This window comes from Desulfovibrio porci, from assembly GCF_009696265.1.
GTDB lineage: Bacteria > Desulfobacterota > Desulfovibrionia > Desulfovibrionales > Desulfovibrionaceae > Desulfovibrio > Desulfovibrio porci.
The window spans coordinates 401,130-442,486 of sequence record NZ_VUMH01000001.1 but is presented as its reverse complement, the minus strand read 5'-3'; the positions used below and the strand labels follow the sequence as shown (position 1 = coordinate 442,486).

The window sequence follows — 41,357 nt, the reverse complement described above, 5'->3', positions numbered from 1 at the left end:
ACAGGATAAACGCCATGTAAAAAGCCTCCTCTGAAACGCTCAAGGCGTAACGGGGAGGCTTTTGCCAGGGTCGCACAAGCGCCATTTTTTCTTTTGGTGCGAGAGGGGGGACTTGAACCCCCATACCGTAGGTGCTGGATTCTAGATAGTGTCTACATGAGATTTGTGTTATGAGAAGCGCATCAATTCAGCAAGAATGTGCTTATGACGAATCCTCAACGCCGCCATGACATCTCAGATGCAGCATGGGCCTTATTGGAACCGCATCTGCCTGGGCAAAGTGGGCAATGGGGAGGCATCGCAAAGGATAATCGCCTCTTCATCAATGCCGTATTCTGGATATTGCGTACTGGCGCGCCGTGGCGAGATTTGCCGCCGGAATATGGTAAATGGGGAACTGTTCACCAACGCTTTATTCGGTGGCGAGACAAGCGAATATGGGAAAAACTCCTTGAAGTGTTGATTGATGATCCGGATTTTGAATGGTTGATGATTGATGCCAGTCATTGCAAAGTCCACCCCCACGCGGCGGGAGCCAAGGGGGGCAACCAAGGCATGGGCCGCACAAAAGGGGGTTCAACAGCAAAATACACCTGGCCGTGGATGCGCATGGTATGCCGGTCAGAGTTGCTGTTACAGCGGGTACCACAGCGGATTGCACACAAGCCATAGCCTTGATTGACGGCATTGCCGCTCAATTCTTGTTAGCGGATCGTGGATATGACAGTAATGGGATTATAGATAAAGCCATTGAGACTAGTTGCGAAATTGTCATTCCGCCCAAAAAGAATCGCAAGGCACAGCGTTACTACGACAAGGCGCTCTATCGTGTGCGGCACTTGGTTGAAAATGCTATTCTCCACCTTAAATGCTGGCGCTGCATCGCCACCAGATACGCAAAGATGCTCACTTCGTTTAAGGCTGCCGTACAAATCCGCTGTATAGCGATATGGTTAAAGGTTTTAACTTAAACTCGTGTAGACACTATCTAGAGAAAATATTCACGATTTATCATCCGGCTGATAGAACGCCGCGCATTGTCAGGACATACTCTGCGTGAAGGTGCTCACCATAACCTGTTCCCGAAAATGAAAAGGAGTATCACCGTGAAAAAGATACTGTTGCTGACGGTTCTCTGCGTCTGCGTCGCGTTTCCGGCCTTGGCCGGAAACTGGCCCGAGCGCCCGGTGAAGATGCTGACCATGGTCAATCCCGGCGCGCAGATCGACCTGCTTACCCGTTCCCTGGCCGAGGCCCTCAAGGAGGGGCTGGGGCAGCCGGTGCTGGTCACCAACATGCCCGGCGGTTCCCACGGCAGCGTCATGGCTACTGAACTGGCTACGGCCAAAGCCGACGGCTATACCCTCGGCGTGGCGGCCACGGCGGCGTTCACCTATTCGCCGTATTTCGCGCACACCAGATACACGGTGGACGACTTCACCTATCTGAGTCTTCTGGGTCTGAACCAGAGCGGCATTGTCTGTAAGCCGGACCGTCCGTGGACAACGCTGAAAGAGGCTTTCGCCTGGGCCGGAAAGGAGGGCAAGGGCCTGACCTACATGTTCCAGGGCTCGGACGACCGCGACGCCATGAGCCGCATCGCGGCCAGGGAAGGCGTCAAGCTTTCCCTCATGCCCAGCACGGGCGGGCCTTCGGTCATTTCAGCCGTCATGGGCGGTCATGCGGACCTGGGGCATGTGGGGGCCATCCTGTTTGACTACGTGCAGGGGGGCAAGCTCAAGCTGCTGGCGGCTTCCACGCCGGTGCGCCTGACGCCCCTGCCCGAGGTGCCTACCCTGCGTGAACAGGGCTGGGATGAGGCCGTGGAAATGTACATCGTGCTTGTGGGGCCCAAAAATCTGCCCGCGGATGTGCGGGAACGCCTGAATGCGGCGGTGGCCGCCCTGAAGAACAACCAGGGATTTCAGACCTTCATCCACGAAAAACTGCGCATGGGCCCGGTGGAGTTCGGTCCGGAACACGCTGTGGACTACATGAAGCGCACCGCCGCGCGCAATGCGGCCCAGGCCAAAGAAACGGCCGGAGCCGGAAAGTAGGGCGCCTTCACCGTTAAGGAGAGTTCCATGACCAACGCGCAAAGGGAAAATTACGGCTACGGCGGCATGGCTGTGGCGAGCCTGGTTCTGCTGCTCTGGCTTATTCCCTCCTATTCCCCCGAATACCCCGGCTACGGCGTGCCCGCCACACTGGTGCCCAATCTGGCGGCCGGCTTCATCCTGCTGCTGGCCCTGCTGGGGCTGGCGCGCAACATGCTGAAAGCCCGGCGTCTCCGCCGGTCCGGCGAAGCCGCCGGGGCGGGCGCGGCCCCGGCGGCGGGGGGCGTGGCCTGGGGGCATCTGCTGCGCTTCATGCTGCCCTGCGCTCTGCTCATGCCCGCCATGTCCCGTTTGGGTTTTATTCCTTCGGGGGTGGCCTTCATGCTGTTGATCCAGTGGTTCTGCGGCCAGCGCAAGCCCGTGGTTATGGCGCTGACGGCCCTTGTGCCGGTGCTGACGGTCTGGGCGCTGATGCGTTTCGGCTTGGGCGTGCCCATGCCGTAGGGCTTGTTTCATCTTACAACGCCATATTCTCGATTGACGGCAAAAATCCGGCTGCACAGCGCCAGTCTCAACAAGCGGAGAACATATGTTCGACATGATCCTCGCGGGCCTCACGGACGCCCTGCAACTGGCCAATCTGCTCTTTGTGCTCCTGGGCGTGGTCACGGGCATGATCGCCGGGGCCATACCCGGCGTCAACGGTCCCATGGCCATAGCCCTGTGCATCCCCCTGTCCTATTACATGTCGCCCGTGGCGGCCATCGGCTTTCTGGTGGGGTTGAACAAGGGCGCATTCTTCGGCGGAGCCATCTCCGGCGTGCTGCTGAACACGCCGGGCACGCCCGAATCCGCCGCCACCACGTGGGACGGCTATCCCCTGGCCGTCAAGGGCAAGGGCGAAAAGGCCCTGCGCATGGCCTTGTACGCTTCGGTGACCGGCGACGCCTTTTCCACCGTGGTGCTCATCCTGGTGGCCGCGCCCCTGGCCACGGTGGCCCTGTACATGGGGCCGCCGGAAATCTTCGCCCTGATCTGCATGGCCATGACCATCATCGCCGGACTGGGGACCAGATCCCTGTTGCGCGGCCTTATGGCGGCGGCCCTGGGCGTGCTCATCGGTTGTATCGGCATTGAGCCGGTTTCGGCCCTGCCGCGTCTGACCCTGGACATCACCCAACTGGAGCGGGGCATCTCCCTGATTCCCATCGGCATCGGCATGCTGGCTTTTTCGGAAATCATCATCCAACTGGAGGAAAAGCTCCGGAGCAGCCGGGGACAGAGCGCCATGAGCTTTTCCTCCCGCCCCGAAGACCGCTTTGTGAGCCTGAAGGAATATCTGGCCTGCGCGCGCACTCTGATCCGTTCCTCGGTGGCGGGCACGGTGGTGGGAGCCCTGCCGGGCCTGGGTGCGCCGGTGGCTTCCTTTTTCGCCTATGATCAGGCGGTGAAGCATTCCGACAGGCCGGAAAGCTTCGGCAAAGGCAATCTGGAAGGCATCGCCGCCTCGGAGTCGGCCAACAGCGCCGTGGTGGCCGCCAGCCTCATTCCCCTGTTCACTCTGGGCATTCCCGGCAATGTGGCGGCGGCCCTGCTCATCGGGGCCTTCGTCATCCACGGCATGATTCCCGGCCCGCTCATGTTCGAGCAGAACGCCCAGTTCATCTATTCCATCTACGGCAGTCTGATCGTGGCCAATCTCTTTCTGCTGGCTGTGGGCCGTCTGGGTCTGCGGGCTTTCTGCAAGGTTGTGCAGGTGCCGTCGGCGGTGCTTTATCCCATCATTATCTTCACCTGCATCATGGGCGCGTATCTGGCGCAGTATGCGACCTTCGACGTGACCCTCATGCTGGTTTTCGCCGTGCTGGCCTACTTCATGCGCAAGTTCGACTATTCCTTCATCTGCCTGATCATCGGTTTTATTCTGGCGCCCATCTGGGAAACCTCCCTGCAACAGGTGATCATCGCCTCGGAGCAGGACCCGTACATGATCCTCGGCCGTCCGGTGGCCCTGGCCCTGCTGGCCCTTTCCGCCTGGGTGGTGGTCCGTGCGGCGCGCAAGGGACGCGGCGGCCGCAACGCGGCATGAGAAAACGGACGCGCAATCGTTCAACGCTTACGGAGAAGCATCATGGCTAATATCAGCGCGCCGCGCACGCGGCGCTTCGAGCCCCGGTCCGTGGAAGACGTGGAAGTCAAGGTGGTGGAATGCGACCTGCTCGTGGTGGGCGGGGGCAATGCGGGCTGCTTTGTGGCCGTGGAAGCCGCCCGGCTGGACCCTTCCCTCAAGGTGGTCGTCATGGAAAAGGCCGAAATCATGCGTTCCGGCGCGTGTTCGGCGGGAATGGACGCCATCAACACCTATATTCCCCAGGGTAAAACGCCCGAGGATCTGGTGCGCTGGAGCCGGGCCCAGGTGGGCGGCGGCCCCCTGCGTGAGGATCTGGCCCTGTCCAACGCCAGGGAGCTCAATGCGTGCGTGGAGGAACTGGAGCGCTGGGGTCTGCCCATTCTGCGGGACGAGCAGGGCAACGTGCGCTATCGCGGCCAGTGGGACATCTCCATCCACGGCGAGCAGCTCAAGCCGATCATGGCTGAAAAGGCCATTGAAAGCGGGGCCGACGTTTACAACCGCGTGGCCGGCACAAGCCTTATCATGCATGAGGGCCGTTGCGTGGGGGCTACGGGCCTGGGCGTGCGCGACGGCTGCTTTTATGTGTTCCGGGCCAGGGCCACGGTCATGGCCACGGGCGGCGCGGGCACGCTGTACAAATCCTACACGGCCGATTCCACGGACAGCGGCGCGCAGATCTGGATGTGCCCCTATTGCGTGGGCACGGGCTACGCCATGGGTTTCAGGCAGGGTGCGGAACTGACCAGCCTGGAACAGCGCTGGGTGGCCACCCGCACCAAGGATTTCTGCGGCCCGGTGGACACCATCTCGGTGGGCTACGGCGCGCCCATCATCAATGCCAGGGGCGAAAAGGTCATGAGCCGCTATGAGGCGCTGGGCGGCGACGCCGCGCCGCGTTACATCCGCGCCAACGCGCCCATGGAGGAATGGCTGGCCGGACGCGGCCCCTGTTATTGCGACACCACCCATCTGAGCCCGGAAAAAACCAAAGCCATGCTGGAGGACTATCTCAACGAGCGGCCTTCCTTCGTGCTTTTTCTGGCCAGCCGGGGGCAGAATCCCGACCGGGAACCCATTGAGATCTACGGCTCCGATCCCTATATCCTGGGAGGGCACACCGGCGGCGGCTTCTGGGTGGACATGGAGCGCATGACCACCATCCCCGGCCTGTTCGCCGCCGGGGAAACCGCCGGAGGCAATCCAAACAAGTTTGTGGGCGGCTGCTGCGCCGAGGGCAAGCTGGCGGCGCGCGGGGCCGTGGCCTATCTGCGCGGCGCGGCTCTGCCGCCCCTGGACAGGGAGGATTTGCGCGCGGAGATGGAACGCGTTTACGCCCCTCTGCTGCGGCGCGGGGAAGAGGGCGTGCGCCCGGTGGAAATGAAGGAGCGCCTGCAGCGTCTTATGGACGAATATGCGGGCGGGGTCAGTCAGTTCTACCGCACCAATGAGGAGCGCCTGGATTACGCCCTGCGCCACATCGCCATGTTACGCTCGCAGTTTCAGTACCTGCGCGCCGGGGACCCGCACGAACTCATGCAGGCGCTGGAGAGCATGGACCGGGTGGATGTGGCCGAGGCCGTGGTGCATCACCTCAAGGCCCGCAAGGAAACGCGCTGGGCGGGATGGCAGACGCGTTCCGACTACCCCGAGCGCGATGACGAGCATTTCGACTGCTTCATCGAGTCGCGGCGCGATCCGCGCAACGGCGAGATAACGGTCTTCACCCGGCCCTATGAACAACTTATTCCCGGCGACCGGCACACGGCCTGAACGGACGCCGCAAGCGAGGTTTACCATGCCGCCGAAAGTTGATACCCATAAATGCACCGGCTGCGCGGGGCGCGAGGAATCCTTCTGCGAGAGGGCCTGCCCCGGCGATCTCATGGCTGTTTCGTCCGAAAACGGCAAGGCTTACTGCCGCGCCGCCTCCGAATGCTGGGACTGCATGTCCTGCGTCAAGGCCTGTCCCGCAGGCGCGCTGGAAACGAAAATTCCCTATCAGCTCGGCTACTTCAAGGCGACGTTGCGTCCCATCATGGGCAAAAACGTCATCACCTGGAAGTGCCGCGACATTTACGGCAATGAGGCCGTCTACAGATATGTGAATCGCATCGTCCGCTGACGAGGCGCGGCCCGAAGCGCTCCGTCCGTCAGTCAGTCGCCGGGTGGAGCGCTTCGGGAGCCTGTATGGACAATCTCTGGTATCTGCACGGCGAGGATTTTTTCGCCGGGCTGGAAGAAGAAAAGCGCCTCTTTCTGCAAAAGGCGGTGCACCGGCGCTTTCAGAAAAACGACATCGTCTTTTTTGAGGGCGATCCCGGCGACGCCTGTTTTTACATCGCCTCGGGTCTGGTGCGCATTTTCAGCATCCATGATTCGGGCAAGGAGCCCGTGTTCTTTCTGCGGCGCGCGGGCGAACTCTTCGGCATTTCCGAAGTGCTGGGCGGCTATCCGCGCAAGGCCAACGCCCAGGCCATCGCCCCGTCGGAAATCCACGCCGTGCGCGGGCAGGATTTCGACGCCCTGCTGGCCGCGCACTATCCTCTGGCCCGCCGGGTCATCTCCCTTCTGGGCAGCCGCATCCGTCATCTGGGCGACAGCATCCGCAATCTGGTCGTTTGCAGCGTGGAAGGGCGGCTGATCAAGCTGCTTATCGCCCTGGTCTATGATCTGCTTCCCGATGCCGAAGCCTGGCGGCGGCCCGTCACCGTGCCCTTGCGCATTTCGCAGGAACAGCTGGCCTCCATGGCCGGAACCACCCAGCCCACGGTGAGCGACTTGCTGCAAAAGCTGCAAAAAGAGGGGCAGATCCGCGTGGAACGGCGGCGGATAACCCTGCTGCATCCCCTGCGGCTGCTGTCCGGCGTGGACGGCATGACCGAAGCGCTCTCCACGGGGAAGGCGCTTCGGCGGGGCTGAATGGCCCCGGGGCTTTTGGCGCTCAGCCCAGATGCAACAGCAGCATGCCAGCGATAAGCAGGCCCATGCCCGCGAAGGCGCAGGGCCTGAGGCGCTGGCTGAAGAAAAGCCAGCCGCCCAGCGAGGTGCCCAGAATGCCGAAACTGCCCCACATGGCATAGGCCACAGCCAGATCCATGTTTTGCACGGCCAGGGAAAGGCAGTAAAAGGCCAGACCTACCAGGGCCAGAGCCGTAATGCCGATCCAGCGGCGGCGGAAGCCCTGGGAACGGGCCAACAGCAGATTGGCCAGAATATCCAGTAGAGCGGCCAGCACGACCAGCAGCACGGAGACATTGAAAAAGGCGGTCAGAGCGTGCATCACGGCCTCCTCGCGGCGCGCGCGCCGTCAGCCGCGTCCTGGGGCGAAATGTGGCTTTGCCCGGCGTCGCGCGGGCGCGGCTTCGGGCTTTCGCCGTGGCCCGTGCCGTGGTGCACCAGCAGTGCTCCGGCCAGCACGCAGATCAGGCCCAAAACACGTTTGAGGGTCAGGCTTTCGTCCAGGATCAGCACGCTGGACAGGGTGATCAGAGTCAGGCCCAGCCCTTCCCAGAAGGCGAAGGCCACGCCCACGGGCAGGCCGGTGGTGGACAGGGCCAGAAGATAATAGGAAAGGCCGATGGCCAGCCACATCAGCATCAGGCCCAGCAGGGCGGCATGGGCGAAGGTCCAGCCCTGGGCCAGCTTCATGACCGTGGTGCCGCCCACTTCCAGAATGATGGCTCCCAACAGACAATACCAGTGAAACGGTTTTGTGGTCAGCATGGATACTCCCCGCAAAAAAAAGAATGTGATACGGCCGCCGTGATGCGGCGGCTTCTCCGGACAATGGACGGCGGGGAGAGGCTTAGAGCAGGGAGCGCCAGTAACGCTCTTCGGGAAAGCCGCAGTACAGGCGGCGGATGGGAAGACGGGCGGTGTACATGTCCAAAGTATAAGCGCGGGGCAGCTTGTTGGCAAGACGGCTGTCCCGCGCTGTTTGTGCATGCGGAAAAGAAGCCCCGCCACAATGCGCGGCGGGGCGGGAAACTCTCTGCGGAGTGGACACGAGATGCGGGCGGCTGTCAGGCTTTTTCCGTCTTCTCCTGCGCGTCGATCCAGGCGTTGGCTTCTTCCAGATTCAAGGTGCCCTCGTACAGGGCGCGCCCGCTGATGGCCCCGGCCAGATTGCCGGAGCGGCTGAGCGGATAGAGTTTCTGCACGTCCTCCAGCGTGGCCACGCCGCCGGCGGCGATGACCGGCACGCGGGCGCTGTGGGCCAGATGCCCCAGGGCGGCCAGGTTGACGCCGCTCTGCATGCCGTCGCGTTCAATGTCCGTATAAATGATGAAGGCCGCGCCGTCGTCCTGAAGCCGGGGCAGCACGTCGTCCACGCTCAGGCCGGTGTCCGCCACCCAGCCCCGGCTTTTGAGACGCCCGGCCTCGGCGTCCAGAGAGACGCCGATTTGGCCGGGGAAAGCGCGGCAGAGGCGGGCGAACAGTTCCGGCTGCTCCAGGGCCAGGGTGCCGATGATCAGGCGGCTCACCCCGGCCTCCAGATAGGCGCGGGCTGTGGCTTCGTCGCGGATGCCGCCGCCCAGCTGTACGGGAATGCTGATCTCCCGGCAGATGCGCCGCACAATGGCCCGGCTCTGGGCCGCGCCGTCAAATGCGCCGTCCAGATCCACCACATGCAGCCAGCGCGCGCCCCGCGCCTGCCAACTGCGGGCCGCTTCGGCCGGGTCCTCGGCGAAAACCGTGGATTCCTGGGCGCGGCCCTGCTTGAGGCGCACGGCCTTGCCGTTCTGAATGTCGACTGCCGGGAAGATGATCATAAGCCCAGATCCTTGACCGCCTTGCGCATGCCGTCCACGGTGAGGTCCTCGGCTGTGACCCAGGTGCCCCTGCGCTTGAAGAACGAACCCACTGTGAGCAGGTTTTCCGTCAGACCCACCTGTTTTTCCTCAAAGATGGAACGGTTCATCAGCGTGCCGTCGTCCACCTTGAGCAGAAAGAATTCCACGCGCACATGGGCCGACTGGGTGACGCCCGCCTTGGAACCCTCGCGCTGATGCCAGTCCAGCACCTGGGGGATCAGCAGAAGCTGGGCGCCCTGTTTCTTGCCGTAGGCCTCCCAGAGGGGCAGGGCCTGCGGCTGCTCGGAACTGTGAAACTCCGTCAGGTCCGGCGGCAGATTCTGACGGACGATAAAATTATACTGGCGTTTGGTGTCCGTCAGCAGCACTTCGCGCAGTTTCATGTCCAGAGTGGGCAGCATATCGCCGGGAATGCGCCCCTGATCCTCGGGAATACGGCCCACAATGAGCTGGCTGGCATTGGTGGGCTGCGTGAAGGGAGCCACGGAAATCTTGAAGCTGGAGGAAATGGGCCGGGGCACCTCGGCTGTGCTGCGGGGGCGGCGGGCGCAGGAAACGGCCAGAGCCAGACAAAGGACGATCAATAAGAGTATATGCAGGCGAGTACGCATTTAATCAAGGCATCCCTTGGTGCTTCTGATGGTTGTGCCCTGAATCCGCACGGCCTGGCGCAAGGCCAGACCCAGCCCCTTGGCTGCCGATTCCAGCAGGTGGTGGCCGTTTTTGCCGTACAGAAAGGCAATGTGCAGATTGCAGCGGGCGCTGCTGGCCAGGGCTTTGTAAAATTCGCGCCAGAGGTCTTTTTCCTCTCCGGCCATGACCGGCGGCAGCAATTCGTCGCCGCGCCATTCCAGCCAGGGACGGCCCGAAAGATCCACGGTTACTTCACTGAGGGCTTCGTCCATGGGCACGCGGCCATAGCCCACGCGGGCAATGCCCGTTCTGTCGCCCAGAGCTTCCAGCAGGGCGCTGCCCAGAGTCAGGCCCACGTCCTCCACGCTGTGGTGGGCGTCCACCTCCAGATCCCCCTCACAGGAGAGTTGCAGATCCATACCCGCCCAGAACATGGTCAGGGTCAGCATGTGGTCCAGCAGGCCGAAGCCGGTCCGGATCCGGGTATCGCCTTCGCCGTCCAGGTTCAGGCGCAGGCTGATGCGGGTTTCAGCGCTGTGTCGTTCCTGCGCTGCTTCACGCGGGGCGTTCGCGTTCATGCTTCCTCCGCGGGTTTGTCTTTGGCGTCGTCTTCGGTTTTTTCCGTGTTGTCGCCCTCAGCGTTTTCAGGCGTTTCGGATTCGGGCGCCGCCTTTTTGCGGCCGAAAGCGGCCGCCACCAGAATGCTGATCTCATAGAGCAGGAGCATGGGGCAGGCCATCAGCAGCTGCGACACCACGTCCGGCGGCGTCAGAATGGCCGCGACGATGAAGATGCCCAGAATGGCGTAGCGCCGCGTCTTGCGCATCAGGGTGGCGGTGATCAGCCCCATGCGCGCCAGGAAAAGGGCGAAGAGCGGCATTTCGAAAATCAGGCCGAAGGCCAGGATCAGCTTGAGCACAAAATTCAGGTAGTCGCTGATCTTGGGCATGACCACGATTTCGCTTGTGGAGAAGCTCACGAAGAAGCTGAAAGCGTAGGGAAAAACCACAAAATAACAGAATGCGCCGCCGGTCACGAAAAATATGGCCGACAATATGGCCACCGGAATGATGTAGCGTTTTTCCTCATCGTAGAGGCCGGGCGCGATAAAGGACCAGACCTGGTAGAAGACGACCGGGCTGGCCACAAAGACGCCCGCCACGAAGGCGATATACATGCGGGTGAAGAAACCTTCGGGCAAAGTGGTGTATTGGGCGTGCGAACCGGGAGGCAGAACTGCGAGCAGCGGGTTCACCAGAGCGTTGAAAATGGGGTCCACCACGGACCAGCAGAGCAGAAAACCCAGGCCCACGGCAATGCAGCAGCGCACCAGACGCACACGCAGTTCGCTCAGGTGGTCCATAAGACCCATGGGCTTGCCGGCGCTCTCGTCGTCTTCCGCGCCTTCCGCAGGAACCGGGCTGTCCTCCGGCCTGGGGGCGGGAGGTTCGGCGGCTGCGCCTGCGGGAGGGGACGGGGGCAGCGGCGGCGCGCCTGCCCCGTTTTCATCCGTATGGGCCAGTTCGGCGGCCAGGCGGGCAGCCACGTCCGGCTCCACGGGCGGAACGCCGCTTGCGGAAGCCTCCGGCGCGGCGTCGGGCCGCCATTCCGGTCCGGAAAACATGGAACTTTCAAAAGCGGCGAAGTCGGCGGCGTTTGCGTTATCCGCGACATTCGCATCGTCGGACCCTTCCGGCTCACCAGACTCGGCGGGCTTCCCGGATTCGGCTATTTCCGTCGTTTCGGGCGCGCGTATGCCTGCCGGATCGCTGCCGGGCAGGGCATCGGCTCCAGCCTTGTCAGACGTGGCGTCGGCGGGCGCGGCATCCTCTACTGGCGTAGCCGGGGAAAGCAGCTTGTCTTCCGGCCCGCTCATGCCTTGCCACCGTTCTCTGCGGCCGGGGCGGCTTCCCCGTTTTGTTGCGCAACGGCTTCGGCTTCAGCCCTAGTTTTGGCCAGGGCCGCGGCCAGAGGGCTGTCCGCCGGAGAAGACGCGGACGGCCCGGAAGACGCCGGGGAAGCAGCGGCTTCGGCCGCCGCTTCAGGCCGGGGTGCGGCAGTGGAGGGCGCGGCGTCAGCCACGGGCGTTTCCGGGGTCGGAGCGGGCTCTGTGGCGGCCGTTTCGCCGGACGCGGAACGTTCAAGTCTGTCGGCCTTAGCGGCCTCGGCTTCAGCCGCGACTTTGGCGGCTTTTTCCGCAGCTTTCTTGCGGCGCGCCTCTTCCTCTTCCTGCGCGGCCTCGGCATTAAGAGTGCGCTGGAAATCCGTGGAAACGCGCCGGAATTCGCCCATGGCCTTGCCCAGGGAGCGCGAGATCGTGGCGAGGCTTTTGGGCCCCAGCACAACCAGCGCCACCACCAGGATGACCAGGAGTTCCGTACTGCCTATGCCAAACATAGAGCCTCCTTATTCCCATTCAATAGTGCTGGGCGGCTTGGAGGACACATCGTAGACCACGCGGTTGACGCCCTTGACTTCATTGATGATCCGGCCGGACATACGCGCGATGAGATCCGGGGGCAGGCGCGCCCAGTCGGCGGTCATGGCGTCCACGCTGTCCACCACGCGCAGGGCGATGACATGCTCGTAGGTGCGGCCGTCGCCCATGACGCCCACGGTCTTGAGCGGCAGCAGCACGGCGAAGCCCTGCCAGACCTTGCGGTACCAGCCGGATTCGCGCAGTTCCTCCTGCACGATCTTGTCGGCCAGGCGCAGGATGCTCAGGCGCTCTTCGGTGATTTCGCCCAGCACACGGATGGCCAGGCCCGGACCGGGGAAGGGATGCCGCCAGACGATGGAGTCGGGCATGCCCAACTCCGCCGCCACCTTGCGCACCTCGTCCTTGAAAAGCTCGCGCAGCGGCTCGATAAGCTTGAGCTTCATGGTGTCGGGCAGGCCGCCCACATTGTGGTGGCTTTTGATCACCGCGCTGGGGCCCTTGTGCGAGACGGATTCGATAACGTCCGGATACAGGGTGCCCTGGGCCAGAAAATCCACCTGGGGCAGCTTCTTGGCTTCTTCGTCGAAGATTTCAATAAAGGTGTGCCCGATGATCTTGCGTTTTTTCTCCGGGTCTTCCACGCCTTTGAGGCGGGAGAGGAAGCGCTCCTGCGCCTGCACAAACTCGAGATTGAGGTCGAAATGCTCGCGCAGGTAATTGACCACCTCGTCGCCTTCATTGAGGCGCAGCAGGCCGTTGTCCACAAAGATACAGTGCAGGCGCTTGCCGATGGCCCGATTCAGCAGCACGGCCACCACCGTGGAATCAATGCCGCCGGACAGGGCGCAGACCACATGTTTGTCGCCCACCTGCTCGGCCATTTCCTTGACCACGCGTTCCACAAAGGAGGACATGGTCCAGTCCGGCGTGATCCCGGCCACCTTGAACAGGAAGTTTTGCAGAATATGTTCGCCGTCCACGCTGTGGTACACTTCGGGATGGAACTGCACAGCGTAGATCCGGCGCTGCTCGTCGGCCATGGCGGCCACGTCCAGGGTGGGCGTGCGGCCTGTGACCGCGAAACCCGGCGGCGGGGCCAGAACCTTGTCGCCGTGGCTCATCCAGACTCTGGAGGGGCTTTTCGCGTCCAGACCGTCCCAGAGCGGACAGGGGGCGCTGAGGGTCAGTTCCGCCGGGCCGTATTCCCGCGTCAGGGACTGGGCCAGTCGGCCGCCCATGTTCTGGGCCAGAAGCTGCATGCCGTAACAGATGCCCAGCACCGGCACGCCCAGCTCCAGAAAACCGGGGTCCAGGGCCGGGGCGTCGGCCTCGCCCACGCTGGCCGGGCCGCCGGAGAGAATCAGGGCCGAGGGATGCATGTCCGCCACCTGCGCGGCCGTGGTCACGCAGGAATGGATTTCGGAATACACCCCGGCCTCGCGCACGCGGCGGGCGATGAGCTGAGTGACCTGGGAGCCGTAGTCGATGATAATGACTTTGCTGTGCGGCATGTTTCATCCTCTCCCGTGCGGGCTAGTTCTCAATACGGTAGTTGGGCGCTTCTTTGGTGATGACCACGTCGTGCACATGGCTTTCGCGCAGGCCGGCGGCGGAAATCTCGCAGAAGGTGGTGTTCTCGAAGAGGTCGCCCAGGGTTTTCGCCCCCACGTAGCCCATGCCCGAGCGCAGGCCCCCCATGAGCTGGTATACGGCTTCCATAACCGGCCCCCGGTAGGGCACGCGGCCCACAATGCCTTCGGGCACCAGTTTTTTGCTGCGTTCCTGGAAGTAGCGGTCCGAGCTGCCTTCCTTCATGGCGTCGATGGAACCCATGCCGCGGTAAATCTTGTAGGTGCGGCCCTGGTAGAGAATGGTTTCGCCCGGGCTTTCCTCGGTGCCGGCGAAGAGGGAGCCGATCATCACCGAATGCGCGCCCACCACCAGGGCCTTGACGATGTCGCCGGAGAATTTAATGCCGCCGTCGGCCACGCAGCAGCGGTCCATCTCGCGCGCGGCGCGGCTGCCGTCCATGACCGCCGTGACCTGGGGCACGCCCACGCCGGCCACGATGCGGGTGGTGCAGATGGAACCGGGCCCGATGCCCACTTTCACGCTGTCGGCTCCGGCCTCCAGAATGGCGCGCGCGCCTTCATAGGTAGCCACATTGCCCGCGATGAGCTGACAGTTGGGAAAGCTCGTCTTGACGGCGCGGATGGCGTTGAGCACGTTGACGGAATGGCCGTGGGCCGAATCCAGCACCAGCACGTCCGCCCCGGCCTCCAGCAACTGTTCGGCCCTGGCTTCGGAATCCTTGCCGATGCCGATGGCCGCGCCCACGCGCAGGCGGCCGTTGGCGTCCTTGCAGGCGTTGGGGTATTTCTGGACCTTGTCGATGTCCTTCATGGTGATCAGACCGCGCAGGCGCTTGTTTTCGTCCACTACCAGAAGTTTTTCGATGCGGTGCTCGTGCAGGTGCCGCTTGGCCTCGGCCAGGGAGGTGCCCATGGGCACGGTGATCAATTTGTCGCTGGTCATCACGTCGGCCACGCGCACGGCCTGGGCGTCTTCCACGAAGCGCACGTCACGGTTGGTCAGAATGCCCACCAGACATTCGCCGTCCACCACCGGCAGACCCGAAACGCGGAAATCGGACATCAGGTCCAGGGCTTCCTGCACGGAGTTACGCGGAGAAATGGTCACCGGGTCCAGAATCATGCCGCTTTCGCTCTTCTTGACCCGCTCCACTTCCAGACGCTGGCGTTCCACGGGCATGTTTTTGTGGATAATGCCGATGCCGCCCATCCGGGCCATGGAAATGGCCATGGCCGATTCCGTCACGGTGTCCATGGCGGCGGAGAGCAGGGGAATGCGCAGGGGAATGGAGGGCGTGAGCCAAGTGGTGATGTCGACGGCGTCAGGGGTTACTTCGGAATAACCGGGAATCAGCAGAATGTCGTCAAAGGTCAGCGCCTTGCCGCGATTGGTGAACATGACTTCCTCGTAATGGGCTAAAATAATTGTATAAACTTTAGCAAATTATCTTATCCCCTTGTGGGGAGGCTGTCAATGCGGGCCGCGCTGTGAAGCTGGCGCGTTCTGTTCGCGATTTGCCCTTGCGCAAATATGTTCAAGCGCCTTTTGACTCTGGAAGAAAAAAGGTCGTTATCAACTGCCGCAAAGGCCTCAACAGAGAATATGCGGTATGCGGCTTCGTTATATCAAAGGAACGGCGGGCGGCGATACGCCATAGCCATGATGCGGGCGACCGGCCCGCCGTCAGGCAGTCTGGGCGGCCTTGCCGGGTTGCCGGGGAACATGGCGAAGGAAATATGGCGGGCAAAAAAACAGGATGCCGCCTCGTTTCCCGCCCGGTAAGGGGCAAAGAATCCGGGGAGGGACGTGCGCGCCTCCCTGGATTTTTCGAATTGACGGCATCGTGCCCGCCAGCTTTCTTTCTCATGAACGCGCGAAATTTTTGGTCTTTCAGCGCACCGGCGTGTAATCAATGCAGGCAACCTCATCCGTAGCTTCCAGTTTGAAGATCACAGGACGCAGGCCGTCGTTGCAGCTGCAAATGGCCACGCCGGGGGTTCTGATCCAGTCGCCGTAATAAAACACGCCCTTGCCCGCGCCGTGCGCCAGGGCGAAGGCATATTGGTAGACGGCTTTCCAGGCCTCGTCGCAGAAGCCTTCCGGCTTGGCGTAGTCGGCGTAAAAAACCTGGCCTTCCTTCAGCATGGGGCAGGCGTCAAGGCCTTCCGCGCCGTACAGGGCAGCCAGTTCCGCGTCAAAAGTAGTCTTCAGGACGGTGATTTTCACTTTATTCATGGCACCTCCCGCGCGGCTGTCGTAAAGGCAATTTTTCCAAAACTAGACGCGGGGTTTCCGCCTGTCAATGTCGCGCCCGGCGACTTGACGACACGGCGCAAACAGCCTATGAATCTCCACTTCGCCCGCCTGTTGCGGCGCGATAACAGACGCTTTGTGGCCGCCGCTCCGTGCAGGGGCAGGGCGGCGGATGCGGGGTCTTCATGTTCGAGAGCCTTTCCGACAGACTTTCCGGCGTATTCCGCTCTTTCGGCGGGCGCGGCCAGCTCACCGAGGAAAACGTGCAGGCCGGTCTGCGCGAAGTGCGGCTGGCGCTCCTGGAAGCGGACGTTAACTTCAAGGTCGTCAAAGACTTTGTGGAAAGCGTGCGCGAAAAGTGCCTGGGGCAGGAAACGCTCAAAGGCGTGAGCCCGGCTCAGCAGGTGGTCAAAATCGTCCACGACGAACTGGTTTCCCTGCTGGGCGGCGAAACCACCGGTTTGAATCTCCAGGGGCGTGAACCGGCGGTGATCATGCTGGTGGGCCTTCAGGGTTCGGGCAAGACCACCTCGGCGGGCAAGATCGCCAATCTGCTGCGCAGGCAGAAGATGCGCCCCTACCTGGTCCCGGCGGACGTCTACCGTCCGGCGGCCATTGACCAGCTCACGGTGCTGGCCAGGCAGCTCGACATGCCCTGCTTCCCCTCCACCACGGAGATGAAGCCTGTGGATATCGCCACGGCGGCGCTGGACAAAGCCCGTGAGGAGCAGGCCACCGTGCTGCTGCTGGACACGGCGGGCCGCCTGCACGTGGACGAGCCGCTGATGGAGGAGCTTTCGGCCCTTAAAGCGGCGGTGCAGCCGCAGGAAATTTTATTCGTGGCCGACGCCATGACCGGCCAGGACGCCGTGACCGTGGCCGAAGCCTTCAACGAGCGCCTGGGTCTGACCGGCGTGGTGCTGACAAAAATGGACGGCGACGCGCGCGGCGGTGCGGCTCTCTCCATCCGTTCGGTCACCGGCGCGCCCGTCAAATTCGTGGGCGTGGGCGAAAAACTGTCGGAGATGGAGGTCTTCCATCCCGACCGTATCGCCGGGCGCATTCTCGGCATGGGCGACGTGCTCACCCTGGTGGAAAAGGCCCAATCCACCATCAACGCCGAGGAAGCCGAAGAGCTGGCCCGCAAGATGCAGAAGGCCAGCTTTGATCTGGAAGATTTCCGCACCCAGATGCGGCGCATCAAAAAGCTGGGCTCGCTGGACAGCATTCTGAAGATGATTCCGGGCCTGGGCGGCCTGCGCGAAAAGCTGGCCGAGGCCAGCGGCGCCATGCCGGAAAAGGAACTGGCGCGCACCGAGGCTATTATCAATTCCATGACCATGCGGGAGCGGCGCAATCCGGACATTCTCAACGGCAGCCGCCGCGCGCGCATCGCCAAAGGCGCGGGCGTGACCGTGGCCCAGGTCAATCAGACGGTGCGCCAGTTCGAGCAGATGCGTCAGATGATGAAAGGCATGATGGGCGGCAAGGGCGGCCGTCCCGCCATGCCCAGAATACCGCGCGGCATGCCGCCGGGCATGATGCCTCCGGGTATGGGCATGCCCGGCATGGGCGGATTCCCGGGAATGCCCGGTATGGACAGCATGGAATTGCCGGGCGGACGGCCCTCGGGCGGCAAGTCCGCCGCCGCCAAAAAGCGGAAAAAGAAAGAACGCCAGAAACGTAAAAAGAAGTAAACGCCTCGCGTATGCGTTTCCGAAAATGCTGTTTCCCTCTTGCCCTTTTACGGGCGCGAAGCTAACATAAAACCAAAGGGAGTTGGACTCATGGCTGTGAAGTTGAAATTGACCCGTCTCGGCAGCAAAAAGCACCCCTTCTACCGGGTGGTGGCCGCCAATGACGAAACCCGCCGCGACGGACGTCCGCTGGAATTGCTGGGTTACTACAACCCCATGACTGATCCGGCGGAAGTGAAGCTCAATGCGGATAAAATTAAGGAATGGCTCGCGCGCGGCGCCGAACCCACGGAAACCGTGCGCGCGCTGATCAAGGCGCATCTGTCGTAAAACACGTCTGGTGCGGAAAGGCGGGGAGCCGCCTGCCGCGAAGACGCTGCCGTCGCGGGATCAGCCCGGCGAACGGCGCGGCCCGGCCGCTGGAGGAACTGGCGCGTGCTTGTGATGTACGCGCTCTTCCCATTGACGGGTCTTTCCGACGCATGCGCGGGAACGGATGAAGCAAGCACGCGCCCCCGCACCGGGAAAGCGCCGCCGCCCGGTGAAAGACGGGCAGGGCGGCGGGACGCCGGTTGTTCCGAAGGTTGCGCGTTATTCAACCTTTGCCCGCGTTGTCCGCGGGTACAAGGCGCCTTTGGGAGGTACGCGATGAAGACCCTGATCGAGTATATAGCCAAGTCCCTGGTGGATCATCCCGAAGAGGTGCAAGTCAGCGAAGTGGAAGGCGAGCAGACGACGGTGCTTGAGCTCAAGGTCTCTAAGGAGGATCTGGGCAAGGTCATCGGCAAGCAGGGACGCACGGCCCGCGCCATGCGCACCATTCTGAGCGCCGCATCCACCAAGTCCAAGAAGCGTACTGTTCTGGAAATTCTGGAGTAGCGCCGGCTGATTCCATGGCGGGCACGATGATTCATATGGGCACGCTGGCGCGGCCCCACGGCATCAAAGGGGAGATCTGCATCGACTGGCATGCGGACTCCCCCTTGCTTTTGGACGTGCCGCTCTGGCTGCAGGCCGGGAACGGAGCGCCCCGCCGCGTTCGCGCGATGGCCTGCCGCTGGCACAAGGGCCGTCCCCTGCTTCTGCTGGAAGGTGTGGCGGATCGCACGGCGGCCGAGGCCCTGCGGGGCTGCAAGCTCCTGGTGCCGCGCGAAAGCCTGCCCGAGCCGGAAGAGGACGAAGCCTATGTGGAAGACCTGCTGGGCTGCGACGTGCTGCTGCCCGACGGCCGCCGCCTGGGTCGCCTCGACCATGTGGAATATCCCGCGGATCAGGAAATCTGGGTCATTGCCGCGCAGGATGAGCGGGAAATCCTTTTTCCGGCCCAGCCTTGCTTCATTGTGGGCTTTGACCTGGACGCCCCGTCGGTGACTATTGATCCGCCCGAAGGCCTGTTGGAAATTTACCTTAGCTGATCTCACCATCCCGTTGCCGCCTTTTTTCCGGCATTCAAGATTTTTGTTCGCCGGCAAGAAAGGCAAACGGCCCGGCGCGGCGCATAGCCGCCTATGTAACCAAGCCGGGCCGTGCGGCCTGACGCCGCCAGCGGCAAAAAGGCTTGGATGCCGTTATGCCGGAATTGCCGGAAGTTGAAACCGTAGCCCGTACCCTCCGTCCCCAGGTGCAAGAGTGCGTGCTGAGCGGCGCGGAAGTCCTGCGGGCGAGCAGCCTACACCCCTTGAGCCTGCCCCTGGCCGCCCTGACGGGCCGCCGCATCGCGGACGTGGGCCGCAGGGGCAAATTGCTGCTGCTGCATCTGGCCCCGCCGGACGGCGCGCCGGAGAGCGGACCCGCCCCGGACATGCTGGCCGTGCATCTGCGCATGACCGGCCGCCTGATGACCTGGCCGCGGAGCACGCCGCCCGGCCCCCACACCCGTTGCATTTTTGATCTGCGCGCCCCGGACGGCGACGCCCGCCGTCTCTTTTTTGACGATACGCGGGCCTTCGGCCTGGTGCTGGCGGCCACGCCGGAGATCCGGCAGGCCTGGGATTTCTGGCGGGAGCTGGGGCCGGAACCGCTGGAAATCGGCGCGCGGGCGTTTGCGGCGCTGCTCAAGGGGCGGGGCGCGGCGCTCAAGGCCGTGCTGTTGGATCAGAAGGTCATTGCCGGCATCGGCAATATCTACGCTGACGAGTCGCTCTTTCAGGCGGGTCTGGACCCGCGCCGCAAGGCCGCCGGGCTCAGCCCGGCCCAGAGCCGTTGCCTGCTGGCGGCCCTTCAGGACGTGCTGCGGCGTTCCATCGCCCAGTGCGGCAGCTCCATCCGCGATTACCGCGACGCCAACGGCGATGTGGGCGCGTTCCAGAACAGTTTCGCGGTCTATGGCCGGGGCGGCGCGGCCTGTGTCCGTTGCGGCCGCCCCCTGGAAAAAATCCGCGTGGCGGGCCGGGCTACGGTGTTCTGCCCGCACTGCCAGAAGTAGCCGCGCCCGGCAACCGCCCGTCATCCTTCGTCCGCAGGCCCGAGAGCTCAGTTCCGGGCCTGCTCCTGCTCTGCCTGCCGGGCGAGGGCTGCGCCCAGTTCACGGGCTTTTTGACAGTCCAGCGGAAACTGCTCTTTTCTGCGCCGGGCCTTTTCCTCTTCGGAAAAGCATTCGACCTTGTATTTGCTGTAGTCGCTGAACTGGTACGTATCGTAGACATAGAGCACGCCGGGCCTGGAAAAGAGTCGTTCCATAAATGATTCCGTGGTGCGCAGCTTTTCCGGATAGCTCTGCTCCAGCATGAATTCACGCGTCACGTTCATGGTATAGATAAAGGCCGTGGCTATCTTTTGGGGCGCCAGCGAGGAATACTGCTTGTCATAGGCAAGGCAGGGAAACATGAAGCGTTCCAGAAAAGAGCGCATCATGCCGGTGACGCTGTGGAAATAGACGGGCGAGCCGAAAATGATGCCGTCCGCTTCGGCAAGCTTTTCCAGAACGGGGGCCAGTTCGTCGCGCACGGCGCATTTGCCGTAGGACGCGCCGCCCGTCCGCTTGCATTCAAAACAGCTCATGCAGCCCTTGTAGCGGTAGTCATAGAGGTGCAGCATCTCGGTACGGCAGTGCGCCCCACCGGCCTCGGCCGCGCCGTCCAGCGCGTGCTGAAGCACGGTGGCGGTATTCCATTTTTTCCTGGGGCTGCCGTTGACGGCGTAGATATGCATGATTTTCTCCTTGCTGTATCTGTTGAAGATGTATGAAATATTCCGGAACAGGCGAAAAAAGACAAGTACGCAGTTTTTTCTTACCTGAACCGAGAGCGACAGGCCGCCATGCGAAATGGCGCGGAAGGAGGCGCGGTGGAGCGAAGGCATGAATCCGGCTATGATACGACATTGCCGACGGACAATATTTATGAAGTGCCCTGTCCCATCCTGCGCGCCCTGGAGATCATCGGCGGCAAGTGGAAACTGCCGCTGCTCTGGCATCTGGCTGACGGCGCGGCGCGCTTCAACGCCCTGCAGCGCACGGTGACGGGCATTACCCATATGATGCTGAGCAAATGCCTCAAGGAGCTGGAACGGGACGGCCTTGTCAGCCGGACCGATCGCGGCGGCAAAATCCGGCATGTGGAATACGCCCTGACGGAGCGGGGCAGGCTTTTGCTCCCGGCTCTGCGGGAATTGTACCGCTGGGGAGAGGCGCATGCGGCGCGGGACGGCGGGCGGGGGATGCCGGTCAGTGTTGAGGCCGGACCGTCTGCACGCGCAACGGCCCGTTTTGCGGCCAGGTCACGCTGATCTGGCCGGATTCGCCGGTGTGCAGCAGGGGGATGTCGTTTTTGTCCAGCCAGGCCCGCAGGTGGGGTCCGGGATAGTTGTAGCGGTTTTGAAAACCACAGGAAACCAGCACCAACTCCGGTTGCACGGCCCTGTAAAAGGCGGCCAGAAAGCTGCGGTCCGAACCGTGGTGCGGGGCTACCAGCACCTGGGCGCGCAGGTCGCGGCCCGAGGCCAGCAGACGGCGCAGGCTGCGGCGTTCGGCGTCGCCGCTGAACAGCGCCAGACCCTGCCCGTGGCGGGTCAGCCGCAGGATCAGGGAGGCTTCGTTGCCGTTCCGGACGGTCTCCGCCGCGACGGCGCGCGGCGGATGCAGCACTTCCAGACGCAGGCCCAAAGCCGGATCACCCACAATCAGCACATCGCCTTCGGCCAGAACTGTGCTCATTGCCGCGCGCCGCGCTTCCCGCCACTGCTTCCCGCGCCATCCGGCGGCCTCGCGTCCGTTGTGGAACAGGGCGCGCACCTGAAAGCCGTCCAGCAGATGGAACAGGCCGCCCAGATGGTCCAGATCCGGATGGCTGTTGATCACGGCGGCCAACCGGGGCGCATCGTTGTAGGCCAGCGTCGGCCCCACCAGAGCCTTGCCGGGATCAAAACGCGGCGAGGCGCTTCCCCCGCCGTCCAGTACCATGCGCAGATGGCCGGGAGCGCGCAGAGCCAGAGCCTGACCCTGGCCCACATCCAGCACGTCCAGCCGCGTTTCGTCTGAAAATCGTTGCTCCAGGCGCAGCAGCGGGCCCACGCAGAGCAGGCCCAGCCCGGCCAGAAGAAGGCGGCGACCTGTTTGCGCTGCGGCGGCGCTGATTTCCCCCCCGTCCCGCCGATCCTGTCCGTTCCGGCGGGTCAGACAGGCCAAGCCCGCCGCCAGAGCGGCGAACGCGGGCAGGGCTGTCCAGTGCGGTCGCAGCATCACGGGATTGTGCAACAGGCCCAGAGCATGAAGGCGCTCCAGCCCGTCCAGCAGCCATTGGCAGGGCAGGGCCGCCAGATCCAGCGTCAGCCGCGCGGCCCCGTCCAGTCCGGCGCCCGCCAGCAGCAGGCCCAGAACCGCGCCGGGCAGTACCACCAGGTCGGCCACGGGCAGCCAGAGCACGTTGAGCGGAAACCAAAAACCCGCATTGCCGAAGAGCAGAAGATTCAGCGGCAGCAGGGCTGCCTGGATCAGCAGTGAAATCAGCAGGATGCGCAGCGGCCAGCGGACAAGCCGGAGCAGGGATTGCCGTCGGGAGTTCCGGGCCGCGTGCGGCGGGGCTATCCGGCGCAGCCAGGGCAGGGCGAGGCCGATGACCGCCACGCAGAGGGCGGAGAGTTGCAGGCCCGTATCTAGCACGCTCAGGGGCGCGGCCAGACAGATGCAGAGCAGGGCCGCGCAGAGGACGTCCAGGGTGGTGCGCGCCCGGCCCCGCGCCAGCCAGAAGGCCAGTACGAAAAGCATGCACACGGCCCGCAGCAGGGAGGCCGGGGCGTTGCCCAGCCAGAGGTAGGCCAGGGCGGGCGGGCAGGCCGCCGCCAGGGCCAGGATCACGCGCGGCCGGGCGAGATAGAGGGACGGACGCAGGCGGGCCGCGGCCAGTACGCAGAGCAGACCCAGCAGACCGGCCACGGCCAGATGCTGGCCCGAGAGCGCGAGGCTGTGCGCCAGCGTGGCGGCGGCAAAATTGTCCAGGGTTTGCTGATTTAGGTACTGCCGGTCCCCGAACAGCAGAGCCAGGAGAATGGTCTTGCTCTGGGACAGGCCCGGAAGGGCGGGGTCAGAAGTCGTGACCTGGCCTTGGGGAAGCAGTGCAGCCAGAAAAGCCGCGCGCAGTTCTTCGCGCCAGCGGGCTGATACTGTGCCCTGGCCGGAAATTTCCGGGTCGCCGCGTCCGCCCTGGCTCCAGAGCCGCCAGCGCACGTCCCGCGCGGCCCACCAGATTTCCCAGTCAGCCAGCCCCGCGTTGGCGAAGCCGTGTACCGGGCGCGGGCGGCGGCTCAGGCAGACCGTCTGTCCGGCCAGAGGGCGAAAGAGCGGCTCTTCCCAGGTCCAGGTCACCAGGCCCGGCAGGGCTTGCGCCGCATCCGCGCCCTGCGGCCGCACGTCGGCCAGCAGCAGGCGCAGGCGCTGGTCCGGCAGACCCTGCACGTCCCGCACCCGGCCGCAGAGCCGTGGCGGGGCCGTGCCCGTATTTGTGCCCTCATCCATTTCTGTCCAGGCGGGCGGCGTGCCGCTTGCAAGACCGGGCGGCGCGAGCTGCCACAGGGCCACGCCCAGACCGGCCAGAACCAGCGCCCCGGCCAGGGCAAGACGGGCGACGCGCCAGAGGCGCTTGTCCGCCAGGGCCAGCAGCAGGGCGCAGCAAAGGGCGGGCCAAAGCCAGACCGCCGCCGCCACGCCCGCGATCCAGAAGCCGAGATAGACTTGCCAGAGCAGGGGCGCTTGCAGGGGCGGGTGGCGCATGGCGGATTTCAGTATTCAGGAAAGGAGAGTGAAAAACCAACGCCATAGGATTTTTGTCCGCTGACAAGGCAGGCACGCGGTGCGGCGCGTGGAGCGTAGCCGCCTACGTGACCAAGCCGCGCCGCGCGGCCTAACGCCGTCAGTGGGCAAAAGGGCATGGCGTTCAAGCGAGTTCGCGGGCCAGATCCCGCTCCTCCGCCCGCCTCTTGAGCGTATCGCGGTGGTCGTGCAGCTTCTTGCCCCGGCCCAGGGCGATTTCCAGCTTGACCTTGCCCCGCTTGAGGTAGACGCGCACCGGCACCACGGTCAGACCCTTCTGGGCCACCAGCCCGGCCAGTTTGGCGATCTCGCGGGTGTGCAGCAGCAGGCGGCGCGCCCGGTCCGGCTCTTGCGGGGCGTAGCCCGCGTTGGCGTAAGGGGCCACGTGCAGTGAGAGCAGCCAGGCTTCGCCGTGTTTGAACTCAACGTAGCTGTCGATGAAGTTCACCTTACCGGCGCGGATGCTTTTGACTTCCGGGCCGGTCAGAGAGATGCCGGCTTCCAGAAATTCGGAGAGCTCGTAGAGATGGCGGGCCTTTTTGTTGACGGCAATGGTGGAGGGCGGTGTTTTCTGGCTCATGGCTGACTGTGGCTCGAAAGGCTTGTGGTGTGGAAGGCCAGCTCCGTACCCAGGGACTGGTGGAGCTTTTCACGCACCATACGCTGGGAGGCCATGACGTCGGTGCTCATCAGAACGCTGTGGGCCAGATCCATGCAGGTTTCGGCATCGAGCTGGCGGATCATATGTTTCATTCCCGGCACGAAACGCGGCGCGGCGGACACGGCGTCCACACCCATGCCCAGCAGCAGGGCCAGGCCGCAGGGGTCCGAGGCCAGTTCGCCGCAGACCGAAACGCCGATGCCCTCGCGGTGGGCCGCGTCAATGACCCGCTTGAGCGAGCGCACCACCGCCGGATGCAGCGGTTCGTGCAGATAGCCCACATGGCGATTGTTGCGGTCAATGGCCATCAGGTAATGGATCAGGTCGTTGGTGCCGATGCTGAAAAAGTCGCACTCGCGGGCCAGGGCGTCGCACACCATCACGGCGGCCGGGGTTTCCACCATGATGCCCAGCGGCAGGTCCGGCGCGTGGGGAAGGTTCTGGGCCTGCAATTCCTGGCGCAGTTCCTGCAAAATGCGGCGCACGCCCTGCACTTCGGCCAGACCGGAAATCATGGGCAGCAGCAGCGCCAGATTGCCCGCCACCCCGGCCCGCAGCAGCGCCCGCAACTGAGTGCGGAAAATGCCCTGATGGCGTAGGCTGAAGCGGATGCCCCGCAGGCCCAGAGCCGGATTGGGTTCCTTGAGCGCGGCCTGGGCGCGCAGCATCTTGTCCGCGCCCGCGTCCAGCGTGCGGAAGACCACCCGGCCCGGTCCGGCCTTGGCCGCCACGGCGGCGTATTCCCTGAACAGTTCTTCTTCGGTGGGCAGATCGCCTTTGAGATAGGCGAACTCCGTGCGGTACAGGCCCACGCCGTCGGCTCCGCATTCGGGCAGGGCGTCCAGCTCTTCCAGACTTTCCAGGTTGGCCTGCACGGCCACACGCACGCCGTCGCACATCTCGGCGGGCCAGTGCGCCGTGCGTCGGGTATGATTTTCCCAGGCGTTGAATTCATCGCGGCGGGCCGTATAGCGGGCCAGATCGCTTTCGTCCGGGCCGAAAAGCACGCAGCCGCCCAGACCGTCCAGAATGATGCGTTCGTCCTCGCGGGCCGTGTTCAGCAGGCCGGTCACGCCCACCAGAGCCGGAATGTGCAGGCCGCGCGACAGAATGGCCGTGTGCGAGGTGGGACCGCCCTCGGCGGTCAGAATCCCCAGCACGCCTTCCAGGTTGAGTTCCATGACGTCGGCGGGCGAGAGGTCTTCGGCCACCAGCACGCTGGGACCGGAAACGGCGTTGTCGTGCTGCGCGCCGGCCAGGCATTCGCGCAGGCGCAGGCCCACGGCCCGGATGTCCTGGGCGCGGTCGCGCAGATAGGGGTCGTCCATGCCCCGGAACAGGGCGCAGAGTTCTTCCACGGTATGGTTCAGGGCCCAGGAAGCGCAGATTTTTTTGTGCTCGATGCGCGCCAGGGCGGCGTCCAGCAGCTTGGGGTCGCGGGCCAGTTCCATCTGGGCCGCGATGACATCGCGGTATTCGGCCAGATCCTCGGGCACGTTGCGCATGGTTTTTTCCAGGGCCGCGCGCACGCTGGCCGCCGCGGCGCGCAGGGCGTTCCGCTCCGTCTCGACCTCGTCCGGGCCGATGCGGCGTTCTTCGCTCATGCGCATGTCGTGCATGAAGCGGATGGAGCCGATGCCTATGCCGGGGGAAACCGGCGTGCCGAATAAAACCGCGCGGGCCATATCATTCCTGTAACGTGGTTAAAAAACGGGCCAGACCGTGGAGGGCCTCGCGGGCGTCGTCGCCCTTGGCCAGCAGGGTCAGTTCCGCATTGGACGGCGGGGCCAGGGAAAGAATGTCCAGCATGCTTTTGGCGTCGACCTCGCCCGTTTCGCCGATGAGCTGGATGTCGGCCGCATAGCGCTGCGCCTCCTGAGCCAGGCGGGCCGCGGGCCGGGCATGCAGGCCGCCGCGCAGATTGAGCGTAAGCCGCAGGGCAAGCCCGCGCGGGGTTTCTTCAATGACGTCTTCCATGCGTATCCTTGTCTCCCGTCGCTCCGGCGGAGGGGGCGCAAGCGCCGCTTCCCGGCCGGGCGGCATTATCTTACATGCCGATGAGCCCCGCGTCCATGAGAATGAGCGCGCCCAGCACGAGCGCCCAGAGCAGAATGCGCGGCAAATGCATCCGCCCCACGAGCCAGGACGCGCCCAGCACGGCGGCGACGGCCAGTCCGTAAAGCAGCCAGGGGAAGGGGGTCAGATGCCTGAGAGGCAGTTGCCAGACCACCAGAGCCACCATGACCGCGTTGAGGATCTTGATGCGGTCCACCCAGTTGATGAGGTCCAGGCGCTTGAGGCGCAGCAGCACGGGCATGCCGTGGCGCAGACCCGCGAAAAAGGTCAGAATGCGAAAGAGCAGGAGCAGCGCCAGAAACAAAACGGCCAGAGCCGCCGTAAGGCCGATTTGTCCGGCCAGCAGCAGGCAGACGCTGACCAGCGCCCAGAGCGGCAGAAGCGTGCCGCTGAAAAAGGAGTCCCCCAGGGCGGAAAGAGTGGTGGCCAGCGTTTCGCGCACCACGCCCACCGAGGCTTCCGGCAGAGTGCCTCTGGCGATCTGTGTTTCCAGGGAAAGGACGATGCCCACATAGAGCGGGACCATGAAGACATGGGTATTGCTGTGCCCGCTGTAGCGGGCGAAGGCGCGCGCCCTGTCCGCGCTTTCCGGATAGAGATAACGGAAGGCCGGGGCCAGCACGAAGGCGAGTCCGATCTGCTGCATGCCTCTGGCGGTGACGGCCGCGTTGATGCAGCAGGTGCGCGCAAGGCAGTTGAGAGCGACGCAACAGGGAAGCATGGCAGCCCTTTGCTGTTGTTAGAGCGTTTCAATATGAAACGCTCCAGAGCGAATTAACTTTAAGAATGTACATTCTTAAAGTTTAAGACTCCCACTTCGGCGCTTAACAGCGCAAATGAATTGCGCTTACGCCCTCGTGCCGGACGGCTGCTCTCGCAGCCGTCAGAGCAATTTCAAAATTAAATTACTCTAGGTTGCTTTCACCGCCGGGATCAGGGCGTACAGTTCCTTGCCGCTCCAGCCGCGCACGGCGCTCTGGACCCGGCGGGCCACCTCGCGCGGCTTGCCGCCTTGGGCCAGCTCCGCGCGCAACAGATTTTCCACCTCGTCGCGGGGTGTGCGTTCGGTCACCTCAGGCGGGCCGATCAGCACCGTGATCTCTCCGAGCAGCTCATCGGGCAGACTTGCACTGTCTTCGAGCCGGATAAGTATAAATTCCTCATGGGTTTTGGTCAATTCACGGCAGACGGCCAGATCGCGCGGCCCCAGAATGCGGGCCGCCAGAGCCAGACTTTCCTTGAGGCGGTCCTTGCGCTCGAAAAAAATCAGGGAGCCGGGCACATGGGCGAAAGACTCCAGCAGGGCTTCGCGTCCGGCCGTGTCGCGCGGCAGAAAGCCCAGAAAGGTGTGCGGCAGGGGCGCGATGCCGGCGGCGGACAGGGCGGCCGCCGGGGCGGACGGGCCGGGCGCCGGAGAAACCGGCAGGCCCTCCTTGCGGCAGGCCCGCACCAGGCGGTAGCCGGGGTCGGCCAGCAGGGGGGTGCCCGCGTCGGAAATCAGGGCCAGGTCGCGGCCCTCACGCAGCAGGCGCAGCACTTCTTCCTGGCGTTCGGCTTCATTGTGGTCGTAAAAACTGAGAAAACGGCGGCCCTGGAGGTTGCGGATGCCGCAGAGACGGCAGAGCTGGAGCGCGCGGCGGGTGTCCTCGGCCAGGATCAGGTCCGCGTTTTCCAGAATTTCGCGCGCCCGGGGCGAAAGGTCACCAGGGTTGCCAAGAGGCGTGGCCACTATCCAGAGCCGGGGAGAAGTCAAAGGCATGGGGGTAATGCTCCGCGCTGAAGGTGTCGCCGTGGCGCAAGAGGCAGACCACGTCAAAACGGCAGGGGCTTTGCCAGGCGTCGTGCGCCGCCAGCCAGGCCTGCGCCGCGCGCGTGAGAACGCGTTGCTTGCCCGGGGTTACGGCCGCCGCCGGGCCGCCGTACCCGTCCGACCGCCGGGTTTTGACCTCAACGAAAACCAGCTCCTCGCCGTCGCGGCAGACCATGTCCAGTTCCAGGCGGCCCTGCCGCCAGTTGCGGTCCAGCAGCGTAAAGCCCGCGCGCTGCAGCAGCGCGGCGGCGGCCTCCTCACCGGCCCGTCCCAGCAGGATGTGGGCCGCCTTTTCGCTTTGGCCGCTGTGCGGCGCGGCACGTTGCGCGGAGCGCCGGAAAAACGGCAGCTTCAGCACAGACTGCCCTGGCGCGGCGCGGCGGATGCGGGCAGCACGCCCCGGAATGTCAGGCGGTGCTGCGGGCAGGGGCCCAGACGGCGCAGGGCCTCGTAATGGGTTCTGGTGCCGTAGCCCTTGTGCACTTCCAGGCCATAGCCGGGCCAACGTCGGGCCAGATGCAGCATAAGCCGGTCCCGGAAGGTTTTGGCCAGGATGGAGGCGGCGGAAATGGCGTCTTCACTTTTGTCTCCGCCCACAATGGCCCGCTGGGGCGGCAGGGCCACCGTGTGCCTTGCCCGCCAGAGCGGGGCGAGTACGGCCTCGGGCAGGGTTTTGTTGCCGTCGATGAGCAGGCGGTCCGGCGTGACGCCCAGAACGCCCACGGCGCGGCTCATGGCTTCGAAGGTGGCTTGCAGAATATTGATGCGCTCAATGCGCCGGGGCCAGACCACGCCCAGACCCCAGGCCACGGCGCAGGCCTTGATGCGCGGGGCCAGAAGCTCGCGCGCTTTGACGCTCAGGGCTTTGGAATCCGTGAGGCCGGGCAGATCATAGACAGCGGGAAGAATGACGGCGGCGGCCACCACCGGCCCGGCCAGGCAACCGCGCCCGGCTTCGTCAATACCCGCGCAGTATCTGGATGGCCGTCCCGGCGGGGCGGCATCCGGACCAAACAGACTGGCCTGTGCGGGATGTTTCTTCACACGTGCCTCGGTTTCAACGGCGGCCATCCGGACGCCGACAAAAAACCACGCTTTAGCCGACAGACCGGAAATATATTACGGTCTGTCGGCTAAAGCGAACGATTGTGTAAGCGTCACGCAGCCCGCGCAGTCGCGGGGACGGGTGACGCCGGCGGCGGCAAAAGGCGCGCAGCCCGATCAGAAGCGGCCGCGCGGCTTGATACGGGCCGCTTTGCCCTTGAGGGCGCGCAGATAGTAGAGGCGGCTGCGGCGCACGCGGCCCTGAGTGATCAGTTCCACATGGTCGATGAAGGGCGAGTTGATCGGGAAGATGCGTTCCACGCCCACGCCGTCGGAAACCTTGCGCACCGTGAAGCTGGCATTGGTGGTGCCGCGCTTGATGCGGATCACATTGCCCTGGAAGACCTGGATGCGTTCTTTTTCGCCTTCCACAATGCGCAGATGCACTTTGACCGTGTCGCCGGAGCGAAACGCGGGCATATCCATGCGCATGTTTTCCTGTTCGATTTTCCTGATGATGTCCATCGTAAACTCCTTGCAAACCCGTGGGCGGATTGTTGCGTCGTTGCGAAACGGCCCGCTGTGTGCGGCCCGCGGTTTTCAGCAGTAGTCGCCTAAAATTCTGTCGGCCAGGATGGCGGCCGCGCTGCGCACCGAAAGATGGTTGTACCCCAAAAAACGCAGGGGGCGCAGCTGCCCCTCGCAGTGTTCCAGCACTTCCGGCGCCAGCCCCTGGGCCGTGCCCAGACAAAGCAGCACCGGGCCGTCCCGGCACCAGTCACGCACCTGAGCGGGCGTCAGCGGCGCGGGAGCGCGCTTGTGCGCGGGCCAGACGGCGGAACTGGCCACCAGTCTGGGCTTTGCGCCGGCATGCGCGCCCAACCGCGCCACGGCTTCATCCAGCGAGGCCGCCGGACGGACCAGCTCCAGGGCTCTGGCTCTGTCCGGATTACCCTTGCCGCCGGGGCCGCAGGTCCAGTGCCGCAAAATATCCTCAAGCACCCGCAACTGATCCTCCAGCGGCGTCACCGCATAGAAGGGTCCCATCCCATAGCTGCGGGAAATTCGGGCTATATCGTGAATGTCCAGATTTGTCAAAGAGGAAGCCCCGGAATTTTTTTCTCCAAGCAAAACCGGATAGTGTACAAGGCAGAAAGAAAGGTTGCGGCCCGGCCTCTCGCGCGGCAGGGCGGCCAGGGTCCGGGCGTCCTCGCGGTCCAGGGGGGCTGTGTCCAGCAAGTCGGGCCGCGCGGCCAGGGTGGCCGCCAGGGACGCCGCGCGCCGCCATGCCGCGATGCGGCCGTGATCCCCGCTGAGCAATACCTCGGGCACAGGCAGCCCTTCCAGTTTTTCTGGCCGGGTGTAGTGCGGGTATTCCAGCAGGCCGTGGGAAAAACTTTCTTCCTCGCCGGATTCTTCCTTGCCCATGAAGCCCGGCGTCAGGCGGGCCACGGATTCGATGACGGCCAGAGCCGCCGTTTCTCCGCCGTTGAGCACAGCCTCGCCGACGCTCACCTGCTCCAGGGGGAAGAGTTCGAGCAGGCGGGCGTCCAGGCCTTCATAGCGGCCGCAGACCAGGGTAAGATCTTCTTCGGCGGCCAGTTCGCGCGCCAGAGCCTGGTTGAGCGGACGGCCGCCCGGAGCCATGAGCAGCATCCGGCCGGGGCGCTCAATGGAGCGCAGGGCCAGGGACACGGGTTCGCCCTGCATCACCATGCCCGGACCGCCGCCGTACGGCCGGTCGTCCACATGGCGGTGCTTGTCCGCACTGAAGGCGCGCGGGTCGTGAAAGCTGAATTCCACCACGCCGGTTTCACGGGCGCGGCCCATGAGAGCGGTGCTCAGCGGGGAATCAAAGAATTCGGGGAAGAGCGAAACCAGATGAAAACGCGGCATGGCCGGGAGATTGCCGTAAAAGGGCGCGGCTGGCAAGGCGCGATGTGCCGGGGATAATTTTGCACCGGCCTCAAAAAATCAATTTTTCTGATAGATATATTAAGAAATAAATATGGTTGGCGATATTTTTACTTTATCTGATAAAATAAGCAATAGCCAATACGATATTGACAAACATCGCCCCTTATACCATACCTACAAAAAGTGCTGTTTTGAAAGATCGTAATCGGGATCATAACCACGGGAAAGGGTGAACAATGGTAAGCGATAAGAACGAGTGGATTAATGAGCTGATCTATATTTCTTATAGAGACTTGCCTCTACAGACATTGCTGAAGAATTTGTACAGCTTCTTTTCCATACATATGCCCCTTTCATACCTGACGCTTTATCGGTATCAGGATGGCACGATCACAAAGATTGCAATGCATACAAATTATAAGGGTCTGTTTTCATCTCCTGATGTCGTGCGCATTCCTGATGATATTATGCAGGCATTGCATCTGGATACCACCAACTCCGGAGCATTGTACCAGACGCGCATCTGCAGTGAGTCGGCCGGATATCCGTATTCAAAAGTCAGTAAAATGCTCCATCCCAATCCCGGCACAAGCATTTTTGTCCCGCTCGATTATTTCATAAATTATGGAGAACTGAGATATCTCAGTGTGTTCAGCCTCGGTGAGTGCTCCTATACGCAAGATCATGTGGAGCTCTGCGAAACAATCAGAAAGCCGCTGGGGGCCGCGGTGCGGGACATCCTGCTTATGGGGGAACAGAAGAAAGGGGAACACCGGGAGCATGACCGCAATTCCTATCTCTCCGATGAAAGCCAGGGTGAGCCGCAGACCTTTCGCAGCCTGGATGAGCATACTGCGGACTATATCCGCCAGGTCATCAAGCACACTAACGGGCGCATCAGCGGCAAAAACGGCGCGGCCGCCATTCTGGGCCTGCCGCCCACCACGCTCTGGTCAAAAATGCGCAAACTCAAGATCAGCAGCCGTTAGCAAACCTGGAGCAGAATGAACGTTAAGAATGTACATTCTTAACGTTTGATGACGCCCGCTTCGGCGTTTAACAGCGCAAACAAATTGCGCTTACGCCTTCGTGGCGGGCGGCTGCTTTTGCGGCCGCCGGGGCAAGGTAACTTTTAAATTGCTCCAGCGGCGTGCAGCCAGCGCAGGCTGATCGCCGGATGCGTCTCCGCTCTGCCGTACGCCAGGCAGAGCCAGTGCCCGGGGCAGACCAGAACCCGCCAGCGCAGGTTTTGGCCCTGGATGCGCAACAGGCCCGTGCGTCGGCCGTCCAGACCGCTGTGAATCAGAGCCGGATCAAGCGTCAGGCCCGTGCCCAGGGCTTTAAGCGCGGCCTCCTTGATGGTCCAGCGGCGTAGCGCCTCCCGGGCCGTTATGCTTGGTCCGGCCCCTCCGGCGAAGGCCCGCGCCGCCGGGGGCGGATTGCCCAGAGCCTCGGCGTCCAGCCCCAAACCCGTTTCCCGACCTGAGCCCGGATATGACTCGTATGCGGGTTCAGGTTTTCCTTTTTTCCACTCATGAGCACCGTCCCGCCGACGTCGCAGGGCGCAGAAAGCGGCCTGTCCGCTGTGGCTGAAGCCTACGCGCCAGCCGGGGAGCAGCGGACGGCCCAATGCATCTCTGTCCAGACGGATGTCGGGCCGCGATGCGCCGTCCAGAATCTGAAGCCCGCGCAGCAGCAGAAGGCGCGCCAGCAGGCGAGAGGCGCGCGCGGACAGGGCCGCTCCCTCCGGAGCGAAGCGCCGGAGATGGCGCAGTTGCTCCGGCGCAAGCCGGGGGATCAGCGTCGCTTCCCATATCCGACACAGAGCGCGCAGTCCAGCCTCTGAAACATCGGGCAGGACCGCGCCCAGAATCAATATTTTTTTCTCCGGAGCGTTACACATCAGGCATGTGCCGGAATTTTTTTGAATAAACGCGGGAAGCGCTGTTTATCGTCATTTTTTCACCGCGGGCAGCCACTGCTGCAACCAGACAGGCGCGCCTTCCTTCCAGAACCAGAATGCCAGACCCGCCGCCAGCAGCAGAAGGGCGGTCAGGCCCGCCGCCGGCAGCCAGGCCGGATATTTTTTACGCCGCAGTTGCGCGTGCAGACTGTAGGGATCGTCCAGAGAATGATGCGCGCCGGGCGGCAATTGCCCCACGGCCGTGAGGGCCGCGCCCATGGTCATGTTGATGGGAGCGCCGTTGTTCACGGCCCAGCCCGAGGCGTCCAGCAGGGGGCCCAGGCTGCGGCGGCGCAATTTGAACCAGGCCAGCAGCATGGACGGCCCGGAAATGCAGACAAAGAGAATCAGCAAAGCCACGGGCCACCACCAGCCCAGGGAAAAGATGGAATTGGCGATATAGGCGAAGGCCGCGCTGACGACGCTGATGCCCACACTGAAGGCCGCGAAGATGCCCGCGCCTTTGGCGAAATCAAATGTGGCCTTGGGCGGAGCCCCGGCGGCTGTGGACGAGGCGTCAGCCTTGAAATCTTTGTCCAGAACGCTGACGGCCTTGCTGGAAGCCTTGGTGATGGCCTCGTCCTTGGCGGCCACCAGTTTTTGCAGCTGTTCGCCCACCATGGCGCCGAAGCGCAGATACGGGGCCCACATGGCCTCGCGCAGACTGATGGGATTGCGCACCAGGCGGAGCATGCTGGTGTCCCAGTCCCGGCCCGCGTTGTCCACGAAAATGCCGTGGCGGCCTTCGATCAGGGCGTCGGTGCCGCCCGCGGTCAGGGCCGCGGCGATGAGACTGGTTTTTTCCTCGCCGCTGCCGCTGGTGCGGCGGCATTCGCAGTAGACCAGACAGAGATGGCTTTGCGCGGCCAGCCGCACATGGGTGTCCAGATCCGTGACCGGCACGCAGAGATAGCAGGCCCGGCTGTCCAGATAGAGGGTGCCCGCCAGGAATATGGCCTGGCGCTCCGGGTCGTAAAAATCCGCGAATGAAACGAAGTTCATCAGCAGGGTGTAGAGATGAACGTGCAGCAGGGTCAGCTTTTCCAGATCGCGCACGGCGGCCATGCGCGGCGCGGCCAGATCCCGGCGCACATAGTCGGCAAAGGCGTGCTCCGCGCCGCCGTCCAGCAGGGCGTCGAGCTCGGCGGAGGAAAGGCTGTCCAGGGCTTCTTCCGGGGCCACGGGCAGAAAGTCGCGTTGCAGGGGATCGTCCTCCCCGGCCAGGGCCAGAGGCGGCAGACCGGGAAATTCCGCGCGTCTGGCGTCATCCGGCGGACGCTCGTAGCCGGGCTTCCGGGCCAGCAGCTCGGCATACGGCGCAAAGCGCTCCTGAATGGCCCGCCAGTTTTTTTCGTTCAGGCTGTCCGCCGGGACGGCTCCGCCATGTTCGCCGTCTCCATTTTCTCCGTCTTCGTGAATCAGTGGAGCCAGCAGGCGGCGGAAAGCGTCCAGATCGTCGCCCCAGGCCGGATTGACGCCGCGCGCCAGGGGCAGTGGCTGGTCCGGGGCCACCCTGGCCAAGGGCAGGCGGGCCAGGGCCTCCAGGGAAAACAGGGCCTGTCCGCCCTCGTCCGAGGGGGTGAGCTCCGCATCCTCGTTCAGGGCCGCCAAGGCCTGCGGGGCAAAGGCCGCCATGCGGCAGCGGTTGAAATAGTCGTCGATTTTGGGTCTCAGACGTTGCAGCAGGCTCCAGGCGGCGGAGGTTTCGTGCGCCAGCGGCAGATCCGCCTGATGTACGCTCTGCCGCCACGCGCGGGCCGAGCGCAGCCGTTCCAGAAAGAGTCCGGCCAGGGCGGAATCCAGACCGGGCTGCCCTGAATCGTCGCGTTTGCCGCCCACCACGGTCAGACCCAGACGGATGAAGCGGGCGGTCTGCTCGTCGTCCTTGTCCACGGAAGACGCCGGTACCACACCGTCGCCGTTGAAGGCGTAGTCCGTGACGGCGGCCAGAGCCGCGCCGGCCTGCTCCGGAGAAATCTCCCCGGCGTCGGTCTGTCCGCTTTTTTCCCGCACCAGCCGGGCGGCGGCCCGCAGTTCCGCGCCCAGGGGCGTGTCGTCGCGCAGATTGTCCAGCGGCAGGCCCGTATTGGGCTCCGTGAGCCGGGAAGGATGCCTGACCCGCTCGCAGACCCAGGCCACGGCGTTCAGAACGTCCGTCGAGCGGATGCGCCCGTCCTGGTCCGTATCCAGCAGGGTCAGGGTGCGGGCGTCGAATTCCAGCCCGCGCGTGGGGCAGCTCAGCGCCATCCAGACTTTGGGGTCCAGTTGACCCAGTTGCCGCCATTCCTCGTCCGTGCGTAACAGCACCTGATCCAGTCCGCCCATGCGGCGGAAGGAAAAGACGGGAGCGTCGGAAATGTCAGTCGTGTTCATTGTTGCTCCATATGCAAAATATAAAAAAGGGCGCGCACAACGCCCCCCTTGTTGTTTCGAGTACGGCTCCGGCGGTCGGCCGGAAACGCTTTCGCATGCCCGGCCGCATCATTGCTGCCGGGAGCATGGCTGTGGCTGTCTGTAAGCCGGTATGGCGACAGCCTCGGAATTTTCGTTTCCCGGCCCTTCAAAAAAGTACGGTGGCAGGAAAAAGAAAAGGAGTCAATGTAGGCGCCGCAGGGCAGACGCATCTAAAAAATCTTTATTTATTGACTAGATAGCTCAGTAGCGGGCAAAAAGGGGCAAAGCCCCTTTGCTCCGCCGGAGCGAAGCGCAGACGGATGATTGGTGTCGGGAGCATCCTAAAAAATAGGCTCTGTACTATAAAAGGGTTTATTTTATAATATATTGAAATGATTTAATATTATTAATAGAGTTTGGGTATTTGAGGTTATATTTTCCAAGAAAAATAACCTTCCGAACCATCCATAAACCCTTTTATAGTACAGAGCCAAAAAATAAGATTTTTCGGCGCAGACAAGGAAGATGGCGCTTTTTGCGCGGAGCGTACTCCAGTACGCAAGCAGCAAAAAACGCCAGATGACGCCGCCAGCAGCCGGACCACGACCTGCAGTTCGCCTTCCATTTCCGGGCCGCAGTATTGATTTCGTCCAGGGGGGCATGCGGCGTTCGGCGAACTGGAATGCGCTCCAGCCGCCCATCATGCGCACCCATTGCGGGGTCGGAGTGGCTCCGCCTGGGCCTTGAGCATGCGCAGGGCGTCGGCCAGAGAGGGCACGTCCTCCCTGCGCAACTCCAGGTTGTAGCTGAGGCCGCCCCGGATCAAATGCAGATGGGAGTCGTTGAGGCCGGGGATCAGAACGCGGCCGCGCAGCTCGACGGCTGTGGTTTTCAAGTTTGCCAGGCGCAGGACGTCCTTAGTCGTCGCCTACGGCCAGAAAGCGGTCGCCTTGACGGCTGCGGCGCGGGCCAGAGGCTTTTGGCGGTCCATGGTGTGGATATCGCCGTTGTACAGAATGAGATCGGCTGCGGTCATATATGCTTCTTTGCCGGAAACGACTGTTAGGGGGGGGGCGTGAAAAGACACGGGCCGGAACCGCGGCAGGGTTCCGGCCCGCATGAATGCGAGATGCGCGTAAAGCTTAGAGCTGGGTGGGGGCCTTGACTATCTTGCCCTTCCACTGGCCGCGCTGGGGCTGCTTGTGAACCATGGTGTAAGCATAATCCACGCCCATGCCGTAAGCGCCGCTGTGGGTGCGGACGATGTCCATGACCGCGTCGTAGGTGTCGCGCTTGGCCCAGTCACGCTGCCATTCCAGCATGACCTGCTGCCAGGTGACCGGATGGGCCCCGGCCTGGATCATGCGCTGCATGGAGTATTCCTGGGCCATTTTGCTGGTGGCGCCGCAGACGTCGGCCACGATGTAGGGTTCAAAACCGTCCAGCATGGCGGAGTTGCAGGCCGTGTTGATGCAGACTTCGGTCCACAGGCCGCACATGACCAGTTTTTTGCGGCCCACGGCCTTGATGTCGTCGCGCAGCTTTTTGGAGTCCCAGGAGTTCATGCTGGTGCGTTCGTAAACGTCAGCCTCGGGAAAGATGCTGGTGATTTCCGGGAAGGTGAAGCCGCTGAAGCTTTCCGTTTCCACGCTGGTGATGAAGGTGGGCACGTTGAAAACCTTGGCCGCCTTGGCCAGGGCCACGGCGTTGTTCTTCAGTTCCTGGCGGTCGATATTGGCGACGCCGAAGGCCATTTGCGGCTGCAGGTCGATCATCAGCAGAATGCTGTTCCGGGGGCTGAGTTGTTCCAGAATGGAAGTGTTGGTCGTCATGTGAAAATTCTCCTTATGTAGACGCCGGAGGCCTGAAAGGGGCCTTCAACGGCGGAAAAACCGGACACGGAGCTGGGTATTGGCTTTGAATTGCGTGTCCGGCGGCGCTTTCGTGGACATGGTGCACATCCATTTCAGCTAATGAGAAGCATACACTTTTTCAATAATAAATCCACTCCTTTTTCCAGCGGCCGCTGCTTGCGGATGCCGCAACGGCTGGCGCGTGCGTTTTCAGGTCGTGGGCCCGGCATCCGGGCCCGATTTTCGCCGTCCGGAGCCCCCGTCGTTCAGGGAGGGACCGCCATATCGGGGGTATCCATGTTGACTTCCCGATGCGTTATGGTACCCCCTATATAGAATATTCACACTGTGAATTATTCTAATGTGCTGAAATTTTTATAAAAATATCAGAATATCGTTCACCTCAACCGACTCTTATCTCTTACGGAGCCGCTTTCGATTTACACTTTCCCCCCCTGTGGCGGATTCGCAGTCCGCCATAATTTCCATGAAATGGAGTGACAATGAAAAACCGTAATATTTATTTTGCCCTTGCGCTGGCAATACTTTTGCTCGTGTTCGGCGTTTGGCTGCTGACTTTTTTCCGCTCCACGCTTGCGACCAAGCGGCTCGCCCAGGAAGACGCGGCGGTGAAGCAGAGCGCCGCGCCGCCGTCCGCCAGGCCTTTTTTCAACCCGCCGCGCCCCGAGGACGCGCCGGAAAACATCCGCGCGGAAGTGATGCTCGGCTACAAAATTATGACCGAGACGAAAAAATACGCCGGAGAGTATTCCAAGAATGATCTGTCCTGTTCCAGCTGCCATTTTGACGGCGGCAGAAGTCTGAACACCATTTCGCTGGTGGGCGTGGGCGCCACGTACCCGCGTTTTCGCGGCCGCCAGGATTATACCGTGGACCTGGCCATGCGCGTGCAGGACTGTTTCCAACGCAGCATGAACGGCGTGGCCCCGGCTCTGGACAGCCAGGTCATGCAGTCTTTGCTGGTCTATATGCAGTGGATATCCAAGGACATTCCCATTTACTCCAAGCTGCCCTGGGCTCTGCCCGCCGATCTCGGCAATCCGCACAAAGCCGATCTGGGCAACGGCGGCAAGGTCTACGCGGATGTTTGCGCGCGTTGCCACGGCGACGCGGGCCAGGGCACGCCTATCGCACCGCCGCTCTGGGGCGAGGGTTCCTACAACGACGGGGCGGGCATGCACCGCGTCAGCACCTTTTCCGTTTTCGCCTGGCGCTTTATGCCCAAAAACGCGCCTTCGCTGACGCAGGAGCAGGCCATTGACGTGACCGGTTTCGTCAACGCCCGGCCCCGGCCCCAATTCGTGTCCGCCGGTCCCGACAAGATCAAGCGGGTGATTCCTCTGCCGGAGGGAAAGTGAGCCATGATCTTTCCCATCCTGCACATTCCCGGCCTCGGCGACGGCATGACCATCGCCCTTGACGCCGTTTTACACGTCCTCATCAGTCACGGCCTGGCCATCGGCCTGATGAGCATGCTCGTTCTTTTCCAGACGCTGACCTGGCTGGGCAAAGGCCCGTCCTGGGCGCGGATCAGCCGCAGCCTGCTCGGACCGGTCGTGGTGGTCACCACCTCCATCGGCGCGGTCACCGGCGTGGGCATCTGGTTCATCACCGGCGCGCTGGCTCCTGAGGGCATAGGCTCGCTGATCCACCTCTTTTTCTGGCCCTGGTTCATTGAATGGGGCGCGTTCACTACTGAAGTGGCGCTTTTGCTGGTCTACTACTACCTCTGGGATCGGCTGGCCCAGGACCGGCCCGGCGTTCTCGTTGCGTTGGGCTGGGGGTACGTGGCCGTGGCCGTGAGTTCGGCCTTTCTGATTTCGGGCATTCTCGGCTTCATGCTCACGCCTGACGGCTGGCCCTGGGGCCAGACCTTCCGCGAGGCCTATTTCAACCCCACCTTCCTTCCGCAGTTCTTCCTGCGCGTGGCGGGTGGCCTGAGCCTCGGCGCGCTCTGCCTGCTGGCCTGGATCGCCTGGCGCTTCACCGGGGCCGGAGAGGAACGCCGCCGGGCCCTGCGCCTGACGGGCGCGGTTTTTCTGGGCGCGTCCCTGATCACGGCGGCCTGCGCCTTTGTCTACTTTTCCAGGGTGCCGCAGACCTATCTCACCCACTGGAAGTTCGCGGCGGCCACCTCGTATCTGTCGCAGTCGCCGCACCTGCTGCCCGCGCTCAATGGCCTGGCCGCGCTCTGCATCCTGACCACGGCCCTGACGGCCCTGTTGCGGCGGAAATGGCTGTGCCGACTGCTGTGCATCCCCACCGTCATTCTTTGCGTGGGGCTGGTTATGGAATTCGAGCGCATCCGCGAATTCGTGCGCGGTCCTTATCTGCTGCCGGGCTACATGTACGCCAACCAGATTCCCATGGCTGAAAATCTGGCCCTGGCCGCCGGAAATCAGGCTCTGCTGCCGCGTATGCGCTGGATCAACAACGCCGCCGGGCTGTCGCCGGAAAGCAGGGACGGCTGTGCCCTGTTCGCGGCCAATTGCGGCGTCTGCCATACCGAAGACGGCATCAACGGCATCCGTGAGCGTCTTGCCGGGCGCACGCTGGACGGCATCAACGCCATCACCGGCATCACCCAGAATCTGGCGCCGTTTATGACGCCGTTCAGCGGTTCCGATCAGGAACGTCTGCTTCTGGCCAGCTATCTCTATACGCTGGCCAACCGGGATTCACGCCTTCATCAACTGGACCCCAGGGAGAAGTAGACATGACTGAATGGAACGATCTTTTTCTCAGAATGCCCCTGCCGGAATCCTGGCAGAACGGCTTGCTTTTCATCAGTTTCGGCCTGCATCTGTTCTTTGTGCTGCTCATGCTCGGAACAGCGCTGCTGGGTCTTTTGTTCTTCCTGCAACAATGGCTCGCCGGGGAGGGGAGCGACGATTCCCGGCTCTGGAACAAGGAGGTCGTGCACACGCATCTGGGCCTGAAAAGCCTGGCCGTCGTGCTGGGTGTGGCCCCGCTGCTCATCGTCCAGGTGCGCTATTCCTACGCCTTCTTTACGGCCACGGGGCTGTTCTCCTATGCTTGGCTGGCCGTGATTCCTTTGCTGATCGTCGCTTTCCTGCTCATTGACGCCTTCGGGCACAATCTGGCGGGCAGGTCGTGGCTGGCGTTCATCTGCGGGATTCTAGGCGTGGGCGCGCTGCTCACGGTGCCGGCCATCTTCACCGGAGCCCTGGCGCTGATGGAGCGACAGGCGCTCTGGCCCCGCTTCGCGGCCGAAGGGTTCAGTGCGGACGGCGCGTTCGCGGCGCACTGGCTGTTGCGTTACCTGCATGTGCTGGGAGCGGCGCTGGTTTTCGGCGCGGCCTTTCACCTCTTCTTTTCTACCAGAAAGCACCCGGAAAAAGCGCCACGCCTGCGCAACTGGCTGTTCGGCGCGACGCTGGCCCAGGTGATCATCGGCATTCCCCTGCTGTTCTCCGTGGGCGCGGACCTGAACTGGCCCGTCATCTGGGCCGTGACCGTGGGGGCGGCCGCCGCCATGCTGGCGCTCCGGGCTTTGCGCTCCGCAGCCGCGCCGCCGGTCATCGGGCCGCGCGTTCTGCTGGTCCTTTTGCCGGTGATCTTCGCCGCCATGCTGGTGGCCCGTCAGTTTCTTCAGGATCAGGTGCTGGCGCCGGGCCATGCCCAGGCCGCAGCCGCGCGCGAAGAGCGCTCCAAGGCCCTGGCTCCCTTCCGGAAGCAGGCTCTGGAGGCATTTACGGTCAAGCTGGCTACGGTCTATGACAATGGCGAAAC

The 41,357-nt window shown here is 63.2% G+C and carries 43 protein-coding genes (1 of these 43 only partly in view); 17 read left to right on the top strand and 26 right to left on the bottom strand.

Annotation, left to right across the window (positions count from 1 at the left end; genetic code table 11):
* The first annotated feature begins 204 nt into the window (after positions 1-204).
* From FYJ44_RS01965 to FYJ44_RS01935, 7 genes are all read left to right on the top strand, one after another.
* Positions 205-971, top strand: a protein-coding gene (locus FYJ44_RS01965) for an IS5 family transposase (protein WP_154508630.1) whose coding sequence is annotated in 2 segments (ribosomal slippage) — positions 205-565 and positions 565-971 — 768 coding nt in all. Because the reading frame shifts where the segments join, the coding sequence is not laid out codon by codon here.
* Between the two features lie 135 nt (positions 972-1,106).
* Entirely contained in the window at positions 1,107-2,057 is a 951-nt protein-coding gene (locus tag FYJ44_RS01960) for a tripartite tricarboxylate transporter substrate binding protein (RefSeq protein WP_288956702.1), read from the top strand.
* Positions 2,058-2,084: 27 nt separating this feature from the next.
* Positions 2,085-2,561, top strand: a complete 477-nt coding sequence (locus FYJ44_RS01955; RefSeq protein WP_154508627.1) for a tripartite tricarboxylate transporter TctB family protein — start codon at positions 2,085-2,087, stop codon at positions 2,559-2,561.
* 85 nt (positions 2,562-2,646) lie between these two features.
* Complete coding sequence (locus FYJ44_RS01950) at positions 2,647-4,146, top strand: tripartite tricarboxylate transporter permease (protein WP_154508625.1); 1,500 nt, start codon at positions 2,647-2,649, stop codon at positions 4,144-4,146.
* Positions 4,147-4,188: 42 nt separating this feature from the next.
* On the top strand, positions 4,189-5,961 hold the full coding sequence (locus tag FYJ44_RS01945; protein ID WP_154508624.1) for an adenylyl-sulfate reductase subunit alpha: 1,773 nt from the start codon (positions 4,189-4,191) through the stop codon (positions 5,959-5,961).
* Between the two features lie 25 nt (positions 5,962-5,986).
* The gene (locus FYJ44_RS01940) at positions 5,987-6,313 is read left to right on the top strand and encodes a 4Fe-4S binding protein (RefSeq protein WP_154508623.1); all 327 of its coding nucleotides are present in this window, start codon (positions 5,987-5,989) and stop codon (positions 6,311-6,313) included.
* A gap of 65 nt (positions 6,314-6,378) precedes the next feature.
* Positions 6,379-7,110 carry a Crp/Fnr family transcriptional regulator gene (locus FYJ44_RS01935; RefSeq protein WP_154508621.1) on the top strand — a complete coding sequence of 244 codons (732 nt, stop codon included), beginning with the start codon at positions 6,379-6,381 and terminating at the stop codon, positions 7,108-7,110.
* Positions 7,111-7,132: 22 nt separating this feature from the next.
* Here the strand turns inward: FYJ44_RS01935 and FYJ44_RS01930 are convergent, their stop codons facing one another.
* The 10 genes from FYJ44_RS01930 to FYJ44_RS01885 form a co-directional block, all read right to left on the bottom strand.
* Positions 7,133-7,471, bottom strand: coding sequence for an SMR family transporter (locus FYJ44_RS01930; protein WP_154508619.1), 339 nt, complete (start codon positions 7,469-7,471; stop codon positions 7,133-7,135).
* Positions 7,471-7,914 carry a DMT family transporter gene (locus FYJ44_RS01925; RefSeq protein ID WP_154508617.1) on the bottom strand — a complete coding sequence of 148 codons (444 nt, stop codon included), beginning with the start codon at positions 7,912-7,914 and terminating at the stop codon, positions 7,471-7,473. Before FYJ44_RS01925 ends, FYJ44_RS01930 begins: the two co-directional genes overlap by 1 nt.
* Positions 7,915-8,213: 299 nt before the next feature.
* Positions 8,214-8,963 carry a 1-(5-phosphoribosyl)-5-[(5-phosphoribosylamino)methylideneamino]imidazole-4-carboxamide isomerase gene (hisA, locus tag FYJ44_RS01920; RefSeq protein WP_154508615.1) on the bottom strand — a complete coding sequence of 250 codons (750 nt, stop codon included), beginning with the start codon at positions 8,961-8,963 and terminating at the stop codon, positions 8,214-8,216.
* Positions 8,960-9,616 (bottom strand): hypothetical protein, encoded by a 657-nt coding sequence (locus FYJ44_RS01915; protein ID WP_154508613.1) that lies wholly within the window; start codon positions 9,614-9,616, stop codon positions 8,960-8,962. The genes hisA and FYJ44_RS01915 overlap by 4 nt, the downstream gene beginning before the upstream one ends.
* Complete coding sequence (gene hisB / locus FYJ44_RS01910; protein WP_154508611.1) at positions 9,617-10,216, bottom strand: imidazoleglycerol-phosphate dehydratase HisB; 600 nt, start codon at positions 10,214-10,216, stop codon at positions 9,617-9,619.
* Entirely contained in the window at positions 10,213-11,010 is a 798-nt protein-coding gene (gene tatC / locus FYJ44_RS15100; protein ID WP_154508668.1) for a twin-arginine translocase subunit TatC, read from the bottom strand. Before tatC ends, hisB begins: the two co-directional genes overlap by 4 nt.
* A 500-nt stretch (positions 11,011-11,510) precedes the next feature.
* On the bottom strand, positions 11,511-12,035 hold the full coding sequence (gene tatB, locus FYJ44_RS01900) for a Sec-independent protein translocase protein TatB (RefSeq protein WP_154508609.1): 525 nt from the start codon (positions 12,033-12,035) through the stop codon (positions 11,511-11,513).
* Positions 12,036-12,044: 9 nt separating this feature from the next.
* On the bottom strand, positions 12,045-13,589 hold the full coding sequence (gene guaA / locus FYJ44_RS01895; RefSeq protein WP_154508607.1) for a glutamine-hydrolyzing GMP synthase: 1,545 nt from the start codon (positions 13,587-13,589) through the stop codon (positions 12,045-12,047).
* 22 nt (positions 13,590-13,611) lie between these two features.
* Positions 13,612-15,069 (bottom strand): IMP dehydrogenase, encoded by a 1,458-nt coding sequence (guaB, locus tag FYJ44_RS01890; protein ID WP_154508605.1) that lies wholly within the window; start codon positions 15,067-15,069, stop codon positions 13,612-13,614.
* Between the two features lie 492 nt (positions 15,070-15,561).
* Positions 15,562-15,906, bottom strand: a complete 345-nt coding sequence (locus FYJ44_RS01885) for a TIGR04076 family protein (RefSeq protein WP_154508603.1) — start codon at positions 15,904-15,906, stop codon at positions 15,562-15,564.
* 203 nt (positions 15,907-16,109) lie between these two features.
* On the opposite strand from FYJ44_RS01885, the gene ffh reads away from it, so the two are divergent.
* The 5 genes from ffh to mutM all read left to right on the top strand — a co-directional run bounded on the left by ffh (position 16,110) and on the right by mutM (position 20,046).
* Positions 16,110-17,621: a signal recognition particle protein gene (ffh, locus tag FYJ44_RS01880; RefSeq protein ID WP_154508601.1), complete on the top strand. Its 1,512-nt coding sequence runs from the start codon at positions 16,110-16,112 to the stop codon at positions 17,619-17,621.
* 90 nt (positions 17,622-17,711) lie between these two features.
* Positions 17,712-17,951 (top strand): 30S ribosomal protein S16, encoded by a 240-nt coding sequence (gene rpsP / locus FYJ44_RS01875; protein WP_154508599.1) that lies wholly within the window; start codon positions 17,712-17,714, stop codon positions 17,949-17,951.
* 318 nt (positions 17,952-18,269) lie between these two features.
* Positions 18,270-18,500, top strand: coding sequence for a KH domain-containing protein (locus FYJ44_RS01870; protein WP_154508597.1), 231 nt, complete (start codon positions 18,270-18,272; stop codon positions 18,498-18,500).
* 26 nt (positions 18,501-18,526) lie between these two features.
* Positions 18,527-19,036: a ribosome maturation factor RimM gene (rimM, locus tag FYJ44_RS01865; protein ID WP_154508666.1), complete on the top strand. Its 510-nt coding sequence runs from the start codon at positions 18,527-18,529 to the stop codon at positions 19,034-19,036.
* Between the two features lie 155 nt (positions 19,037-19,191).
* A complete protein-coding gene (gene mutM / locus FYJ44_RS01860) occupies positions 19,192-20,046 on the top strand; it encodes a bifunctional DNA-formamidopyrimidine glycosylase/DNA-(apurinic or apyrimidinic site) lyase (protein ID WP_154508595.1) in 855 nt (284 codons plus the stop codon).
* 47 nt (positions 20,047-20,093) lie between these two features.
* Here mutM and FYJ44_RS01855 read toward each other — a convergent pair whose 3' ends face one another.
* Positions 20,094-20,771 (bottom strand): flavodoxin family protein, encoded by a 678-nt coding sequence (locus tag FYJ44_RS01855; RefSeq protein ID WP_154508593.1) that lies wholly within the window; start codon positions 20,769-20,771, stop codon positions 20,094-20,096.
* A 135-nt stretch (positions 20,772-20,906) separates the two neighbouring features.
* Between FYJ44_RS01855 and FYJ44_RS01850 the strand changes: the two genes are divergently transcribed.
* Complete coding sequence (locus FYJ44_RS01850; RefSeq protein WP_288956704.1) at positions 20,907-21,347, top strand: winged helix-turn-helix transcriptional regulator; 441 nt, start codon at positions 20,907-20,909, stop codon at positions 21,345-21,347.
* On the opposite strand, the gene FYJ44_RS01845 is transcribed toward FYJ44_RS01850, so the two are convergent.
* The 10 genes from FYJ44_RS01845 to trmD all read right to left on the bottom strand — a co-directional run bounded on the left by FYJ44_RS01845 (position 21,286) and on the right by trmD (position 31,352).
* Positions 21,286-23,826: a ComEC/Rec2 family competence protein gene (locus tag FYJ44_RS01845; protein WP_154508589.1), complete on the bottom strand. Its 2,541-nt coding sequence runs from the start codon at positions 23,824-23,826 to the stop codon at positions 21,286-21,288. The genes FYJ44_RS01850 and FYJ44_RS01845 overlap by 62 nt on opposite strands.
* 163 nt (positions 23,827-23,989) lie before the next feature.
* The gene (gene smpB / locus FYJ44_RS01840) at positions 23,990-24,445 is read right to left on the bottom strand and encodes an SsrA-binding protein SmpB (protein ID WP_154508587.1); all 456 of its coding nucleotides are present in this window, start codon (positions 24,443-24,445) and stop codon (positions 23,990-23,992) included.
* Positions 24,442-26,211, bottom strand: coding sequence for a phosphoenolpyruvate--protein phosphotransferase (gene ptsP, locus FYJ44_RS01835; protein WP_154508585.1), 1,770 nt, complete (start codon positions 26,209-26,211; stop codon positions 24,442-24,444). The genes smpB and ptsP overlap by 4 nt, the downstream gene beginning before the upstream one ends.
* Before the next feature lies 1 nt (position 26,212).
* On the bottom strand, positions 26,213-26,503 hold the full coding sequence (locus FYJ44_RS01830; RefSeq protein ID WP_154508583.1) for an HPr family phosphocarrier protein: 291 nt from the start codon (positions 26,501-26,503) through the stop codon (positions 26,213-26,215).
* Positions 26,504-26,573: 70 nt separating this feature from the next.
* Positions 26,574-27,323, bottom strand: coding sequence for a PTS system mannose/fructose/sorbose family transporter subunit IID (locus FYJ44_RS01825; protein WP_154508581.1), 750 nt, complete (start codon positions 27,321-27,323; stop codon positions 26,574-26,576).
* 189 nt (positions 27,324-27,512) lie between these two features.
* The gene (rsmI, locus tag FYJ44_RS01820) at positions 27,513-28,361 is read right to left on the bottom strand and encodes a 16S rRNA (cytidine(1402)-2'-O)-methyltransferase (RefSeq protein ID WP_154508579.1); all 849 of its coding nucleotides are present in this window, start codon (positions 28,359-28,361) and stop codon (positions 27,513-27,515) included.
* Complete coding sequence (locus FYJ44_RS01815) at positions 28,303-28,692, bottom strand: YraN family protein (RefSeq protein ID WP_288956710.1); 390 nt, start codon at positions 28,690-28,692, stop codon at positions 28,303-28,305. Before FYJ44_RS01815 ends, rsmI begins: the two co-directional genes overlap by 59 nt.
* Before the next feature lie 71 nt (positions 28,693-28,763).
* The gene (locus FYJ44_RS01810; RefSeq protein ID WP_288230565.1) at positions 28,764-29,456 is read right to left on the bottom strand and encodes a ribonuclease HII; all 693 of its coding nucleotides are present in this window, start codon (positions 29,454-29,456) and stop codon (positions 28,764-28,766) included.
* A gap of 177 nt (positions 29,457-29,633) precedes the next feature.
* Positions 29,634-29,981 (bottom strand): 50S ribosomal protein L19, encoded by a 348-nt coding sequence (rplS, locus tag FYJ44_RS01805; protein ID WP_154508575.1) that lies wholly within the window; start codon positions 29,979-29,981, stop codon positions 29,634-29,636.
* 75 nt (positions 29,982-30,056) lie between these two features.
* On the bottom strand, positions 30,057-31,352 hold the full coding sequence (gene trmD / locus FYJ44_RS01800) for a tRNA (guanosine(37)-N1)-methyltransferase TrmD (RefSeq protein WP_154508573.1): 1,296 nt from the start codon (positions 31,350-31,352) through the stop codon (positions 30,057-30,059).
* Between the two features lie 257 nt (positions 31,353-31,609).
* On the opposite strand from trmD, the gene FYJ44_RS01795 reads away from it, so the two are divergent.
* Positions 31,610-32,362 (top strand): helix-turn-helix domain-containing protein, encoded by a 753-nt coding sequence (locus tag FYJ44_RS01795; protein ID WP_154508571.1) that lies wholly within the window; start codon positions 31,610-31,612, stop codon positions 32,360-32,362.
* Positions 32,363-32,505: 143 nt separating this feature from the next.
* Here the strand turns inward: FYJ44_RS01795 and FYJ44_RS01790 are convergent, their stop codons facing one another.
* From FYJ44_RS01790 to FYJ44_RS01770, 5 genes are all read right to left on the bottom strand, one after another.
* Entirely contained in the window at positions 32,506-33,276 is a 771-nt protein-coding gene (locus tag FYJ44_RS01790; protein ID WP_154508569.1) for a 4'-phosphopantetheinyl transferase family protein, read from the bottom strand.
* A gap of 51 nt (positions 33,277-33,327) precedes the next feature.
* Positions 33,328-35,709: an ABC transporter permease gene (locus tag FYJ44_RS01785; RefSeq protein WP_154508567.1), complete on the bottom strand. Its 2,382-nt coding sequence runs from the start codon at positions 35,707-35,709 to the stop codon at positions 33,328-33,330.
* Positions 35,706-35,960: a hypothetical protein gene (locus FYJ44_RS01780; protein WP_154508565.1), complete on the bottom strand. Its 255-nt coding sequence runs from the start codon at positions 35,958-35,960 to the stop codon at positions 35,706-35,708. Before FYJ44_RS01780 ends, FYJ44_RS01785 begins: the two co-directional genes overlap by 4 nt.
* Positions 35,961-36,430: 470 nt before the next feature.
* On the bottom strand, positions 36,431-36,625 hold the full coding sequence (locus tag FYJ44_RS14525) for an amidohydrolase family protein (RefSeq protein WP_229772443.1): 195 nt from the start codon (positions 36,623-36,625) through the stop codon (positions 36,431-36,433).
* Positions 36,626-36,872: 247 nt separating this feature from the next.
* Positions 36,873-37,562 carry an isochorismatase family protein gene (locus FYJ44_RS01770; protein ID WP_154508563.1) on the bottom strand — a complete coding sequence of 230 codons (690 nt, stop codon included), beginning with the start codon at positions 37,560-37,562 and terminating at the stop codon, positions 36,873-36,875.
* Between the two features lie 524 nt (positions 37,563-38,086).
* On the opposite strand from FYJ44_RS01770, the gene FYJ44_RS01765 reads away from it, so the two are divergent.
* The 3 genes in view from FYJ44_RS01765 to FYJ44_RS01755 are tightly spaced (at most 3 nt apart) and all read left to right on the top strand, a layout consistent with a single transcriptional unit that may run on beyond the window.
* Positions 38,087-38,962: a c-type cytochrome gene (locus FYJ44_RS01765; protein WP_154508561.1), complete on the top strand. Its 876-nt coding sequence runs from the start codon at positions 38,087-38,089 to the stop codon at positions 38,960-38,962.
* 3 nt (positions 38,963-38,965) lie between these two features.
* Complete coding sequence (locus tag FYJ44_RS01760) at positions 38,966-40,318, top strand: cytochrome ubiquinol oxidase subunit I (RefSeq protein WP_154508559.1); 1,353 nt, start codon at positions 38,966-38,968, stop codon at positions 40,316-40,318.
* Positions 40,319-40,320: 2 nt separating this feature from the next.
* On the top strand, positions 40,321-41,357 hold the 5' portion of the coding sequence (locus FYJ44_RS01755; RefSeq protein WP_154508557.1) for a c-type cytochrome. 529 nt of this gene lie beyond the right edge of the window; 1,037 of the gene's 1,566 nt are visible here — the first part of the coding sequence; its start codon is at positions 40,321-40,323; its stop codon lies off the right edge, out of view.

Excerpts from the sequence above, each read along its gene's own strand:
- ptsP (WP_154508585.1), bottom strand. The coding sequence starts at position 26,211 with ATGGCCCGCGCGGTTTTATTCGGCACGCCGGTTTCCCCCGGCATAGGC.
- FYJ44_RS01845 (WP_154508589.1), bottom strand. The coding sequence starts at position 23,826 with ATGCGCCACCCGCCCCTGCAAGCGCCCCTGCTCTGGCAAGTCTATCTC.
- FYJ44_RS01855 (WP_154508593.1), bottom strand. The coding sequence starts at position 20,771 with ATGCATATCTACGCCGTCAACGGCAGCCCCAGGAAAAAATGGAATACC.
- hisB (WP_154508611.1), bottom strand. The coding sequence starts at position 10,216 with ATGAACGCGAACGCCCCGCGTGAAGCAGCGCAGGAACGACACAGCGCT.
- FYJ44_RS01935 (WP_154508621.1), top strand. The coding sequence starts at position 6,379 with ATGGACAATCTCTGGTATCTGCACGGCGAGGATTTTTTCGCCGGGCTG.
- tatC (WP_154508668.1), bottom strand. The coding sequence starts at position 11,010 with ATGGGTCTTATGGACCACCTGAGCGAACTGCGTGTGCGTCTGGTGCGC.
- FYJ44_RS01825 (WP_154508581.1), bottom strand. The coding sequence starts at position 27,323 with ATGCTTCCCTGTTGCGTCGCTCTCAACTGCCTTGCGCGCACCTGCTGC.
- FYJ44_RS01795 (WP_154508571.1), top strand. The coding sequence starts at position 31,610 with ATGGTAAGCGATAAGAACGAGTGGATTAATGAGCTGATCTATATTTCT.
- FYJ44_RS01760 (WP_154508559.1), top strand. The coding sequence starts at position 38,966 with ATGATCTTTCCCATCCTGCACATTCCCGGCCTCGGCGACGGCATGACC.
- FYJ44_RS01885 (WP_154508603.1), bottom strand. The coding sequence starts at position 15,906 with ATGAATAAAGTGAAAATCACCGTCCTGAAGACTACTTTTGACGCGGAA.
- guaA (WP_154508607.1), bottom strand. The coding sequence starts at position 13,589 with ATGCCGCACAGCAAAGTCATTATCATCGACTACGGCTCCCAGGTCACT.
- FYJ44_RS01770 (WP_154508563.1), bottom strand. The coding sequence starts at position 37,562 with ATGACGACCAACACTTCCATTCTGGAACAACTCAGCCCCCGGAACAGC.
- guaB (WP_154508605.1), bottom strand. The coding sequence starts at position 15,069 with ATGTTCACCAATCGCGGCAAGGCGCTGACCTTTGACGACATTCTGCTG.
- mutM (WP_154508595.1), top strand. The coding sequence starts at position 19,192 with ATGCCGGAATTGCCGGAAGTTGAAACCGTAGCCCGTACCCTCCGTCCC.
- trmD (WP_154508573.1), bottom strand. The coding sequence starts at position 31,352 with ATGCCGCGTTTTCATCTGGTTTCGCTCTTCCCCGAATTCTTTGATTCC.
- rplS (WP_154508575.1), bottom strand. The coding sequence starts at position 29,981 with ATGGACATCATCAGGAAAATCGAACAGGAAAACATGCGCATGGATATG.
- ffh (WP_154508601.1), top strand. The coding sequence starts at position 16,110 with ATGTTCGAGAGCCTTTCCGACAGACTTTCCGGCGTATTCCGCTCTTTC.
- smpB (WP_154508587.1), bottom strand. The coding sequence starts at position 24,445 with ATGAGCCAGAAAACACCGCCCTCCACCATTGCCGTCAACAAAAAGGCC.
- FYJ44_RS01925 (WP_154508617.1), bottom strand. The coding sequence starts at position 7,914 with ATGCTGACCACAAAACCGTTTCACTGGTATTGTCTGTTGGGAGCCATC.
- rimM (WP_154508666.1), top strand. The coding sequence starts at position 18,527 with ATGATTCATATGGGCACGCTGGCGCGGCCCCACGGCATCAAAGGGGAG.
- FYJ44_RS01955 (WP_154508627.1), top strand. The coding sequence starts at position 2,085 with ATGACCAACGCGCAAAGGGAAAATTACGGCTACGGCGGCATGGCTGTG.
- FYJ44_RS01915 (WP_154508613.1), bottom strand. The coding sequence starts at position 9,616 with ATGCGTACTCGCCTGCATATACTCTTATTGATCGTCCTTTGTCTGGCT.
- tatB (WP_154508609.1), bottom strand. The coding sequence starts at position 12,035 with ATGTTTGGCATAGGCAGTACGGAACTCCTGGTCATCCTGGTGGTGGCG.
- hisA (WP_154508615.1), bottom strand. The coding sequence starts at position 8,963 with ATGATCATCTTCCCGGCAGTCGACATTCAGAACGGCAAGGCCGTGCGC.
- FYJ44_RS01945 (WP_154508624.1), top strand. The coding sequence starts at position 4,189 with ATGGCTAATATCAGCGCGCCGCGCACGCGGCGCTTCGAGCCCCGGTCC.
- FYJ44_RS01870 (WP_154508597.1), top strand. The coding sequence starts at position 18,270 with ATGAAGACCCTGATCGAGTATATAGCCAAGTCCCTGGTGGATCATCCC.
- FYJ44_RS01950 (WP_154508625.1), top strand. The coding sequence starts at position 2,647 with ATGTTCGACATGATCCTCGCGGGCCTCACGGACGCCCTGCAACTGGCC.
- FYJ44_RS01765 (WP_154508561.1), top strand. The coding sequence starts at position 38,087 with ATGAAAAACCGTAATATTTATTTTGCCCTTGCGCTGGCAATACTTTTG.
- rpsP (WP_154508599.1), top strand. The coding sequence starts at position 17,712 with ATGGCTGTGAAGTTGAAATTGACCCGTCTCGGCAGCAAAAAGCACCCC.
- rsmI (WP_154508579.1), bottom strand. The coding sequence starts at position 28,361 with ATGCCTTTGACTTCTCCCCGGCTCTGGATAGTGGCCACGCCTCTTGGC.
- FYJ44_RS01785 (WP_154508567.1), bottom strand. The coding sequence starts at position 35,709 with ATGAACACGACTGACATTTCCGACGCTCCCGTCTTTTCCTTCCGCCGC.
- FYJ44_RS01940 (WP_154508623.1), top strand. The coding sequence starts at position 5,987 with ATGCCGCCGAAAGTTGATACCCATAAATGCACCGGCTGCGCGGGGCGC.
- FYJ44_RS01830 (WP_154508583.1), bottom strand. The coding sequence starts at position 26,503 with ATGGAAGACGTCATTGAAGAAACCCCGCGCGGGCTTGCCCTGCGGCTT.
- FYJ44_RS01780 (WP_154508565.1), bottom strand. The coding sequence starts at position 35,960 with ATGCGTCTGCCCTGCGGCGCCTACATTGACTCCTTTTCTTTTTCCTGC.
- FYJ44_RS01790 (WP_154508569.1), bottom strand. The coding sequence starts at position 33,276 with ATGTGTAACGCTCCGGAGAAAAAAATATTGATTCTGGGCGCGGTCCTG.
- FYJ44_RS01930 (WP_154508619.1), bottom strand. The coding sequence starts at position 7,471 with ATGCACGCTCTGACCGCCTTTTTCAATGTCTCCGTGCTGCTGGTCGTG.